55 protein-coding genes and 1 tRNA gene (2 of these 56 running past the window's edge) are annotated in these 54852 nt (G+C 71.9%); 30 read left to right on the forward strand and 26 right to left on the reverse strand.

All coding sequences use genetic code 11. The annotated features are described in order from the left end of the window. The 4 genes in view from phnE to AB0310_RS14160 are tightly spaced (at most 10 nt apart) and all read left to right on the forward strand, a layout consistent with a single transcriptional unit that may run on beyond the window. Positions 1 to 925, forward strand: partial view of a phosphonate ABC transporter, permease protein PhnE gene (gene phnE / locus AB0310_RS14145; RefSeq protein WP_366237497.1) — the 3' portion only. Its footprint begins 866 nt before the window's first position; 925 of the gene's 1791 nt are visible here — the last part of the coding sequence; the start codon falls outside the window, past its left edge; its stop codon occupies positions 923 to 925. Beyond that, positions 922 to 2061 carry a TIGR03364 family FAD-dependent oxidoreductase gene (locus AB0310_RS14150; protein WP_366237498.1) on the forward strand — a complete coding sequence of 380 codons (1140 nt, stop codon included), beginning with the start codon at positions 922 to 924 and terminating at the stop codon, positions 2059 to 2061. The genes phnE and AB0310_RS14150 overlap by 4 nt, the downstream gene beginning before the upstream one ends. Then, a complete protein-coding gene (locus AB0310_RS14155) occupies positions 2058 to 2768 on the forward strand; it encodes an HAD family hydrolase (RefSeq protein ID WP_187662334.1) in 711 nt (236 codons plus the stop codon). The genes AB0310_RS14150 and AB0310_RS14155 overlap by 4 nt, the downstream gene beginning before the upstream one ends. A gap of 10 nt (positions 2769 to 2778) precedes the next feature. Then, positions 2779 to 3867 carry an alcohol dehydrogenase catalytic domain-containing protein gene (locus AB0310_RS14160; protein WP_187662333.1) on the forward strand — a complete coding sequence of 363 codons (1089 nt, stop codon included), beginning with the start codon at positions 2779 to 2781 and terminating at the stop codon, positions 3865 to 3867. Positions 3868 to 3871: 4 nt separating this feature from the next. Here AB0310_RS14160 and AB0310_RS14165 read toward each other — a convergent pair whose 3' ends face one another. Next, positions 3872 to 4381: a CinA family protein gene (locus AB0310_RS14165; RefSeq protein WP_187662332.1), complete on the reverse strand. Its 510-nt coding sequence runs from the start codon at positions 4379 to 4381 to the stop codon at positions 3872 to 3874. Positions 4382 to 4647: 266 nt separating this feature from the next. Here AB0310_RS14165 and AB0310_RS14170 point away from each other — a divergent pair, with 266 nt between their 5' ends. After that, positions 4648 to 5325: a DUF6766 family protein gene (locus AB0310_RS14170; RefSeq protein ID WP_268776882.1), complete on the forward strand. Its 678-nt coding sequence runs from the start codon at positions 4648 to 4650 to the stop codon at positions 5323 to 5325. Here the strand turns inward: AB0310_RS14170 and AB0310_RS14175 are convergent. Beyond that, entirely contained in the window at positions 5301 to 5834 is a 534-nt protein-coding gene (locus tag AB0310_RS14175) for an FHA domain-containing protein (RefSeq protein WP_187662331.1), read from the reverse strand. The two genes, AB0310_RS14170 and AB0310_RS14175, sit on opposite strands and share 25 nt — an antisense overlap. Positions 5835 to 6032: 198 nt before the next feature. On the opposite strand from AB0310_RS14175, the gene AB0310_RS14180 reads away from it, so the two are divergent. From AB0310_RS14180 to AB0310_RS14190, 3 genes are all read left to right on the forward strand, one after another. Further along, the gene (locus tag AB0310_RS14180; protein WP_187662330.1) at positions 6033 to 6371 is read left to right on the forward strand and encodes a DUF7882 family protein; all 339 of its coding nucleotides are present in this window, start codon (positions 6033 to 6035) and stop codon (positions 6369 to 6371) included. A gap of 111 nt (positions 6372 to 6482) precedes the next feature. After that, positions 6483 to 7382, forward strand: coding sequence for an SDR family oxidoreductase (locus tag AB0310_RS14185; protein ID WP_259954306.1), 900 nt, complete (start codon positions 6483 to 6485; stop codon positions 7380 to 7382). Positions 7383 to 7441: 59 nt separating this feature from the next. Continuing rightward, a complete protein-coding gene (locus AB0310_RS14190) occupies positions 7442 to 8359 on the forward strand; it encodes an EamA family transporter (RefSeq protein WP_187662328.1) in 918 nt (305 codons plus the stop codon). A gap of 20 nt (positions 8360 to 8379) precedes the next feature. Here the strand turns inward: AB0310_RS14190 and AB0310_RS14195 are convergent, their stop codons facing one another. Together AB0310_RS14195 and AB0310_RS14200 are read right to left on the reverse strand one after the other, a co-directional pair. Continuing rightward, complete coding sequence (locus AB0310_RS14195) at positions 8380 to 9144, reverse strand: YidC/Oxa1 family membrane protein insertase (protein ID WP_366237499.1); 765 nt, start codon at positions 9142 to 9144, stop codon at positions 8380 to 8382. Positions 9145 to 9208: 64 nt separating this feature from the next. Beyond that, positions 9209 to 9481 carry a DUF6412 domain-containing protein gene (locus AB0310_RS14200; RefSeq protein ID WP_085606466.1) on the reverse strand — a complete coding sequence of 91 codons (273 nt, stop codon included), beginning with the start codon at positions 9479 to 9481 and terminating at the stop codon, positions 9209 to 9211. Between the two features lie 92 nt (positions 9482 to 9573). On the opposite strand from AB0310_RS14200, the gene AB0310_RS14205 reads away from it, so the two are divergent. Beyond that, positions 9574 to 10614 (forward strand): NAD(P)H-dependent flavin oxidoreductase, encoded by a 1041-nt coding sequence (locus AB0310_RS14205; protein WP_366237500.1) that lies wholly within the window; start codon positions 9574 to 9576, stop codon positions 10612 to 10614. Positions 10615 to 10642: 28 nt separating this feature from the next. Here AB0310_RS14205 and purU read toward each other — a convergent pair whose 3' ends face one another. Continuing rightward, positions 10643 to 11494, reverse strand: coding sequence for a formyltetrahydrofolate deformylase (gene purU / locus AB0310_RS14210; protein WP_062632982.1), 852 nt, complete (start codon positions 11492 to 11494; stop codon positions 10643 to 10645). A gap of 83 nt (positions 11495 to 11577) precedes the next feature. Here purU and AB0310_RS14215 point away from each other — a divergent pair, with 83 nt between their 5' ends. Next, positions 11578 to 12792, forward strand: coding sequence for a cation:proton antiporter (locus tag AB0310_RS14215; RefSeq protein ID WP_366237501.1), 1215 nt, complete (start codon positions 11578 to 11580; stop codon positions 12790 to 12792). Then, positions 12789 to 13259: a glutaminase gene (locus AB0310_RS14220; protein ID WP_280564953.1), complete on the forward strand. Its 471-nt coding sequence runs from the start codon at positions 12789 to 12791 to the stop codon at positions 13257 to 13259. The genes AB0310_RS14215 and AB0310_RS14220 overlap by 4 nt, the downstream gene beginning before the upstream one ends. Positions 13260 to 13592: 333 nt before the next feature. Here the strand turns inward: AB0310_RS14220 and AB0310_RS14225 are convergent, their stop codons facing one another. The 5 genes from AB0310_RS14225 to AB0310_RS14245 are packed head-to-tail and all read right to left on the reverse strand — an operon-like array spanning position 13593 to position 17175. Continuing rightward, positions 13593 to 13778 (reverse strand): hypothetical protein, encoded by a 186-nt coding sequence (locus tag AB0310_RS14225; protein WP_280564951.1) that lies wholly within the window; start codon positions 13776 to 13778, stop codon positions 13593 to 13595. A gap of 45 nt (positions 13779 to 13823) precedes the next feature. Next, on the reverse strand, positions 13824 to 14540 hold the full coding sequence (locus tag AB0310_RS14230; protein WP_280564949.1) for a glutamine amidotransferase-related protein: 717 nt from the start codon (positions 14538 to 14540) through the stop codon (positions 13824 to 13826). A gap of 40 nt (positions 14541 to 14580) precedes the next feature. Beyond that, positions 14581 to 15330, reverse strand: coding sequence for a substrate-binding domain-containing protein (locus AB0310_RS14235; protein WP_280564947.1), 750 nt, complete (start codon positions 15328 to 15330; stop codon positions 14581 to 14583). Between the two features lie 10 nt (positions 15331 to 15340). Further along, a complete protein-coding gene (locus AB0310_RS14240; RefSeq protein WP_280564945.1) occupies positions 15341 to 15616 on the reverse strand; it encodes a hypothetical protein in 276 nt (91 codons plus the stop codon). Then, positions 15613 to 17175, reverse strand: coding sequence for a PspC domain-containing protein (locus AB0310_RS14245; RefSeq protein ID WP_366237502.1), 1563 nt, complete (start codon positions 17173 to 17175; stop codon positions 15613 to 15615). Before AB0310_RS14245 ends, AB0310_RS14240 begins: the two co-directional genes overlap by 4 nt. Before the next feature lie 114 nt (positions 17176 to 17289). On the opposite strand from AB0310_RS14245, the gene AB0310_RS14250 reads away from it, so the two are divergent. Beyond that, entirely contained in the window at positions 17290 to 18516 is a 1227-nt protein-coding gene (locus tag AB0310_RS14250; RefSeq protein ID WP_366237503.1) for an ATP-binding protein, read from the forward strand. Continuing rightward, positions 18509 to 19168 carry a LuxR C-terminal-related transcriptional regulator gene (locus AB0310_RS14255; protein WP_366237504.1) on the forward strand — a complete coding sequence of 220 codons (660 nt, stop codon included), beginning with the start codon at positions 18509 to 18511 and terminating at the stop codon, positions 19166 to 19168. Before AB0310_RS14250 ends, AB0310_RS14255 begins: the two co-directional genes overlap by 8 nt. A gap of 6 nt (positions 19169 to 19174) precedes the next feature. Here AB0310_RS14255 and AB0310_RS14260 read toward each other — a convergent pair whose 3' ends face one another. From AB0310_RS14260 to AB0310_RS14280, 5 genes are all read right to left on the reverse strand, one after another. After that, positions 19175 to 19582: a DapH/DapD/GlmU-related protein gene (locus tag AB0310_RS14260; protein ID WP_025102471.1), complete on the reverse strand. Its 408-nt coding sequence runs from the start codon at positions 19580 to 19582 to the stop codon at positions 19175 to 19177. A gap of 81 nt (positions 19583 to 19663) precedes the next feature. Continuing rightward, a complete protein-coding gene (locus AB0310_RS14265; protein ID WP_366237505.1) occupies positions 19664 to 20437 on the reverse strand; it encodes a DNA-formamidopyrimidine glycosylase family protein in 774 nt (257 codons plus the stop codon). Beyond that, positions 20437 to 21234: an EI24 domain-containing protein gene (locus tag AB0310_RS14270; RefSeq protein WP_366237506.1), complete on the reverse strand. Its 798-nt coding sequence runs from the start codon at positions 21232 to 21234 to the stop codon at positions 20437 to 20439. The genes AB0310_RS14265 and AB0310_RS14270 overlap by 1 nt, the downstream gene beginning before the upstream one ends. Before the next feature lie 46 nt (positions 21235 to 21280). Continuing rightward, on the reverse strand, positions 21281 to 25864 hold the full coding sequence (locus AB0310_RS14275) for an ATP-dependent helicase (RefSeq protein WP_366237507.1): 4584 nt from the start codon (positions 25862 to 25864) through the stop codon (positions 21281 to 21283). Between the two features lie 150 nt (positions 25865 to 26014). Next, positions 26015 to 27697 carry an ABC-F family ATP-binding cassette domain-containing protein gene (locus AB0310_RS14280; RefSeq protein WP_366237508.1) on the reverse strand — a complete coding sequence of 561 codons (1683 nt, stop codon included), beginning with the start codon at positions 27695 to 27697 and terminating at the stop codon, positions 26015 to 26017. Positions 27698 to 27980: 283 nt separating this feature from the next. Between AB0310_RS14280 and AB0310_RS14285 the strand changes: the two genes are divergently transcribed. Continuing rightward, positions 27981 to 28256: a hypothetical protein gene (locus AB0310_RS14285; RefSeq protein WP_268776642.1), complete on the forward strand. Its 276-nt coding sequence runs from the start codon at positions 27981 to 27983 to the stop codon at positions 28254 to 28256. Here AB0310_RS14285 and AB0310_RS14290 read toward each other — a convergent pair. Then, the gene (locus tag AB0310_RS14290; protein WP_187662312.1) at positions 28229 to 28909 is read right to left on the reverse strand and encodes an alpha/beta hydrolase; all 681 of its coding nucleotides are present in this window, start codon (positions 28907 to 28909) and stop codon (positions 28229 to 28231) included. The genes AB0310_RS14285 and AB0310_RS14290 overlap by 28 nt on opposite strands. A gap of 66 nt (positions 28910 to 28975) precedes the next feature. On the opposite strand from AB0310_RS14290, the gene AB0310_RS14295 reads away from it, so the two are divergent. Together AB0310_RS14295 and AB0310_RS14300 are read left to right on the forward strand one after the other, a co-directional pair. Beyond that, positions 28976 to 29581: a DUF4916 domain-containing protein gene (locus AB0310_RS14295; RefSeq protein WP_268776644.1), complete on the forward strand. Its 606-nt coding sequence runs from the start codon at positions 28976 to 28978 to the stop codon at positions 29579 to 29581. A gap of 222 nt (positions 29582 to 29803) precedes the next feature. Beyond that, a complete protein-coding gene (locus AB0310_RS14300) occupies positions 29804 to 31582 on the forward strand; it encodes a sunset domain-containing protein (RefSeq protein WP_366237509.1) in 1779 nt (592 codons plus the stop codon). A 90-nt stretch (positions 31583 to 31672) separates the two neighbouring features. Here AB0310_RS14300 and AB0310_RS14305 read toward each other — a convergent pair whose 3' ends face one another. Continuing rightward, positions 31673 to 32740 carry a threonine aldolase family protein gene (locus tag AB0310_RS14305; protein WP_268776646.1) on the reverse strand — a complete coding sequence of 356 codons (1068 nt, stop codon included), beginning with the start codon at positions 32738 to 32740 and terminating at the stop codon, positions 31673 to 31675. Positions 32741 to 32800: 60 nt separating this feature from the next. Here AB0310_RS14305 and AB0310_RS14310 point away from each other — a divergent pair, with 60 nt between their 5' ends. Beyond that, a complete protein-coding gene (locus AB0310_RS14310) occupies positions 32801 to 34240 on the forward strand; it encodes an MFS transporter (RefSeq protein WP_366237510.1) in 1440 nt (479 codons plus the stop codon). Between the two features lie 26 nt (positions 34241 to 34266). On the opposite strand, the gene AB0310_RS14315 is transcribed toward AB0310_RS14310, so the two are convergent. Both AB0310_RS14315 and AB0310_RS14320 read right to left on the reverse strand, forming a co-directional pair. Continuing rightward, the gene (locus AB0310_RS14315) at positions 34267 to 34926 is read right to left on the reverse strand and encodes an SDR family NAD(P)-dependent oxidoreductase (RefSeq protein ID WP_366237511.1); all 660 of its coding nucleotides are present in this window, start codon (positions 34924 to 34926) and stop codon (positions 34267 to 34269) included. A gap of 102 nt (positions 34927 to 35028) precedes the next feature. Then, the gene (locus tag AB0310_RS14320) at positions 35029 to 36480 is read right to left on the reverse strand and encodes a DUF6421 family protein (RefSeq protein ID WP_187662306.1); all 1452 of its coding nucleotides are present in this window, start codon (positions 36478 to 36480) and stop codon (positions 35029 to 35031) included. Positions 36481 to 36552: 72 nt separating this feature from the next. Between AB0310_RS14320 and AB0310_RS14325 the strand changes: the two genes are divergently transcribed. The 3 genes from AB0310_RS14325 to AB0310_RS14335 all read left to right on the forward strand — a co-directional run bounded on the left by AB0310_RS14325 (position 36553) and on the right by AB0310_RS14335 (position 38369). Further along, complete coding sequence (locus tag AB0310_RS14325) at positions 36553 to 37011, forward strand: Lrp/AsnC family transcriptional regulator (RefSeq protein ID WP_187662305.1); 459 nt, start codon at positions 36553 to 36555, stop codon at positions 37009 to 37011. 62 nt (positions 37012 to 37073) lie between these two features. After that, on the forward strand, positions 37074 to 37364 hold the full coding sequence (locus AB0310_RS14330; protein ID WP_292794676.1) for a DUF4287 domain-containing protein: 291 nt from the start codon (positions 37074 to 37076) through the stop codon (positions 37362 to 37364). 36 nt (positions 37365 to 37400) lie between these two features. After that, a complete protein-coding gene (locus AB0310_RS14335) occupies positions 37401 to 38369 on the forward strand; it encodes a 1,4-dihydroxy-2-naphthoate polyprenyltransferase (RefSeq protein WP_259954332.1) in 969 nt (322 codons plus the stop codon). A 227-nt stretch (positions 38370 to 38596) separates the two neighbouring features. Here AB0310_RS14335 and AB0310_RS14340 read toward each other — a convergent pair whose 3' ends face one another. Together AB0310_RS14340 and AB0310_RS14345 are read right to left on the reverse strand one after the other, a co-directional pair. Then, complete coding sequence (locus tag AB0310_RS14340; RefSeq protein ID WP_259954334.1) at positions 38597 to 38887, reverse strand: DUF4229 domain-containing protein; 291 nt, start codon at positions 38885 to 38887, stop codon at positions 38597 to 38599. Between the two features lie 9 nt (positions 38888 to 38896). Then, the gene (locus tag AB0310_RS14345; protein WP_366237512.1) at positions 38897 to 39823 is read right to left on the reverse strand and encodes a hypothetical protein; all 927 of its coding nucleotides are present in this window, start codon (positions 39821 to 39823) and stop codon (positions 38897 to 38899) included. A gap of 368 nt (positions 39824 to 40191) precedes the next feature. Here AB0310_RS14345 and AB0310_RS14350 point away from each other — a divergent pair, with 368 nt between their 5' ends. From AB0310_RS14350 to AB0310_RS14370, 5 genes are all read left to right on the forward strand, one after another. After that, the gene (locus tag AB0310_RS14350; RefSeq protein WP_366237513.1) at positions 40192 to 41172 is read left to right on the forward strand and encodes a glycosyltransferase family 2 protein; all 981 of its coding nucleotides are present in this window, start codon (positions 40192 to 40194) and stop codon (positions 41170 to 41172) included. Next, positions 41169 to 42533: a polysialyltransferase family glycosyltransferase gene (locus AB0310_RS14355; RefSeq protein ID WP_366237514.1), complete on the forward strand. Its 1365-nt coding sequence runs from the start codon at positions 41169 to 41171 to the stop codon at positions 42531 to 42533. The genes AB0310_RS14350 and AB0310_RS14355 overlap by 4 nt, the downstream gene beginning before the upstream one ends. An 11-nt stretch (positions 42534 to 42544) precedes the next feature. Further along, a complete protein-coding gene (locus AB0310_RS14360) occupies positions 42545 to 43705 on the forward strand; it encodes an acylneuraminate cytidylyltransferase (RefSeq protein WP_232089090.1) in 1161 nt (386 codons plus the stop codon). Between the two features lie 93 nt (positions 43706 to 43798). Next, positions 43799 to 44671 carry an N-acetylneuraminate synthase family protein gene (locus AB0310_RS14365; protein WP_197971849.1) on the forward strand — a complete coding sequence of 291 codons (873 nt, stop codon included), beginning with the start codon at positions 43799 to 43801 and terminating at the stop codon, positions 44669 to 44671. Beyond that, positions 44668 to 46074 (forward strand): DUF6716 putative glycosyltransferase, encoded by a 1407-nt coding sequence (locus AB0310_RS14370; protein ID WP_366237515.1) that lies wholly within the window; start codon positions 44668 to 44670, stop codon positions 46072 to 46074. Before AB0310_RS14365 ends, AB0310_RS14370 begins: the two co-directional genes overlap by 4 nt. Positions 46075 to 46081: 7 nt before the next feature. Here the strand turns inward: AB0310_RS14370 and AB0310_RS14375 are convergent, their stop codons facing one another. Continuing rightward, the gene (locus AB0310_RS14375; protein WP_187664219.1) at positions 46082 to 46909 is read right to left on the reverse strand and encodes an SDR family oxidoreductase; all 828 of its coding nucleotides are present in this window, start codon (positions 46907 to 46909) and stop codon (positions 46082 to 46084) included. Between the two features lie 220 nt (positions 46910 to 47129). On the opposite strand from AB0310_RS14375, the gene AB0310_RS14380 reads away from it, so the two are divergent. Next, positions 47130 to 47205: transfer RNA gene (locus AB0310_RS14380), tRNA-Met, on the forward strand. A gap of 38 nt (positions 47206 to 47243) precedes the next feature. Beyond that, on the forward strand, positions 47244 to 47684 hold the full coding sequence (gene arfB, locus AB0310_RS14385; protein ID WP_187662297.1) for an alternative ribosome rescue aminoacyl-tRNA hydrolase ArfB: 441 nt from the start codon (positions 47244 to 47246) through the stop codon (positions 47682 to 47684). On the opposite strand, the gene AB0310_RS14390 is transcribed toward arfB, so the two are convergent. After that, positions 47650 to 48315: a TetR/AcrR family transcriptional regulator gene (locus AB0310_RS14390; protein ID WP_292794148.1), complete on the reverse strand. Its 666-nt coding sequence runs from the start codon at positions 48313 to 48315 to the stop codon at positions 47650 to 47652. The two genes, arfB and AB0310_RS14390, sit on opposite strands and share 35 nt — an antisense overlap. Positions 48316 to 48385: 70 nt before the next feature. Between AB0310_RS14390 and AB0310_RS14395 the strand changes: the two genes are divergently transcribed. After that, positions 48386 to 49669, forward strand: a complete 1284-nt coding sequence (locus AB0310_RS14395) for an MFS transporter (protein WP_232089089.1) — start codon at positions 48386 to 48388, stop codon at positions 49667 to 49669. A gap of 31 nt (positions 49670 to 49700) precedes the next feature. Here the strand turns inward: AB0310_RS14395 and AB0310_RS14400 are convergent, their stop codons facing one another. The 3 genes from AB0310_RS14400 to AB0310_RS14410 all read right to left on the reverse strand — a co-directional run bounded on the left by AB0310_RS14400 (position 49701) and on the right by AB0310_RS14410 (position 52711). Further along, positions 49701 to 51773, reverse strand: a complete 2073-nt coding sequence (locus AB0310_RS14400; protein ID WP_366237516.1) for an MprF family protein — start codon at positions 51771 to 51773, stop codon at positions 49701 to 49703. 49 nt (positions 51774 to 51822) lie between these two features. Continuing rightward, positions 51823 to 52476 (reverse strand): DsbA family protein, encoded by a 654-nt coding sequence (locus AB0310_RS14405; RefSeq protein WP_366237517.1) that lies wholly within the window; start codon positions 52474 to 52476, stop codon positions 51823 to 51825. A gap of 64 nt (positions 52477 to 52540) precedes the next feature. After that, a complete protein-coding gene (locus AB0310_RS14410) occupies positions 52541 to 52711 on the reverse strand; it encodes a hypothetical protein (RefSeq protein WP_366237518.1) in 171 nt (56 codons plus the stop codon). A gap of 328 nt (positions 52712 to 53039) precedes the next feature. Between AB0310_RS14410 and AB0310_RS14415 the strand changes: the two genes are divergently transcribed. Continuing rightward, complete coding sequence (locus tag AB0310_RS14415) at positions 53040 to 53390, forward strand: PLD nuclease N-terminal domain-containing protein (RefSeq protein ID WP_280564563.1); 351 nt, start codon at positions 53040 to 53042, stop codon at positions 53388 to 53390. A 14-nt stretch (positions 53391 to 53404) separates the two neighbouring features. Further along, on the forward strand, positions 53405 to 54852 hold the 5' portion of the coding sequence (gene menD, locus AB0310_RS14420; protein WP_366237691.1) for a 2-succinyl-5-enolpyruvyl-6-hydroxy-3-cyclohexene-1-carboxylic-acid synthase. The gene runs 202 nt beyond the window's last position; 1448 of the gene's 1650 nt are visible here — the first part of the coding sequence; its start codon is at positions 53405 to 53407; the stop codon falls past the right edge of the window.

Below are 54852 nucleotides of genomic sequence, written 5' to 3' on the forward strand. Positions count from 1 at the left end.
CTCGAGCACGGTGCGCGGCGCGATGCTCGGCGAGCAGAAGCAGACGCGGTCCTGGATGGACCGGATCGTGCATCCGCGCATGCGCCGGCGGCCGTCCGCCTCCGCCGCCGATCGCCCCGCGTGGGCGGAGAGCCCGCAGACCGCGGTGCGCCGTCCGTGGACCGCCCAGCGGGTGCGTCACACGGCCGCCGGGATCGTCGCGGTCCTCGTCGTGGTCGGCAGCGTCGTCGTGAGCCAGATCACCTGGTCGGATCTCTTCACCTTCTGGGCGAAGCTGCCCGACGTCGCCGCCCGGTTCTGGCCGCCGTCGTTCGGCAGCTACGACACGGTCGCGATGCTGGAGGCCATGCGGGAGACCGTCGCGATCGCGCTCGCGGCCACCGTCCTCACCCTCCTGCCGTCGCTGCTGCTCGGCTCGTTCGCCGCGCGCAACGTGGCCCCGCATGCCGCAGGGCGCGGCACCGCCCGTCTGCTCCTCGTGGGCATCCGCGGCATCCCGGAGCTGATCCTCGCCATCGTCCTCGTCGTCATCACGGGTCTCGGCGCGCAGGCCGGCGTCATCGCTCTCGCGATCGGCGGGGTCGGACTGCTCGGCAAGCTCATCGCCGACTCCTTCGAGGAGGTCGACCGCGGGCCCGAGCGCGCTCTGCGGGCGGTGGGCGCCACCCGGATGCAGACGTACACGTCGGCCACGCTGACGCAGGGCACCCGCGCGCTCATCGGGCACAGCTTCTACATGCTCGACACCAACATCCGCGCAGCCACGATCCTCGGCATCGTCGGCGGCGGCGGGGTCGGCTACTACCTGCTGAACGCCAGCCAGGGCTCGCGCTACGAGACGGTGACCGCGATCGTGCTGATGATCCTCGTGACCGTGCTCGCCGTCGAGGGGCTCGCGATGTGGATGAGGAAGGTGTTCCGATGAACGGGGCGAAGCAGAACCCCGACGTCGTCGTCGTCGGTGCAGGCATCGTCGGACTCGGGGCCGCGTACGCGGCCGTGCGCCGGGGGCTCCGCGTCGTCGTGGTCGACCGCAGCGCGGCCCCGACCGGCGCCACGATCCGGAACTTCGGTCACCTCTGCATCGGCGCGCAGGGCGGGGAGGCGCGGCGATACGCGGATGCCTCGCGCGATCTCTGGCTGCAGCTCGCCAGGGACGCGGGCTTCTGGATCCGAGAGTCGGGCACGCTCGTCGCGGCCCGGCATGAGGACGAGCTCGCCGTGATGACCGCGGCGGCGCAGGACGGCGGCATCCGGATGCTGGAGGCCGATGAGCTCCTCCGCCGCGCCCCGCTGCGTCGGGACGGCCTCGTCGGCGGCGCCCTCATCGAGGCCGACCTGCAGACGGACCCGCGGACCGCGGCGACGGCCATCGTGCGGCACCTGACGGCCCGGGGCGTCGAGTTCCGCTTCCGCACCGCGGTGACGGCGCTCGGCGCAGGGCGGGTGGAGACCACGCGCGGTGCGATCGACGCGGGGGCCGTCGTGGTGGCGGTCAACCACGACATCGATCAGCTCCTGCCCGAGGTCGCCGAGCGCCACGGCGTGATGCGCTGTGCGCTCGACATGATGCGGGCGGCGGTCTCGTTCCCGCGACCGCTGACCGCGCCCCTGCTGACCGGCTGGTCCCTCATCCGGTACGGGAGGTTCGCCGATGGACCGGAGGCCCGAGTCCTGCGCGAGCGTCTGCACGCCGAGCGCCCCGACCTCGCGGCCCTCGACCTCAACCAGATGTACACGCAGCTTCCCGATGGCACGCTCATCCTGGGTGACTCGCATGCCACCGCCGCCGCCCCCTCGCCGTTCCAGCCCGAGGCCGCGTTCACCGCGTTCCTCAGCGAGGCCGAGGCCCTGTTCGAGTGGGGTGCACCGCGGGTCATCGAGCGGTGGCAGGGCGTGTACGCGAAAGCCCACGGCGAGTTCCTCGTCGACCGCGGAGACGACGGTGCGCTCGTGCTCGCCGCCACCACCGGCATCGGCATGACCTGCGGCCTCGGGCTCGCCGACCTGCACCTCACCACCGCCCTCGGCGGCACTCCTGCTCTGGAAAGAACCCCATGACCACTCCCATCGAACTCGTCGTCCTCGACATGGCCGGCACCACCGTCGTGGACGACGGCGTGGTGGAGCAGGCGTTCCAGCGCGCCGCCGAACGCACCGGCGTCGCCGCACGGCTGCCCTGGGACGATGCCCTCGGCTATGTCAGGAAGACCATGGGACAGTCCAAGCTCGATGTCTTCCTGCACCTGGCCGACGGCGATGCGGTCGCGGCACGGCAGGCCACCGCGGCGTTCGAGGCCGCGTACGCCGAGATCGTCGCCGAAGACGGCGTCGCGGAGATCCCCGGGGCGGCGGACGCGATCCAGGGCTTGAAGGACGCCGGGCTCACCGTCGCACTGACCACCGGGTTCGCGCCGGTCACCCGACAGGCGATCCTCGACGGCCTCGGGTGGGGAGGGCTCATCGACCTCGCGCTCTCCCCGGTCGACGCCGGCCGCGGACGCCCCGCGCCCGACCTCGTCCTCACCGCCCTTCTGCGCACGGGAGCGTCCGCGGTGCAGGCTGTGGCCGTCGCCGGCGACACCGTGAGCGACGTCGAGTCGGGCCGCCGCGCGGGTGCCGGTTTCGTCGCAGGAGTGCTCACCGGCGCCCACGATCGCGCGGCTCTGAGCGGAGCGGGCGCCCACGCCGTGCTCCCCGACGTCACGGCGCTGCGGGGGGCTCTGGCCCAGCGAGAGCTCCTTCCCGCTGCCGTCGCCTCCGTCTGAGAGTCGAGTCATGGGAACTCTGCTGATCCGCCCGCCCGGACACCGGAGGGACGTCGCGCTGCGCCCCGCGGCCACCGCGATGGTCTGGGTCGGCGAAGGGCACCCGCACGAGACGATCGCGGTCCCGGGGGTCGCGCTCGGCGATCAGGACGTGCTCGTCGCCGTGGAGATGTCCACGATCTGCGGGTCGGACGTGCACACCGTGCAGGGGCGCCGGTCCGCGCCGGCGCCGCTCGTCCTCGGGCACGAGAGCGTCGGTCGCGTCATCGCGATGGGCGATGACGGTGCGGAGGCGGTGGACGGCACGCCGCTGCGGATCGGCGACCGTGTGGTCTGGTCGGTGACGGTGTCATGCGGCACCTGCGACCGTTGTCGGCGCGGCCTCACGCAGAAGTGCCGTGACCTGGGCAAGTACGGCCATGACCGCGTCGGCGCCCACGGCGACCTGACCGGGGCGTTCGCCAGCCACGTGCAGCTGCGGGCGGGCACCGCGATCGTGCGCGTGCCGGAGGCGCTGCCCGCTGCGGTGCTGGCGCCTGCCGCCTGCGCGACAGCGACCGCGTGGGCCGCAGTGGCGCGTGCCGCCCGTGACATCGACCTCGACGGCGCCGCGGTGCGCATCCACGGCGCGGGTCTCGTGGGGATCAGTGCCGCCGCGATCGCTGCCGAGCACGGTGCCGTCGTCGAGGTGCGCGATCCGGACGACGACCGGCGCGCCTTCGCCTCCCGGTTCGGGGCCACCGCGCTCGACCGCGACCCCGACGTCGTCATCGAGGCCTCAGGGCATGCCGTCGGGGAGGCCCTCGCGGGCGTCGCCGTCGGCGGGACGGTGGTCCTCGTCGGCAGCGTGTTCCCCGCAGCCCCGGTTCCGCTGGACGCGGAGGATCTCGTCCGCCGACTCATCACGGTCGCGGGGGTGCACAACTACGGTGCCGACGATCTCGCGGCAGCGGCGTCGTTCCTCGCGGGGCGCGGGCGCGCGTATCCGTTCGGCGAGGCCGTGGGGGCGGTGCGATCGCTCCTCGACATCGACGCCGCCCTCACCGAGGCGACAGCGCCGGGAGCCCCGCTGCGGGTCGGCCTCGTGCCGGGGCGCTGAGCTCTCAGTCCGAGCCGGAGCGCCGCGGTCCTGCGGGGTGCAGCCCCTCGGCGTGGAAGGCGAGCAGTCGCACCGCGGCGTCGACGCTCGCCGACAGGATCTCGTCCGGATCGCCGGTCAGCGCCAGCCTCCGGTGCCCCGCGTCGTCGGCGGTCGCCCAGCCCAGGTAGACCGTGCCCGCGGGGTGACCGCCCTCCGGACCCGGCCCGCCCACGCCGGTGGTGGAGACGCAGATGTCGGCGTCGAAGAGCTCCCGCGCTCCCGTGGCGAGCTGCTCGGCGCAGGCCGCGGAGGTGGGGTCGGTCCCCGGGGTCAGCCCCAGCACCCGCTCCTTCACCTCCGTGAAGTACGCGACGATGCCGCCGGCGAACCAGCCGGAGGCCCCCTCGCCGGCGCCGATCGTGTTCGCGAGGCGTCCGGACGTGAGCGACTCGGCCACGCTCACGCGCAGGCCTCGGCTGCGGGCGAGCTCGCCGAGGCGTTCGAGGTCGGGGGTCTCGTTCGGTGCGGTCATCGGGCGCTCCTCTCATCGGTTCCGCCAGGCTACGGGTGCCGCGGAGCCCTGATGGAGGGGATTGACAACCGTGTCCGCGTCAAGCCCCTGGAGGGCACTCATCCTGCGCGCCATCGTCGGACCGTGGTCACACCGACGAAGGAGGCGGACATGGCGGAGGATGCGCGTGACACCGCGGGAATGCGGGCGGTCTTCTGGATCTGGGCGGGGATCATCGGCGTCGGGCTCGCCGTGATGATCGGCCTGCCGCTGGGAGGGCGATGACGATGCGCTCGCGGATCAAGGACCACGCCCTCAGCCTCTTCTTCCTCGCGCTGTTCGCGCTCGCGCTCGGGGGCCAGGCGCTCGCGGGCTACCTCCGCAACAACGAGGAGCTCCTCGACCACGGGCAGGGGGCGATCGGCTTCGGGGACTTCCTCTGGTCGTCCGACTTCGCCGTCGACGTCGCCGAGAACTGGCAGTCGGAGTTCCTGCAGTTCTTCCTCTTCATCGCTGCGACGATCTGGTTCGTGCAGAAGGGGTCGCCGGAGTCGAAGAAGCCCGGTGATGAGGGGCCGGGCAGCGATGCGGATCAGCTCGTCGGCCCGCACGCCCGCCCGGATTCGCCGCGGTGGGCCCGGGCGGGCGGATGGCGAGCAGCCGTGTTCGGCAACTCGCTGCTGATCGTGATGGGGGCGGTGTTCGTGCTGTCCTGGTTCGCGCAGTCGCTCGCCGGCACGGTCGTCATGAACGAGGAGAACGCGATGCACGGCGTCGCCGCGATCACCTGGGCCGACTACGTGACCAGCTCGGACTTCTGGGACCGCACGCTGCAGAACTGGCAGTCCGAGTTCCTCGCGGTCGGGACGATGGTCGCGTTCGCGATCTACCTCCGGCAGCGGGGGTCAGCGGAGTCCAAACCCGTCGGCACCCCGCACCATCAGTCGGCCTTGGAGTCCGACTGAGAGAGCTCGTCGTTGACGTCGGCCTGCGAGAGCCGCTCGTCGTCGGCGTCGTAGCCCGGACGCGCCTCCTGCAGCGGCTGGTCGGAGAACTCGCCACCGAGGCGTCCGCCGAAGGGCCGGCCGTGGTCGGCGAACTCCTCGCGGGCGAACACCAGCTCCCACGGGCCCACCGTGAAGCGGGATCCGGTGCGCAGCGTCTCGGTGCGCTCGCCGGGGTGGGTGGCGTCCGCGTCGGGGTTGGAGTTCATCTCGCCGTCGGCGTGCAGGGTCACCACGTACTCGTCACGGTCGTCGTGCACGACCGTCGCGTGCACGGGCTCGGTGTCGGCGAGGCGCAGCTCGTTCCCTGCGGCGGAACCGATGCGCACCTCCTCCATGTCGAGCGCGAACTCCGTGCGCTCGTCGTCGCGCCGCACGCGCAGTCGCGGGTTGCCCGCGCCGCGCTCGGCGTGGGTGGTGCCGGGCGTGTAGCCCTCCTCGGGACGGTCGTCGATGTGGCGGTCAGTCATGGCGGTGCCCTCCTCGGGTGTCGATTATTCGAGGCTAACCCCCGCGCGGATCGTGCGCAGGGCCTTGACTTCGACGCCTGCGTCGCCCTCCGAGGCCGATTTGCCGCGCGCCCCGTCCGAGGGCTTACCCTCTACCCATAGGCCGATCCCGGCAGTGTCCGCCGGGCTGAGGACCACCCGACCGAGGAGCATCACCCGATGGGCAAGTTCATCTACGAAGGCAGCGTGAAGACCGAGATCGAGGATCGGGCGCTCACGCACCTGCAGCTCGTGATCACGGCCAAGCTGCGCCGCGGCGAGCCGTTCCCGTTCAGCTGGCGTGAGGACGCCAGCGTGGGCGGCGGCCGGACCACCGTCTGGATCCAGCCGGGCAGCTCGCTCGTCTTCAAGTACTTCGGCAGTCGGCAGCCCGCCGTCAACCGGGCCTGGATCGAGGCGCTCGCCTTCACCGCCAACGCTCCCACCGGGCTCTACCTCGTTCCCGAGCCCGCCGAGAACGCCGAGCCCCCGCACGGCGACGCCCCCTCCGCCGGCTGAGGCCGGTTTCCCGGAGACCGCCCGGGGCTGTCAACCCCCTGCCGTCCGCCCTCCGAAGCCGCGAGGCTCGATCACGACCTGATCGTCAGCCCCATGACAGGAGGAGCGGAAATGACCGACACCACCCGCGACGGCGGCCTCACCGACCCCCGACACGCGCACCACGAGGACGGGTTCCCGGCGCAGAGCCAGGACCAGCCGGGCCTCACCGAGAAGACCACCCCGGAGCCCGACCACGGCGAGCAGTCCTACGTCGGCCACGGGCGGCTCGAGGGGCGGCGTGCCCTCATCACCGGCGGCGACTCGGGGATCGGGCGTGCCGTCGCGATCGCCTTCGCCCGCGAGGGCGCAGACGTGGCCATCGTGCACATGCCCGAGGAGCAGGAGGATGCGGAGGAGACGCTCGCGCTCGTCCGCGAGGCCGGTCGCACCGGCGTCAGCATCCCCGGCGACGTCCGCGAGGAGGCCTTCGCGACCGACGCCGTGCACCGCGCGCGCCGCGAACTCGGCGGACTCGACGTGCTCGTCCTCAACGCGGCCTACCAGCACGACATCGACGGCTTCGAGAACCTCGACACCGAGAAGATGCGTCGCGTGTTCGACACGAACCTCGCCGGTCTCGTCTTCTCGGCACGTGCCGCCTTCCCTGACCTCGAGCCCGGATCCAGCATCATCGTGACCTCGTCGGTGCAGTCGGCGCAGCCGTCACCGGGTCTCATCGACTACGCCATGACGAAGGCAGCACAGGTCGCGTTCGTCAAGGCGCTCGCAGAGGAGGCAGGGCCGCGCGGCGTGCGCGTCAACGCCGTCGCGCCCGGTCCGATCTGGACGCCGCTGATCCCCGCGACCGGATGGGGGCCGGAGCGCCTGGAGACGTTCGGGCAGGACACGCCGCTGGGGCGCGCCGGCCAGCCCGCGGAACTCGCCGGAGCCTACGTGTACCTCGCCTCGGCGGAGTCGTCGTACGTGTCCGGAGCAGTCCTCGCGGTGACGGGCGGCAAGCCGCTCTGATCCGCGTGAGGAGGGCGCAGGCGGCGGGGAGGCAGGACCCCGCCGCCTAAGCTTGTCTGGTGCAGAGACCCGCGACATCCGGACCCCTCGTGGGCGTCGCCCTCGTCATCGGATCCTGCCTCTCCCTGCCGTTCGGCGCCGCCGTCGCCGCGCAGCTCTTCCCCGTCCTCGGGCCGTGGGGCGTGACATCGCTCCGCGTCGCGATCGCCGCGCTGCTGCTGGTCGTCATCGTGCGACCGCGGCCCCGCGCCTGGACCCGGTCGCAGTGGCTCGCCGCGGTGCTGTTCGGGGTGTCGCTCGCGGCGATGAACGGCTTCTTCTACGCGGCCATCGACCGCATCCCCCTGGGGCCGGCCGTGGCGATCGAGTTCCTCGGGCCGCTCGTGCTCGCCGCCGTGCTGACCCGTCGTCTCCGGGATGCGGTGTGGGTGGGTGTGGCCCTGCTCGGCATGGCGCTGCTCGGCGTGGACGGCCTCGTCGGAGCCGAGCCCCTCGACCCGCTCGGCGTGGTCTTCATCCTCATCGCGGCCGGATTTTGGGTCATGTACATCCGGATGAGCGCGCGCGTCGGCGCCCTCATCCCCGGCAGCAGCGGGCTCGCGATGGGGCTCGTCGTCGCGGCCGTGCTCCTCATCCCCGTGGGTGTGCCCGCGGCGGCGACCGTGGCGCTGGACCCGCAGCTCCTCCTGCTCGCGGCGGTCACCGCGGTGCTCTCGTCCGTCATCCCGTACAGCTTCGAGCTCGCGGCGCTCCGTCGGCTCCCGCAGCGGGTGTTCGGGGTGCTGCTGAGCCTCGAGCCGGCGTTCGCGACGCTCGCCGGGTGGCTCATCCTCGGACAGGACGCCACGCCGCTGCGGCTGCTCGCGGTGGCGCTCGTGATCGCGGCGAGCGTCGGGACCACTCTCGGCGTGCGCCGCGACCGGAGGGGCGACGGTGCCGCGGGACCGTTCACCGCTCCGATCCCGCTTCCGGACTGACCCCTCCGGCCGAGCGGCTCTCACGCGCGGACGACGGCCGGCTGCGGCAGCGGGTAGCGGCGGCGCAGGATCACCCGCTGCACGAGGGTCCACACCACCGTGACCGTGAGATAGAGCGCGGCGGCCAGGGGGACGAAGGCCGCGAACACCGCGGTGAGGTAGTGCAGCGCCGACATCATCCGCAGCATGCCGGGGGAGCTGAGCGGGGAGTCGTCGCCTTCGACGGGGACCGGCCGGAACACCCGCCGGGTGACCTCGGCGACGGCGATCATCATGGCCAGCAGCACGCCGAAGACCGCGAACGTCGCCGGGGTCGCTGTGCCGCCGAACAGCGCCGACACCAGGCTCGTGCCGAGCGGGGCGCCGAAGAGGTCGTGGGTGAGCAACTCGTTCGGGTGTCCGGCGATCTCCGGTCGCAGGAACAGGGTGTACAACAGCCCGACGACGGGTGCCTGCGCCAGCACGGGCAGCATCCCTGCGAAGGGCGAGGTGTTCTCGGCCCGGTAGAGCGCCATCATCTCCTGCTGCAGGCGCTCCGGGTTCTTCCGGTGGCGCTGCTGCAGCGCGCGCAGTTTCGGGGCGAGGCGGGCTCTGGTCTGCTCGGCTCGGGCCTGGGAGATGCCGACAGGGATGAGGAGGGCGCGCACGAGGAGGGTCACCAGGACCACGGCGAGGGCGGCTGCGGAGGGGCCGGCGAGGGGTTCGAGAAGGGTGGAGAGGCCGTTCAAGGCACCATAGGCGGCGTCCAGGAGCGCGGCGAGGGGAGGGAAGGCGAAGATGTCCACGGGAAGGTCCGTTCGATGAGGTCGGGAAGGGTCGGCGAAGGCCGCGCGGTCCCGGTCGGACGGACTACGCGGCGGTCGCGACTCCCGGCGCTCGCGGACGAGGGTGCCCGGCGGCATCCGGATCGCTCTGCGGGAGGAGCGTTCCGACATCGATCGCCCGCAGCGGGTGCGGGGCATCGGCGGAGGCCTGGTGGCGCACGCTCAGCACGAGCGCGAGCGTGAGGACGGTGACGGCGAGCAGCGCGATCGCGAGCCCGAGCGCGGCGGCATCCGGCATCGTCACAAGGCCGATCGCGGCCGCGACGAAGCCGAGCATCTGCCCGAACCACTCGCTCATGCCGCGAGCTTACCCCGTTCGAATCGCCTGAATCGCTGTATCCGGGCCGCCGATGGAGCCATTCAGGCGATTCGAAGGCGTACCGTCGGGGTATGGCGACAGAAGAACTTCTGGGAGTGGAGAATCCGATCGTGCTGGGACCGTTCGGGGGGAGCTCGTCGGTGGCGCTGACGGCGGCGGTGAGCGCGGCCGGCGGGCTGGGGTCGTACGGGCTGTACGGGTACGACGGCGACCGGATCCGCGCTGTCGGAGCCGAACTGCACCGCGCCACCGACCGTCCGTTCGCCCTGAACATCTGGCTGCCCCTGGGGGATGAGGTCGCGCCGAACCCGCAGCACGCGGTCTTCGCCCAGGCGCTGGAGCCGTTCTACGAGGCCGTCGGGGTTCCGGTGCCGGCCCGGCCCGAGCACTACGTCCCCGAGCTCGACGAGCAGCTCGACGCGGTGTGGGAGGTCGCCCCGGCCGTGCTGAGCGTGGTGTTCGGGGTGCCGTCCGCCGCTCTCGTCGCCGAAGCCCGCGACCGCGGCATCCGCGTCGTGGGCACCGCCACCACGGTCGCGGAAGCCGTCGCGCTCGCCGAGGCCGGAGTCGATGCGGTCGTCGCCTCGGGAGCCGAGGCGGCCGGGCACCGGGTGTCGTTCCTCCGCCCCGCGGCCGAGTCGCTCGTGGGCACCGTCGCGCTCGTGCCGCAGGTCGTGGATGCCGTCGACGTGCCCGTCATCGCCGCCGGCGGGATCGCGGACCGCCGCGGGGTCGCTGCGGCCTTCGCCCTCGGCGCCTCCGGCGTGCAGGTGGGGACAGCGTTCCTCGCGACCGCCGAGTCCGCCGCGACGGCCGCGCACCGCGACGCCATCCGGACCACCGCCGCCGACGAGACCGTGCTGACCAGGGCGATGAGCGGACGCCTCGCCCGCGGAGCCCGCAACCGCGCGGTGCGGGCGATCGAGGCGAGCGGCACGATCGCCCCGTTCCCGATGCAGAACTGGCTCACCGGACGCTTCCGCACGGCGGCAGGGGAGCAGAATCTCGGCGAGCTGCAGTCGCTGTGGATGGGGCAGGCCGCCCCGCTCGCGCGCGGGACCGCCGCTGCCGAGGTCTTCGCGGAGCTGGCAGCCGGAGTCCCCGGCCGATGAAGAACGCCGACCGCTGAGCGGCGGCGCGCTACAGGATGACGGTCGAGCGGCCGTGCACGATCACCCGGTCCTCGGCGTGCCACTGCACGGCCCGGGCCAGCACCAGACGCTCGACGTCGGCGCCCCGGCTCTGCAGCTCGGCCGCGGACTCGGAGTGCGTGACCCGCGTGACGTCCTGCTCGATGATCGGCCCCTCGTCGAGGTCGGCCGTGGCGTAGTGCGCCGTGGCCCCGATCAGCTTCACGCCGCGCTCCTTCGCCCTGGCGTAGGGGTTCGCGCCGATGAACGCGGGCAGGAACGAGTGGTGGATGTTGATGACGGGGGCTTCGAGGCGCGTGATGAAGTCGTCGCTGAGGATCTGCATGTACCGGGCGAGCACGACGAGGTCGACGTTGCCGCGGAGCAGGTCGAGCTGACGCTCCTCCATCGCCTGCTTGTCCGTCGACGGGATGTGCACGAACGGCACTCCGAAGGAGCGGACGGCCTCGGCGAGGTCGGGGTGGTTCGAGACGACCATGGTGATGTCGATGTCGAGCTGACCCCGCTGCGTGCGCCACAGCAGCTCCATCAGGCAGTGGTCGTACTTCGACACGAAGATCGCCACGCGCTTGCGGCGGGCGACGTCGTGCAGCGACCACTCCATGCCGAAGCGCTCGGCGACCGTCGCGATGTCGGCCTCCAGCGCGGGGCGCGCAGCGGCCAGCCCGTCGAGGTGGATGACGGTGCGCTGGAAGAACCGCCCGCCCTCGGAGTCGGTCGAGTGCTGGTCGAGCGAGATGATGTTGGCCCCGTGCTGGGCGAGCACGCCGGCGACCGCGGCGACGATGCCGGGCTGGTCGTCGCAGGCGATCAGCAGGCGGGCGGTATCGGGCTGGGTCATGGCTGCTCCTCGGGGTGTGCATCGATTCTGCCGTGCCGCGCGGGTGGGGAGCGAATCGCCCACGGCGTCGCTACCCTGAGACCGTGGATGCGAGCGACGTCGGACTGGTGCTGATCCCGCTGCTGGCGGTGGCCGCACCGCTTCTGGCTCGCGGCGTCCGCCCGCTCGTCCGGGTGCCGATCGTCGTGTTCGAGCTCGTCCTCGGGATCCTCGTCGGCCCCGCCGTGCTCGGGTGGGTCGAACCGGGCCCCCTTCTGGAGAAGCTCAGCGACTTCGGCCTGGCGGTGCTGTTCTTCGTCGCCGGCTCGGAGATCGACTTCCGCCAAGTGGCCGGGAAGCCCCTCGCCCGGTCGTCGCTGGGCTGGCTGCTCAGCGTGCTGCTGGGCATCGGGCTCGGATTCTTCTTCGCCCCGGGCGAGGGCATGGTCGTCATCGGGATCGCGTTGAGCTCGACCGCCCTCGGCACGCTGATGCCGATCCTGCGCGATGCGAAGGAGCTGGACACCCCGTTCGGCCGTGCCATCAGCACGATCGGCGCCGTGGGGGAGTTCCTGCCGCTGATCGCGATCTCGATCTTCCTGAGCACCCGGACGACGCCCCTGGCGACGGCGGTGCTGCTGACCTTCGTCGTGCTGGCGGGACTCGCCGTCCTCGTCGCGCACCGGGTGCCGCACGGGCGCCTGCACGGCATCGTGCGCGCGACCCTCCACACCTCCGACCAGTTCGGGGTGCGCTTCGTGATCCTCCTCATCGCGGCCCTCGTCGGCCTCAGCGTGATGCTCGACCTGGACATGCTCCTCGGCGCCTTCGTCGCGGGGGCCATCTGGCGCATCATCATGGCGCGGGCGCCCGAGAAGGATGCGGCGGAGGTCGAGAGCAAGATCGAGGGTCTGGCGTTCGGCTTCCTCGTCCCGGTGTTCTTCCTCTACACGGGGGTGACCTTCGACCTGCAGGCGCTGCTGACGTCTCCCTCGGCGATGTCCCTGGTGCCGGTGTTCCTGCTGGCGCTCCTGGTGATCCGCGGATCGGCCGCCCAGCTGTCCGCCCCGGCGGGCGCGAGCGGACGCGACCGCGCCGCGCTCGGCCTGCTCGCAGCCACCGGGCTGCCGATCATCGTCGCGGTCACAGCGATCGGCGTGGATCAGGACATGCTCGACTCCGGGACCGCGGCCGCGCTGGTCGGGGCGGGCATGCTGTCGGTGCTTCTGTACCCGCTGATCGGGATGACGCTGCGGGGCGATCGTGCGCAGGTCGCCGGCCCGCGCCTCGCCGACCAGACCACGCTGGGGGAGCTGTGACCACCGCCTCCGCCCTGCTGACCCAGGCCGTGCAGGAGCTCGCCGGCGCACCCCGCGAGGGCCTCGGCGAGGAGAAGGACTCGCGCTGGCGCGGGCGGCGGATCGTCCGCGTGGGCGAGGCATGGCACCTGGGCGTGATCCTGCTCACCGACACGCATGCCCTGGCGACGGCGGAGGTACTGCGAGCCGCCGACCCCGGACGGCGGGGATACACCGCCGAGTCGGCGCGCGCACGGGCCGAGCGCCGGGCCCTCGCCCTCCGGGGCGGCTTCCACGAGGGGGATGTCGTGCACGTCGGCTGGAGCGTGATCGACGTCGACGCGGTGGATGCCGGAGGCTCCTCCGGTCCGCTCGCGCTCATCGACGGCGTGCCGTCGGTGCGCTGGAGTCAGGCGGGCGGTTTCATGCCGCTGGACGCCTACCTGCGCGAGCGCATCCCGCTGCTCCGCGGTGATGCCCCGACCTGAGACGCCCAACAAAGAATGAGAAAAGCACCGCGGGCCGGGCCAGCGGTGCCTTTCCCATCTAGTTGATCGGCGGAGCGTTACGACGCACCCAGTTCGAACGGTTCTTCTTGTACGCCCGCATCATGTACGACCGTTTGGATCCAGGGATCTTTCATCGGTAGGGCCCTCCAGAGACGCGAAGAGCGCTGAGGCACATTCGGGCTGCGGCCTCGAACCAGATCGCGCAACAATCGACTCACCCATCGATAGCTACCTTTCCTTCCACCCGCCTCACTAGGGCACCATCACCGTACAAGGGCACACATCGGCCTGTGTATCCGCTCTTCGGAGGTGTCAGATCTCTATGCGAGTGGCCCTGTCCGTCAGGCGCCATGGCACCGGAAAATCCGCAATCTTCATACCATTCGAGGACATGTGACTGACCTCATCGGCATAGGCATCCGCGTCTTCGCGGTTGTCGAAGACGCCGTAGATGCCAGCGTCATCCTCGTCGTCGAACACGATCCATACAGACTTCATCCCTGCATTCTGCCGTCGACGCCACCTCTACGCGCCGGGTATCGCTCAGCCGAACAGCTCGGCGAAGCGGCGGAGCAGGGCGGCACCCTCGGTGACCGAGGCCGCGAGGACCTCCTGCTGCACCGCGTCGAACTGGGCCGGATCGAAGTACCCCGTCGTGCGGTAGAACGTCATGCGGTCGGCGAAGTCGCGCGGCGTCGGCTCGGGATGGAACTGCGCGGCGTACAGGTGCGTCCCCACCCGGTAGGCCTGCACGGGGCAGACCGCGTTGGTGGCGAGCAGCACCGCCCCCGGCGGAGTCGTGGCGGCGCTCTCCTTGTGCGCGGTGAAGACGGTGAGTGCCGGACCGGACGGGCCGAACACGGGATCGACGGCGCCCTCCGGCGTCGTGTCGATGACGGTCGCGCTCGCCGCCTCCGGCATGGTCGTCACGACCTCGCCGCCGAGGAGGCGGGTGAGCACCCCGATGCTGAAGCACGTGAAGAAGGCGGCGATCCGCTGTTCCCGTGCGGCGCGGGCGAGCGTCTCCAGATCGGCCTCCACGCGCCGCTGCACCGGGGTCTTCTCGACGTCCGTGACGTTGAACGGCGAACCGCCGATGACGACGCCGCGGTATCGATCCAGGTGGGCCGCGGTCAGCGGCTCGTGGAGCAGGTCGAGACGATCGACCACGTCGACCCCGAGGGCCCGCCGGAACGAGGCGTGCTCGGCATCCGCCGCCCCGGTCTCGGGGCGCACGCAGACGTAGAGAAGCGAGGCCATCAGGCGATTCTAACGAGGGGGAGCGTCCCGGCCCGACGGCTTAGCGGGACGAGTTCGCGGTGCGTCCTCGGACGATCCCGACGAACGTCTCGACGTCGGGTGTGGTCCGGTCGCGCGGCCAGGCGAGGGCCACGGTCGAGACCGGGCCGTCGGCGAGGACCCGATAGTCGGCGTCCTTCCGGTGGTGCAGTCGGGCCAGTGACATCGGGACGAGGACGATGCCGACACCCGTCGCCGCCGTGGCGATCGCGTCGGCGGTCGACAGGGGTCCGACGCGTGCAGGGATGGTGCCCGGCACCTCGACCGGCCCGAGCACGTCGTCGGACAGGGAGTGCAGCACCTCGCCGTCGAGGTCGGCGGTCGTCAGCTCGTCCGCCGCGAGCAGGTGCGAATCGGTCGAGGCCACGACGACGGGGACCTCGTCGTACAGCGGGATGACGTGCAGGGCGTCGTCGTCCAGCGGGAGGCGCACGAGGGCGGCGTCGAGATCGTCGAGCGCCTCTCGCTGTCCGGGGACCTCGATCGCGACGAGCTCGAGGGCCACGTGGGGCAGGCGCCGCTTCCACGTGTCGATCCACTTGCCCGGCGTCGCTCCGGGCACGGCGCCGAGGCGGAACGTCCGCGGCTCCTCGGGTGTGGCGGTCGGAGCGTCGAACACGACCTTCTCGGCGCGGGGTGAGCGGCGCGGAGCCGGCTTCCCCTGGCGTGAGCCGCCGCCCGCGGCACGGCCCCGGTGGGCGGGTGAGCCCTTGCCGGAGCCTTTCGCGGGTCGTCGTCCCTGGTGCGCCATGGGATCCAGGCTACTCGGGGTCCTCCGAGTCCTCGGCGGGGGAGTTCCGCTGAGTCCGGCGGACCAGCCCGGCGACACCGCCCACGAGGAACAGTGCTCCCGCGGTGAGGAGCACGATCGTGAGCAGGGTGGCGGGAGTCATCGTCCCCACGCCGTCGGCCAGCGCGGCGCGGCGATCCGCGTCGGCGAGGAACCACAGCGCCCCCGCGGCGATCGCGGCGAAGGTCGTGCCCCAGATGATGGATGCCCAGCGCACCCGTGGTGCGGTGATGGTCTCGGTGCTCATTCCTGGCCCTCCTCGGGCTCCTGCAGGGTCACGACGATGACGCCGCTCGACTGGTCGATGGTCACGGGCTGGATCGTGGAGGGGCTGCCCTCCTCGGCGGAGATGTTCGCGGTGAGGACGTTCTCCTCGCCCCGTGGCCGGGTCGAGATGACGCCGGTGTCCATGACCATCGGATCGTCCGGATCGACGCGGAGCCAGCTCACCTCCACGGCGTCGCCGACAGTGCCGCGGAGCTGCAGCTGCACGCCGGCGTCGACGAAGATCTCGGTCCGCCCCGATCCCTTCTCGATCTCGATGGGGCGGGGGCCGCCGTCGTGCGGGTGGAGCTGCAGGTACAGATCGCCGAACGGCTGACGGACGTGCGCCTCCTGGTTGTTCGTGAGCGAGGCGTACCCGAGCGTGAGACCGGGCATCGTGGACAGGAAGCCGGTGAGGAGACCCGCGGCCAGCGTCAGCACGGTGAGGAAGGCCAGGGCGCCGCTGCGGCGACGGAGGGCTCCGGCCGTGATCATCGCCAGGGCCAGGACCAGTGCGCCGGACAACAGCCCCAGCGCCCCACCGACGGGTTCTCCGACGGCGAGTCCCACCCCGGCGCCGACGACGATGGCGAGGCCGAGGGCGGTCATGACGAACGGGAAGCCGGCTCGCGGGTTCGATGCGCGGCGAAGGCGTCGGCGCTCCGCGGCCTCGGCGGCGAACACGGCGGCTTCGGCCTGACGCTCCCGGCGGAGCTGGTCGCGTGCGGCGCGCTCCGCATCCTGCTGCTGACGGCGCCACGCCTGATCCTGCTCCTTCCAGGCGGCGTGCTGGGCGCGCCAGGCTTCCAGCGCGGCGGGGTCCTGCGTGCCGGGTGGCAGGGGGGCCGGAGGCGCGGGGATGGCGATGACGTCGTGCCCGACGGCGTCGGCGAGCGGAAGCGGGGGAGGCGCGTCCGCCGCCGGGGAAGGAGTGGCGTCCGCCCCCGTGGCGGGACCCGAACCCGCGAGGGGGGCGGACGCGGCCGGGTCCGCCGGATCTGCGGAAGCCCCCGGCAGATCCGGCGCGGAAGCGCCCGGAGTGCGGCGCGCGGCACGCACGATGAGGAAGAGCAAGGCGGCGGCGAGCACGAGCCCGACCACCCAGGTGAACGTCGACAGTGCCGACCAGCCGTCGTAGCCGAGGCCGAACAGGCGCCCGGTGAGCGGGGCCGTCGGGAAGAGGCCGATCACGGCGAGGGCGAGGATGCCGAGTTGCACGGGGTCGTACCGGCGCTGCAGCAGATCACGCAGATGCACGCGGCCGTCGACGTCGGGTAGTACGGCCCAGGCGAGCGCATAAAGGAACAGGGCCGGAAGACCGAAGAGGGCGGCGACGACGAGGATTCCGCGCACGATCAGCGGATCGATGCGCAGCCGGATCGCGATGCCCGCGGCCACGCCGCCGAGCCACCCGTCGGTGCGGACGACGCCGAGGCCGGCGACCCACAGCAGGAACCGATCGGCGCCGCGCGGTCGCCGGGGGGCATCCGGTGCCGGCGCGTCGTGGTCGGCGGGCGGAGGCGGAGCGGTCGGAATCGTCATGTGTCGATCCTCGCGGTCGCCGGCGCCGCGGTGCCATGGGGGGATCCCCTGAGCGCACCCTGATTCCGCGCCGGGGAGGACCCCGAGCGGGGGACAGGATGATTGGATGACGGTATGCCCTTCGCCGTCTCCACGCTCCCCGGCCCCGCGCCGGCGACCGTGCGTCCGGCGCTGACCCGCGACCGCGACGCTCTCGTGACCGGAGTGAGCGCCGGGCTCGCGCGGCACCTCGGAGTGCACGTGGGCCTTGTGCGGGCGCTGTTCGTCGCCCTGACGCTCTGCGGGGGTGCGGGCGTGCTCTTGTACGCCTGGTGCTGGACCTTCATGCCGTGGACGGAGGGGACGACGGCGCCGACGCGTCGCCTCCCGGTCGCCTGGCTCCTGCTGGTCCCCGCGGCCGTCGGCGCCCTCGTTGTCGTGGTGTGGCGCGGGGGCAGCGACTGGCTGAACGGCTCGATCCCTCCGGGGACGGCGGCCGTGGTGGTCGGCGGGACCACGCTGTGCGCGACCGCCTCCGGGCTGTGGGCGACGCTCATCGATCGCACCGACACGGCGCGCGGCCCCCGGCACACCACCACCGTCCGCATCCTCGCGGTGCTCATCCTCGGCCTCGTGGTCCTCCTGCTCCTCTCGTGGCCGATCGCCCGCTCGGGCGTCGTCCTCGTGCTGCTCCCGCTGACCGGGCTGGTCGCGGTGGTGGCTTCGGCCCTCATCCCGCGCTGGCGGGAGCTGGCCGGAGAGCGCGTGCGCCGCATCCGGGAGGAGCAGCGCAGCGTGATGGCCGCCCACCTGCACGACTCGGTGCTGCAGACGCTCGCCCTCATCCAGAATCGGGCCGGGGCATCGAGCGAGGCGGCACGGCTGGCCCGGGCGCAGGAGCGGGAGCTGCGCGCGTGGCTCTACGACGGGGACGCCCCGGCGGACAGCGACCTGCCGACCGACCTGCGCGACTACGCAGCGGCGCTGGAGATCGACCACCCGGTCCGGATCGATGTGGTCTCGGCCGGGCTGTCGGCGGAGCGGGCGAGCGGCGAGCTGGCCGCCGCGGCGCGCGAGGCGATGCTGAACGCCGCGCGGCACGCCGGCGGCGAGATCTCGGTGTACATCGAGGGGCGCATCGACGGGGTCGACGTGTTCATCCGGGATCGCGGTCCCGGGTTCCGGCTCGCCGACGTGCCCGGCGATCGCCTCGGTGTGCGGGAGTCGATCATCGGGCGCCTGCGTCGCGCGGGTGGCACGGGTTCGGTGCGCAGCGACGACGCCGGTACCGAGGTGCATCTGCGCCTGCCCACCGTCTCGTCCCCGGAGCGGGGCGCCGGCCGACAGGAGCCCCGTGGCTGACCGTCTCCGCGTCGTGATCGTCGACGACCACTCCATCTTCCGTTCGGGCCTGCGGGCTGACCTCGATACGAGCGTGGAGGTCGTGGGGGAGGCCGCAGACGTGCCCACGGCGATCGCCGTGATCGCGGAGACGGCGCCCGACGTGGTGCTCCTCGATGTGCACCTTCCGGGCGGGGAGGGCGACGACGCGACCGGCGGGGAAGCCGTGATCCGAGGGACGGGACCGACGACCACGCGCTTCCTGGCCCTCAGCGTCTCCGATGCCGCGGCCGATGTCGTGCGGGTCATCCGGGCCGGGGCGCGCGGCTACATCACGAAGGGCTCGTCAGGCGGCGAGGTGAGCGCCGCCGTGCACGCCGTCGCCGAGGGGGATGCGGTGTTCTCGCCGCGGCTCGCCGGTTTCGTGCTCGACGCGTTCGGCGCCGTCGCCGGCGAGACCGCCACCGCGACGGACGAACTCGACCGCCTCTCCTCGCGCGAGCAGGAGGTGATGCGGTTGATCGCCCGCGGCTACGCGTACAAGGAGGTCGCCGCGGCCCTCTTCATCTCGATCAAGACCGTCGAGACGCACGTGTCGTCGGTGCTGCGCAAGCTGCAGCTCTCCTCCCGCCACGAGCTCACCGCGTGGGCGTCGGAGCGGCGCCTGCTCTGAGAGCGGTCAGGCCGCCAGCCAGAGACCCTTCTGATCGGTGGCGACGGTGAGCCCCGCCGCGACCGTTTCGTCGTCGCCGATGCGGGCGCCCCGCACGATGCGGGCCCCGGCCCCGATGTCGGTGCGGACCCCGACGTGCGCGTGGTCGCCGACCGCCGCGCCCTGGCCGACGTGCGCGTGGGCGTCGATGTACGCGCCCTCGCCGATCACGGCGTCCTCGTCCACCCACGCACCGCGGGCGACGATGGCCCCCGCTCCGACGCGTGCTCCCGGTTCGATGTAGGCCCCCGCCTCGATGTGCGCCTTCGGATGCACCTTGGCGCCATGCGCGACGAGACCGCGACCGTTGGCGTGCTTGCGGTACCGCAGCGTCGCTCCGTGGTCGTTCTCGATGTCGACGTAGTTCTTGCCCACGATTCCTCCCGTGCTCCGGAGTTCTCCGGATATATCAACAACCACGAGAGGGGGAGATTCATTCCCGCGGATGGATACCGCTCAGCGCTGGCACCGAGGGCACCAGAACGTGATCCGCTCACGGGTCGGATCCGCCCCCAGCTCCCCGCGACGGATGAGCGTTCCGCAGCGTCGGCAGGGGCGTCCGGCGCGTCCGTAGACCCACGTGGACTGTCCCGGGCGGTCGATGCCGGTGAAGGTGCGGTTGCGGCGGTCGCGGTTCGCGCGGATGGTCCGCACGCCCAGGTCGAGGAGGGCGGCCACGTCGACCTCGGGAGTCGGCGTGGTCGGCAGGATTCCCCGGAGGAACAGGAGTTCTGCCGCGTACTCGTTGCCGAACCCCGCGACGTTGCGCTGATCGAGCAGGGCGACGTGGATGGCCCGGGTGTCGGTGCCGAGCCGCCGTGCGGCCTCGATCGGGTCCCAGTCGGCCGCGAGCGGGTCGGGGCCGAGGTAGCCGACGAGGTCGTCCTCGTCGCGGGTGGGGACGACCTCGACTTCGGCGATGTCCACGCCCACGGCCTCGCGTTCGGCCGTGCCGACGATCGCCCGCACCTTGAACGCGGGATGCCGCCACTTCTCACCGGGCCGGTACACGAACCACGCACCGTCCATGCGCAGATGCGAATGCAGCGTGCTCTCGCCGATCCGCAGCAGCAGGTGCTTCCCGCGGGGGACGGCGCCCTGCACCCGCTGGCCGGTCAGATCGAGGGTCGCGAAGCGCGGAACGCGGAGGTCGAAGTGCGTGACCTCCCCGCCCGCGAGGGCCTCGTCCAGGCGGCGTGCGGTACGGAAGACGGTATCGCCCTCGGGCATCAGGCGATCCCGGGTGTGCGGTCGTGCGGCACGGCCGCCCTCGCCGTCGACTGGGCGGCGGCGAGTGGAGTGCGGGCCTGCATGTCTCGCGCCAGCATCGTGCTCCCCGCGACCGCGGCCGGCATCACGGCGACGGCACCCCCGGGGATCAGGAAGCACAGCTGGGTCGCGACGCCGAAGCCGAGCACGCGGGCGCGACTGCCGGAGAACAGCGCGGCGCGGGCGGCGGGGCTGAGGTCACGGGCGTCGAAGGCGCGACCGGTCAGCTCCCGCGCCAGCAGGCGGCCCGTGAGGACGACACCGGAGACCGCTCCGAGGACACCGCCGACGCCGGGCACCAGGCCGATGAGGAGCACGAGGAGCGCGATCAGGATGCCGAGCACGACGAGCCGGAGGCCCTCGCCGACGGTCGTCCAGAAGCTGCCGCCATCCGCAGGAGGCGGGTCGCCGAGGTCCTTCTCGACGGCGTGCCAGATGCGCTGGTAGAACGGGTCGCCGATCGTGAGGGTGAGAGCGCTGAACACGGAGCTGGCCAGAGCGAGTGCGGCGGCGACGACGACGAGGCCGACCGCGGTCCGCAGGACGCCGCGCCAGGGCTCCACCCAGCCGTCGGCGAACGGGGTGAGCCAGGATGCCAGCGAGGGCATCGACAGGATCAGCGGCACGAGGACGGCGGCGAGGAGGACGAGCGCGATGATCGCGGGGACGAGCCCGAGCGCCATCAGCCCCGGACGGGTGCGCCACACGCCGAACCCGCGGAACAGGGTGCGGACGCCGGCGGCGAACTCTCGGATCATGGCTCCAGGGTAGGGGTGGGTCGATGGTGGTCGTGGTCAGGCCGGGTCAGACGGCCTTGCGGAGGGTGAAGCCGCGCGGTGTCTGCACGAAGCCCGCCTCCTGCAGAGCCCGCCCGAGGATCGTGCCGTACACCCCCTCGCCGTTCACCTTCTCGACGGTCAGGGTGTCGAGGCGGCGGTCCCTGGCTGTCGTCGCGAGGTCGGCGGCGGCGGCCTGCAGCACCTCCTCGTCGTCCGTGAAGCACAGCACGGTCCGTCCGCCGCGCTCGAGCGACAGAACGAGCGCGCCGTCGACGAGCACCACGAGCCCGCCGGCCTTGCGCCCCGGGCGATGCGAGACGCCCTCGAGCTTCGGCCACCCGAGCGCCGCGCCGTAGGGGTTCGCGGGGTCGGTGGCCGCCAGGGTGACGGCCTTCCGCGGCGGCGGATCGGCGAGACCGGCGTAGGTCCGCAGACGGTCGACCGTGGCCGATGCCGCGAACTGTGCGGCCCCGAGCTTCTCGATCACGTAGCCGCGGCGGCAGTGCCCCGCCTCCTCGAACCCGGCCAGCACACGGTATGCCTGCGCGAAACCGCCAGGCACGCCCTCCGACTGCACGGCCCCGCGGGTGACGACGCCATACCGGTCGAGGAGCAGGCCGGCGGTGACGGTCGCGCGGCGCGCCGGGTCGGTCTCGACCTCGGGGAGCAACGACCAGCGTCCGCCGATCGAGGTCGGTCGAGGAGCCGTGCGCGTGAGGGACATGCCGCGATAGGTGCGCGCACGCGGAGCACGGCGCTTGACCTTATGGGCCTGGGAGCCGCCGGTCAGCAGCGAGCGGATCGGCGCGAACGTGTCGTTCGTCACATGCCCCGACCAGGTCAGAGACCACAGCGCCTCCAGCACGGACTGCTCGTTCTCGGCGCCGGTCATCTCCTTGAGCTGCGCCGCGAAGTAGGCGCCGCCCGCCGCGAGGGCCGCGAGGAGGCGCGCTTCCAGCGACTCCGCGGCGATCTCCGCGTCCGGATCGGGCAGCGTGAACGGGGCGAGATCGGCGGGGTGCAGTGAGACCCACCCGTCGCGCCCGGGGAGCGTGCCGTGTCCGGACCAGATCACCTCGCCCGCGGCCGTGAGCTCGTCGAGCATCGCCGGGGAGTAGTCGCGCACCCGCGATGGCAGGACGAGCGACTCCCAGGCGCTGGCCGGGATCGGGACGCCGGCGAACTGCTCGATCACCGTGAGCACGCCGTCGATGCCCTCCAGGGGGCGACCGAGATGCTGCCAGTCCGGAAGGAACCGCGCGTACGCCTCGGGCGAGACGGGTTCGACGGATCCGCGGATCGCCGCGAGCGACCGCATGCGCAGGCGCCGCAGGACCTCGGTGTCGCACCACTCGATGTCGTCGCCGCTGCCGGCCGCGGTGGGGAGGAAGTACCCGCTCGTGAGGCGGCCGTTCGTCTCCAGGCGCTGCAGGGTGTGCCGCGCGACGGCGGCGCCGAGGCCGAACCGCTCGGCGACGGCCGTGGTCGTGAAGGGGCCGTGGGTGCGGGCATGACGGGCCACGAGGTCGCCGAGGGGATCCGCCAGGGGCTCGAGGAACGCGACGGGGATGCCGGTCGGCAGGGCGGCCCCGAGCGCATCCCGCAGGCGCCCTGCGTCTTCGATCGCGGCGACCCTGGACACTCCGGCGATCGTGACCGGGATGGCCCGCCGCGCGGTCACGAGGTCGTCGAGCAGTGCCGCCGCGGTCGTCCCGTCGGTGGAGTCGGGATCGAGGCGCGCGGCGACCTCGTCAGCGTCGAGCGGGCCGAGCAGCCGGAGCAGGTCGGCGACGCCCTCCAGGCCGCGCGCCCGGCGTTCCGGATCGAGCCGCTGGGCCTCGCGCTCGAACTGGGCGATGACGTCGGGGTCGAGGAGCTCGCGCAGCTCGACCGTGCCCAGCAGCTCGCCCAGCAGCGCCGGGTCGACGGAGAGAGCGGCGGCGCGGCGTTCCGCGAGCGGTGAGTCGCCCTCGTACATGAACGCCCCGACATAGCCGAAGAGGAGGTCGCGCGCGAAGGGCGACGGCTGCCCCGGCTGCGTCTCGACGAGGCGGATGCGGCGGTCGGCGATGCTCGTGGCGAGCTTGCGCAGCGACGGCAGATCGTAGACGTCCTGCAGCACCTCGCGCAGGGTCTCCAGGATGACGGGGAAGGTGGGATGCCGGCGCGCGACCTCGAGGAGTTGCGCCGAGCGCTGGCGCTGCTGCCACAGCGGCGTCCGGCGGTTGGGGTTCGTGCGCGGCATGAGCAACGCCCGCGCGGCGCACTCCCGGAACCGCGAGGCGAACAGCGCCGAGCCGCCGACCTCCTGCGTGACGAGCTGTTCGAGCTCATCCGGATCGAAGACGAACAGCTCCGCGCCGGGCGGTTCCGACTCGGCGTCGGGGATGCGGACGATGATGCCGTCGTCGCTCGCCACCGCGGAGCCCTCGACGCCGAGGCGCTCTCGCACCCGTGCGTTGATCGCCAGCGCCCACGGCGCATGCACCTTCATGCCGTACGGGGAATGGAGGATGACGCGCCAGTCGCCGACCTCGTCGTGTCCGCGCTCGACGGTCAGCGTGCGGTCCGTCGGCAGGGTACCCGTGGCCTCTCGCTGCTCGGAGAGGTGGGCGAGGAGGTTCGCGCGCGCCTGTTCGTCGAGTCCGGCGGCGATGAGGCGCTGCTCCGCCTTCTCCGGCTTCGCGGCGGACACCTCGCGGGAGAACGCCCCCAGTGCCTCGCCCAGCTCGAACGGACGCCCGATGCCGTCGCCGTGCCAGAACGGGACCTTTCCCGGCTGGCCGTAGGCGGGGATGACGTTGACCCGGTCGTGGGTGATCTCGGCGATGCGCCAGCTCGTGGTCCCCAGGGTGAACACGTCGCCGACGCGGGACTCGTAGACCATCTCCTCGTCGAGCTCGCCCACTCGGGCGCCCGTGGACTCGCCGGCCACGAAGACGCCGAACAGGCCGCGGTCGGGGATGGTGCCGCCGCTGGTGACCGCGATCCGCTGTGCGCCCGGGCGGCCGGTGAGCGTGCCGGCATCGCGATCCCAGACGAGTCGCGGCCGCAGCTCGGCGAACTCGTCGGAGGGGAAACGGCCGGCCAGCAGGTCGAGGGTGGCCTCGTACGCGGAGCGGGGGAGCGACTGGAACGGGGCGGACCGGCGGACGGTCTCGAACCACTCCTCGACGCTGATGGCGCCGAGGGCGCTGGCCGCGACGGTCTGCTGGGCGAGGATGTCGAGCGGATTCCGCGGCACCTGGATCGCCTCGATCTTCCCCGCCAGCATCCGCTCCGTCACGATCGCGGTGTGCAGCACGTCGCCGCGGTGCTTGGGGAACAGGGCCGCGCGGCTGATCTCGCCGACCTGATGCCCGGCGCGACCCACGCGCTGGAGTCCGGAGGCCGCGGACGGCGGCGCCTCCACCTGGATCACGAGGTCGACGGCGCCCATGTCGATGCCGAGCTCCAAGCTGCTCGTGGCGACGACGCACCGGAGCACGCCCGACTTCAGCTCCTCCTCGACCTGCGCACGCTGCTCTTTCGACACCGAGCCGTGGTGGGCCTTGGCGAGCACGGGATCGGCGCCCGCGGTGGACCCGGCCTGCGCCATCATCGCGGCGGGCACGGTCGGCTCCGGAAGCGCGACGCCGATCCGTTCCGCGTAGATCTCGTTCAACCGTCCGGTCAGCCGTTCGGCGAGGCGGCGGGAGTTCGCGAAGACGATGGTCGAGTTGTTCTGGAGGATGCGGTCGACGATCGCCTCCTCGACGTGCGGCCACACCGACCCGGTGACCTCGGTGTACTCCGCGTCGATGCCCGGCGCCTCCGGCGGGGCCCCGGGTGGCGGCGGCGGGTTGGTCATGTCGTCCATCGGCACGACGACACCGAGTTCGAAGGTCTTCGATGCCGGCGGGGCGACGATCTCGACCGGATCACCGCCGCCGAGGAAGCGCGCCACCTCGTCGATGGGGCGCACGGTGGCGGACAGGCCGATCCGCTGCGCTGCGGTCTCCGCACCGTGGGAGCGACGGAGGGCGTCGAGGCGCTCCAGGCTCACCGCGAGGTGCGCGCCGCGCTTGGTGGCGGCGACGGCGTGCACCTCGTCGATGATGACGGTGTGCACGTCGCGCAGCGTCTCGCCCGCCCTGCTCGTGAGCATCAGGTACAGCGACTCGGGCGTGGTGATGAGGATGTCGGGCGGATCGGACACGAGCTTGCGCCGATCGCTCGATGTCGTGTCGCCCGAGCGGACGCCCACCGTGATGCCGGGGGCGGTGAGGCCGAGCCGCCGGGCGGACTGCCCGATGCCGATGAGCGGCGAACGCAGGTTGCGCTCCACGTCCACGCCGAGGGCCTTGAGCGGGGAGATGTAGAGGATCCGCGTCCGGGACCCGTCCTTCTTCGGCTCCTCCGGCGCGTCGGCGCGCTCGCGGAACACGCTGTCGATGGCCCAGAGGAACGCCGACAGCGTCTTGCCGGATCCTGTCGGCGCCACGACGAGGGCATGCTTGCCGGCGGAGACCGCCTCCCACGCGCCCGCCTGGGCCGGTGTGGGGGCGGTGAAGGCACCCCGGAACCAGTCCTGTGTGGCCGGGGTGAAGCGGTCGAGCACGTCGCTCATGTCTCCATCATTCCCGACCCCACCGACATCCGGCTCGGACCTTGACAGCCCCCTCTCCCGCCCGCACGACCCGGTCCCGCCCGCACGACCGAACCGTGGTTCCGGTCGTGCAGGCGGACAAGGGTCGTGCAGACGGAATGGATGACGAGGTCACACGACCTCCTGCAGCACGCCGTCCGCGTCGATCTCGAGCGTGAGGTCGAGGTCGAGCCGGTCGAGGAAGGCGTCGTCGTGACTCACCACGAGCACCGCGCCGCGGTAGGCCCGCAGCGCCTCGACGAGCTGGTCGACCGTGTCGAGGTCGAGGTTGTTCGTCGGCTCGTCGAGGACGACGAGGTGCGGAGCCGGATCCGTGAGGAGCAGCCGGGCCAGAGCGACCCGGAACCTCTCCCCGCCGGACAGCGCGGACACCGGACGGTCGGCCGTCCCGCCCCGGATGAGGAACCGCGCGAGCCGATTGCGGAGCTCCTTCTCCGGGACCTGCGGTGCCGCGGCGGCGACGTTCGCGAAGACGGAGAGGCTCTCGTCGAGACCGTCGACGCGCTGCGGGAGGTAGCCGATCCGGTCAGTGAGCGCCTCCGCCCGGAGCTCCGGCCGTTCACAACTCAGGAGATCGCGCCCGATCTCCGCCTCCGGCGTCGGATTCGGACGTTCCGGCGCCTCTTCTCCTGAGTTGTGCACGGCCCCGTCGACCAGCCGCTCCAGCAGGGTCGTCTTGCCGGCGCCGTTGCGTCCGACGAGGGCCACGCGCTCCGGACCCTGGATCACCCACGACCGCTCGGGCCCGCTCAGCTCGGCGATCCGCCGACTCCGTGACACGTCGGGGTCCGGCAGCTCGATCTTCATCGACGCGTCGGACCGCACCCGCCGTCCCGCCGCATCGTGTGCCGCACGTGCCGCGTCCTCCTTCGCGCCGACCTCGGTGCGCAGCTTCCCTGCGGACACCTCGGCGGCCATCTTCCGACCGTGCGCGATGATCTTCGGAACGCGCTTCTCGACCTCGGCCTTCTTGGCGGTGCGGGCCCGGTGAGCGAGCTTGACCTCGGCCTCGATCCGCTGCCGCTTCTCCTTGCGGAGCACCTGGGCGGCGGCGACCTCGGCCTGCTTCGCCGCGTCCTGTTCCGCATCCAGCCACGCGCGCCACTCGGAGTACGGCCCGCCGAACACCGAGAGGTTCCGTCCGTAGAGCTCGGCGGTGTCGTCCATGAGCTCGAGCAGTGCGAGGTCGTGGCTCACGACGATGAGCGTGCCCTTCCACGACTGCACCATCGCGGCGAGGGTGGCCCTGGCGTCGCGATCGAGGTTGTTCGTCGGTTCGTCGAGGAGCGTGATGGGTGCCCGCCGCAGCCGGATCCCGGCGATCGCGACGAGCACGGCCTCCCCGCCGGACAACTCGCCGACCGTGCGGTCGAGGAACGCGGGGACGAGCCCGGCCTCCGCGAGGGAGGCCTCCGCCCGTGCCTCGATGTCCCAGTCGTCGCCGACCGCGTCGAAGTGCGCCGGGTCGACGTCGCCCGCCGTGATGGCGCGCACGGCGTCGAGGGCCGCCGTCACTCCGAGGAGGTCGGACACCCGGCGGTCCACGTCGAGCGTGAGCTGCTGGGGGAGGAAGGCGACCTCGCCCGAGGTGTTGAGGGATCCGGAAGTGGGGTCGAGTTCCCCGGCGATCAGTCGGAGCAGGGTGGACTTGCCGGCGCCGTTGCGGCCGACGAGGCCCGTGCGCCCGGCACCGAAGGCTCCGGAGACGCCGTCGAGCGCGACCGTGCCGTCCGGCCAGGTGAAGGAGAGCCGGTCGAGGACGACCGAGGCGTGCGAGGAAGAGGGGTGTGACATGGGGTGTCTCCTGTCGAGTGCGAGGGTGCACTGACACCGAGCCCCTGCCGGGCCGTGGAGTCACGGAAGCGGAGGAGGGCGTCTGCCGGGGAGTCGGCGATCGTCGGGTCAGCGCGCGAGAAGAGGGGCGCGGAGGCGACGATTCAGATCAAAGGACTTCCAGACACGGCGGACAGGACGCCACGACGATACCCGGGCGTGTCGCGTCGTGCAACTCCCGGGCGTGTCGCGGGTCCGTCGCGCGGGGGATGCGGGGGCGCTCGCGGGCTTCTACCGTGGAGGCATGGCAGACGATCGGAACCCCAGCCCGGAGGAGATGCGCGCCAGGACCGGCCTCGGCATCGGTCTCGCGGTCGGCATGGCCATCGGTGTCTCCATGGGCGTCGCGTTGCAGAACTGGGCGCTCGGCCTCGTCTTCGGCGTCGCCATCGGCATCGCGCTGTCCGTGGCTTTCCGCGGATCGGGAGGCAGCGTCGAGAAAGGGTCGGACGGCGCCGACGCCGTCGACGGCCCGGACTCCGGCGACGACACTCAGGACGGCCGAGGCCCCTCCGCCTGATCCGCGTCGATCCCCGCGACCCAGGTCGTGAGGAAGCGGTGGACGTCGCCGAGCTCCTCCTCGGAGATGCTGTGGGTGAGGCCGCTGTAGACGCGGCCGGAGAGGGTCGTGTGCGCGGGGAGCCATTGCGCCGTGTGGGCGATCAGCGGTGCGGGGATGACGTCGTCGTGCGTGCCGCGGCCCCAGAACACCGGAGGGCTGACCTCCGCCAGATGCTCGTCCTGGGGAAGGGCGTCCGGGGCGGCGTACCCGCTCAGTGCGACGACCGCACCGAACCGCTCGGGCGCGAGCCGCAGGGCCTGGAGGGATACCGCGGCACCCTGGGAGAACCCGAGCAGCGCCACCGACGGCGCGTCCGCCGCGGCCTCGTCGAGCCAGCGTAGGAACGCCTCGGCCGCGAGGGTGACGGCGGCGGAGCTGCGTCCGTCGAGCCCCTCGATCGGGTACCAGGAGCGACCGGGGGTCGGCCACGGCGGGGCGAGCGGAGCAGCGACCGAGGCCACGGCGATGCCGGAGGGCAGATACGGGACGAGGCCGAAGAGGTCGTGCTCGTCGGCGCCGTACCCGTGCAGCAGGACGAGCAGCGGGAGCCCGGCGGGGTCAGGGGGCGACCAGCGCGTCGCGGCAGCGTCGATCGTCAGGTTCTCGGTCACACCGTCATCCTGCCAGGGCTCGCGCCGGTGCTCCCCATCGACGAGGACGGCTGGTAGAAAGGAGGCATGGCGGTGCGCACACCCGATCCGGAGCCGGAGCCCGACGACGAGGGCCTCGGTTCGTTCCGCGACGCGAACCCGCCGAGCCCGGACGCGAACCCCGGCTGGCTGAGCGACGTCGAGCTGGAGGAGGCGCGGCGCCACCTTCCGATGCTCTACGTCGAGGCGATCCCCGTGCGCACAGACGGCTCCGGTCAGGTCACAGAGATCGGTGTGCTGCTGCGCTCCACCCCGCTCGGCGAGATCACGCGCACGATCGTGTCGGGCCGCGTGCGCTTCGGCGAGACGATCCGCGACGCGCTGTTCCGTCATGTCGAGAACGACCTGGGTCCCATGGCCTTCCCGCTGCTGCCGCCGCAGCCGCTGCCGTTCACGGTGGCCGAGTACTTCCCGATCCCGGGGGTGAGCGCGTACCACGACGACCGTCAGCACGCCGTCTCCCTCGCCTTCGTGGTGCCTGTGACCGGCACGTGCGAGCCGCGTCAGGACGCGCTGGAGGTGACGTGGTTCTCCCCGGAGGCCGCCGCCTCCGATGCCGTCGCCGCCGAGATGGAGGGCGGCCGCGGCACCCTCATCCGGCACGCGCTCGCCAGCCTCGGCCTCCTCCGCTGACCCTCTTCGCGCCCTCCCCGACGAGACCCCGGCTTCGCGTCGAGACCCCGGGCTTGACCCGTGCGGAACGCGGGGTTTCGACGGCGGCCCGGGGTCTCGGCGAATGGCGCAGGAATCCGAGCTTGTCCTCGGAGCGTGGGAGCGGTATTCATGACGAAGGTGATCTGTTCAGAACGCCCTGATCCGCGCGGTCATCGACCGCGTCCGTCCCGAAGGATGCTCATGGCGTTCGCCGCTCCTCTCCGCACCCTCCGCGCGCTGGCCGTCACGGTCGCCGCCGCGCTCCTCGCCTCCGGGCTCGTCTTCGTCGCGGCACCCGCCAGTGCGGCGGTTGCGCCCGACCCGGCCTTCCCCGGGGTCGCCGAAGCGCTTCCCACGGCAGTGGAAGCGGCCGCGGAGATCGCCGCCGCTCCCGGTGAGACGGATCCGGACGGCACCGCCGTCGTCTCCGGACAGGTCACGTTCCCTGACGGCACCGATCTGAGCGCGGGACGGACCTTCGTCGCGGCCTATGCACCCGGGGCGGATGCCGGTTCCCCGCTCGCGGCCGTCGGCGTGACAGACGGGTCGTACTCCCTGCGCGTCCCGCAGGGCGACGTCGTCCTCGGTGTGGTGTCGGAGGGACGCGCCGTCTTCGATCAGGGGGGCCCGCAGGTCGGCGAGGTCGTGTCTGTGGGGCCCGACGGGTTCGTGCGCGACGTGGTGCTCGAGCGCTCCGCCCTCGTCTCCGGGCGCGTCACCGCGCCGACCGGCGTGGACATCACCGGGCAGCGGGTCGTCGTCGCCGTCTACCCGGCGGCCGGAGCCGGAGCCGCGGTCGCCGCCGCCAACGTCGTGACGGACGCCGGTACGTTCGCGGTCGGAGGGCTGCCGGCGGGCGAGTATCGCGTCGCCTTCGTATCGTCGGTCGCGGGCGCGGTCTCGGAGTGGTGGCAGGACGCACCTCGATTCGAGAAGGCGCGGCCGCTCGTGCTGGCTGCAGGGGAGGCGCGGCCGGGGATCGATGCCGCGCTCGAGGCGCTGCACCGCATGGAGACCTCGGTGCCCACGATCAGCGGTACGCCCGTCGTCGGACAGACCCTTCGAGCGCTCCCCGGAGCCTGGACCGCGGGTGCCGCGCTCAGCTACCAGTGGTACGCGAACGGAAAGGCGATCGCCAAGGCGACGGCCTCCTCCCTCACGCTGACGACGGCGCACGCGGGGACGCGCATCACCGTTCAGGTGACCGGGAAGAAGGCCGCCTTCGCGTCGGCGACGGTCGGCTCGGCTGCGACGGCCGCGGTGCTCCGCCCGCTCGTCGCCCCGACACCGTCGATCACCGGAACTCCGACCGTCGGGCAGACCCTCAAGGTCAGGACCGGAACCTGGACGGCGGGAACACGGCTGACGTATCAGTGGTACATCAACGGTGCCGCTGTCGCACGAGCCACCGCGGCCTCGTTCACGCTTCCGTCGTCGGCGGCCGTGAAGACGGTGACCGTCGTCGTTTCCGGGACCAAAGCCGGGTACGCCGCCGCATCACGGCGCTCGAAGCCGACGGCCGCGGTGAAGGGGATCCTGTCCGCACCGACGCCTCGGATCACCGGATCCGCGATCGTGGGCTCCCGCCTCACGGCCGTCCCGTACACCTGGACGAGCGGCACCCGGCTGAGCTACCAGTGGTACATGAACGGGCGGGCGATCTCCCGTGCGACCGGCTCGACGCTCGTCGTCACCCCGGCGATGGTGAAGGCGAGGATCACGGTCCGGGTCACCGGCACGAAGAGCGGCTACATCTCCGCCGCGCGCACATCGGCTCGTACGGCCGCCGTCGTCTATCCGGGGCGCACCACGCCGATCTCGACCTGGAACTGCCCCGCGTGGGCTCCCATCAAGGGCAACGCGCAGTCGATGATCTATCACGTGCGGAGCGGGGCGTACTACGCGAAGACGAAGCCGGAGGCGTGCTTCTCCACGGAGAGCGCCGCCGTCAAGGCCGGCTACCGCAAGTCGAAGCGCTAGGCGACCTTCTCCCGCCGAGACCCCGGTTTCGCGCCCACACCCCGGCGTAGACGCGCGAGCACCCTGGGGTCTCGACGCGAACCCGGGGTGTCAGGGGCGCGTGAGGCGGGCGAGGGCGTCGACGAAGGCGTCCACGTCGGACTCCTCGGTGTCGAAGCCGCACATCCAGCGCACCTCGCGGCGCGCCGCGTCCCAGTCGTAGAAGCGGAACACGTCGCGGAGCTGATCGGCGACGCCCTCCGGCAGAGTCGCGAACACGCCGTTCGCCTGCGTCGGCTGCGTGAACTCCACTCCGACGATCGACCCGTCGGCGAGACCGTCCTCGATCCGCCCGCGGAGCCGGGCCGCCATGGCGTTGGCGTGCCGGGCGTTGCGCAGCCACAGGTCGCCGTCGAGCAGGGCGATGAGCTGCGCCGAGACGAACCGCATCTTCGACGAGAGCTGCATGTTGAACTTGCGCGCGTAGTTGAGGCCGACGGCGGCCTCCGGGTTCAGCACGACGATGGCCTCGCCGAGCATCGCGCCGTTCTTCGTGCCGCCGAAGGTCAGCACGTCCACCCCGACGTCGGTCGTGAACGCCCGCAGCGGGAGGTCGAGGGCGGCGGCCGCGTTCGACAGGCGCGCGCCGTCGACGTGGAGCTTCATGCCGCGCGCGTGGACGTGATCGGCGATCGTGCGGATCTCCTCCGCCGTGTACAGCGTGCCGAGCTCGGTGGACTGCGTGATCGAGACCACCAGCGGCTGCGCGCGGTGCTCGTCGCCCCAGCCCCAGGCCTCGCGGTCGATGAGGTCGGGGGTGAGCTTGCCGTCGTCGGTGGGGACTGTGAGGAGCTTGAAGCCGCCGATCTTCTCGGGCGCTCCGCCTTCGTCGACGTTGATATGGGCGGTCGAGGCCGCGATCACGGCACCCCAGCGCGGCAGCATCGACTGCAGGCCGGTGACGTTCGCCCCGGTGCCGTTGAACACCGGGTACGCCGCGGCGGTGTCGCCGAAGTGCGCCTGGAACACCTCCTGCAGGCGGGCGGTGTAGGCGTCCTCGCCGTAGGCCACCTGGTGGCCCCCGTTCGCGGCCGCGAGGGCCGCCAGGACCTCGGGGTGGATGCCGGAGTAGTTGTCACTGGCGAAGCCCCGGATGGCGGGGTCGTGCGGGATGCTCACCGGACAAGCCTAATCGCCTTCCCCTACCGGATGTCGGAAGCCCGCTCTACCCTCGAACCCATGGAGCGCAGCGCGGCGAAGACCGCTTTCGCGAACGTCCTCGTCAACACGTTGATCGCCAACGTCACGACGAGCTTCCTGTGGTTCGCCCTCACGTTCTGGGTCTACATCGAGACCCGGTCCGTGCTGGCCACGGGCATCATCGGTGGTGCGTACATGCTGTTCGTCGCGTTCTTCGCGATGATGTTCGGCACCATCGTCGACCGGCACCGCAAGCACCGCGTCATGCTGCTGTCGAGCGTCATCTCCGCGGCGGCATTCCTCGTCGCAGGCGTGCTCTACCTCTGGCAGCCCGAGGCCTCCCTGCTCGACCTCGGCGGACCGTGGTTCTGGCTCTTCTCCGGCGTCATCCTGTTCGGCGGGGTGATCGAGCAGCTCCGCAACATCGCGCTGTCCACGACGGTGACGTTGCTGGTGCCGGAGGAGAAACGGGCCAACGCCAACGGTCTCGTCGGCACCGTTCAGGGGATCGCGTTCCTCGTCACGAGCGTCTTCTCCGGCCTGTCGATCGGCTTCCTCGGCATGGGGTGGACGCTGGGAATCGCGATCGCGGCGATGGCCCTCACGTTCGCGCACCTGCTGTTCATCCGGATACCGGAGGCGGAGCCCGAGGTCGATCCGGAGGCGAAGAGCGCCGTCGACTTCCGCGGCAGCGTCCAGGCGATCGGCCAGGCGCCCGGACTGTTCGCGCTCATCGTCTTCTCGACCTTCAACAACCTCATCGGCGGCGTCTACATGGCGCTCATGGATCCGTACGGACTCACGCTGTTCGACGCGCAGATGTGGGGGTTCGCCCTGGCCTTCGCCTCGACAGGTTTCCTCATCGGTGGGGGACTGGTGGCCAAGTTCGGCCTCGGCAGGAAGCCCGTCCGCACGATGCTCCTCGTCGTGATCGCGATGGGGCTCCTCGGCGCGATCTTCATGCTGCGCGAGTGGTGGCCCCTGTACGTCCTCGGCATGTGGGTGTACATGGCGCTCGTGCCGCCCGTCGAGGCCGCGGAGCAGACCGTCATCCAGAAGGTCGTGCCGTTCGCGCGCCAGGGACGGGTGTTCGGTACTGCGGCCGCGATGGAAGCGGCGGCGGCTCCGATCACCGCCTTCCTCATCGCCCCGATCGCCGAGTTCCTCGTGATCCCGTACATGGACAGCGCGCAGGGGCAGCGGCAGTGGGGGTGGCTCCTCGGCGAAGGCGAGGCGCGGGGCATCGCACTGATCTGCCTCTTCGCGGGGCTGATCATGGTGGTCGCCGCGAGCCTGGCCTTCTTCACCCGGTCGTACCGCACCCTCACCGAGCTGTACGCCACCGCCCCGGATCCGGCACCGGAGGAGGCGCAGGCTCAGGATCCCGCCGTCGACGACGCGGAAGGGGTGAACGACAGGCCGGACACGCATCGCGACGCCCCGCCGATCGTCCCCGGGATACCGCCCGAGTCCCGGTGACGGCGAATGACGGCGCGGACCGGGACTCAGCCCAGGTCGAGCACGCGGTCGTTGAGGTCGGCGGCGCCGGTGTCCCAGAGTCCGACGAGACGCGCGGCGAGGGCATCGGGATCGAGCGCCTTGGCGCGGAACACGACGGCAGCGGCGCGCAGCGGTTCGTCGGCCTCGCGGGCCGTCTTGGCGTACCCCTGGGCGACGGCACGGGTCCAGGCTTCGCTCGCCGCCTTGACCGCCGCGTAGTTCGCTCCGCCGGCGAGGGGCCGTGCGACGGCGGTGGACGACACGATCGCGAACCGTCCGGCGGCCGAGGCGCGGAGACGGCCGTCGAAGGCCCGGCTCGTCGCCCGCACCGCTTCCAGCGCCGGGAGCAGCGCCGCGAAGTCCTCGTCGGTCTGCCCGGCGAGTCCGCCTCCACCTCGCCACCCGCCCACGAGGGGCACGACCGCATCGACCGTCTCGAGCCGCCCGGCGAGCGCCGTCATGTCGGCGAGGGAGGTCGCGTCGGCGACCGCCGTCTCGGCGCCCGCCTCGGCCAGGGCGCGTAGTCGCTCGGACGTACGGCCGGTGGCGACCACCCGGGCGCCGGCATCGCGCAAGGCCCTCGTCGCCGCCAGTCCCGCTGCGCTCGTGGCCCCCGCCAGCACGACCACGCGGCCCTGCGCTTCCCGGCTCGTCGGCGTCGTCATGCGGTGTCCTCTCGGTCGGAGATGCCTCTGCGGCCGGACCCGGGATCCGGGTCTCCGGCCGCAGAGGTGGTGCGCCCCAGCGTCACAACGGAGCGGTGCGGATCAGTCGTCCGTGCCGCGGATGCCGACCGTCGACTCGATGACCGGCTTCATCTTCTTGTCGAGCGTCTCGAAGAACATCGACAGCGGGAACTCGTCGTCCAGGACCGCGTCCGTGTAGCCCTTCGGCGCCCCGGCGAGGATCTCGTCCGACAGTCCGCGGGCCCACTGCGACGCGGGGTGCGGCGTCAGCGTGCTGCGGACCAGCTCGTAGGCGGCGAGCCAGTGCGCGACCTTGGGGCGGTCGATCGAGTGCCAGTACAGGTCGTCGATCGCGTCACCGAGCGCCACGACGGCGTCCGGCACGTTCTCCCAGTCGAAGGCGAGTGCCGTGTCGGTCCAGTGCAGCACGCCGCGCTGGTGCAGCCACGCGAACAGGAGCTGGCCGCCCACCGCGTCGTAGTTGCGCACGCGCGTGCCGGTGATGGCGAAGCGGAAGATGCGGTCGAAGATCACGGCGTACTGCACGAGGTGCGCGTACTCGTGCATCTCCCGCTCGGTCTCCGTGAGCTCTTCGCCCGCGGCGACCCGGGCATCCAGCGCCCGCTCGATCTTCACCGACTCACGGAACGCCGTCATGTCGCAGCGCATCTCTTCCAGCGAGTAGAGGAAGAACGGCATCCGCTGCTTGATCATGAACGGATCGAAGGGCAGGTCTCCGCGCATGTGGGTGCGGTCGTGGATGATGTCCCACATCACGAAGGTCTTCTCGGCGACCTCCTGGTCTTCCAGCATCGCCGCCGCGCGCTCGGGGAGGTCGAGGTTGGTGATCTCCGAGGCCGCACGGACCACGCGGCGGTAGCGGGCGGCCTCGCGGTCCTGGAAGATCGCGCCCCAGGTGAACGTCGGGATCTCGCGCATGGCGACGGTCTCCGGGAAGAGCACGGCGGAGTTCGTGTCGTAGCCGGGCGTGAAGTCCACGAGCCGAAGCGAGACGAAGAGCTTGTTGCCGTAATCGCCGGCCTCGAGCGCGGCGATGAACTCCGGCCAGATGGTCTCGACGATGAGCGCCTCGACCAGGCGGTCGCTCGAGCCGTTCTGGGTGTACATCGGGAAGACCACGAGGTGGCGGATGCCGTCGACGCGATGCTGCTGCGGCTGGAAGGCCACGAGCGAGTCGAGGAAGTCCGGCACGCCGAAGCCCTCGGCCGCCCAGCGCTCGAAGTCGGCGATGGAGGCGGAGAGGTACTCCGCGTCGTGGGGGAAGGCGGGGGCGAGGGCCCGGATCGCGGCGGTGATCTCCCCGACGAGCGCGGTCGCCTGGTCCAGGGTCGCCGAGCTTGTCGAAGCGCCAGGGATCGAGCCGTCCTTGATCTGCAGCTCGCGGATGGCGATCGCCGCCTGCTTGAGCTGCGCCCAGGCGGCGGAGTTCTCGACGATCGACGCATCTTCGACGACCTCGGGTTCGCCGACGATGGCCTGAACAGCGGAACTGTTGGCGGAAACGAGGGACATCGGAACCTCCGATCGCAGTGAAAAACGGAAAGATTCCGGTGATAACGGAATCCTGACGATAATCTTACAGCTATGGATGATTCTGTCGACCGTGCGATCCTGGCGACCATCTCCCGTGACGGGAGGGCGACGCTGTCCCAGCTCTCCGAGGCCGTCGGGCTGTCCGTGTCGGCGGTGCAGTCCCGGTTGCGGCGACTCGAGACCCGCGGCGTCATCACAGGCTACCGGGCGATCCTGGACCCGGAGCAGGCGGGGACTCCGCTGTCCGCCTTCATCGAGATCACGCCGCTCGATCCGGCCCAGCCCGACAACGCCCCCGAGCTCCTGGAGCACCTCGACGCGATCGAGGCGTGTCACTCCATCGCCGGGGACGCGAGCTACATGCTGTTCGTCCGCGTGCCGACGCCGCGCGACCTGGAACAGCTCGTCCGCGATGTCCGGCTCGCGGCGAACGTGAGCACCCGCACGACCGTGGTCCTGCAGACCTACTACGAGCACCGGCCCATCATCCCGGTCGCGTCCGCCGAGTAGACCGGGCGACGTGGGATCATCATCCAGACGTTCCTCGACGGGGACGGAGAGCGGAGAGAACCATGTCCTTCCAGGCATACCTCGACAAGGTCGAGACCCAGACCGGCCTCACGCCGCGGCAGTTCATCGACCTCGCCCACGAGCAGGGGTTCGACGAGAGCACGAAGTCCACGGTCGTCCTCAACTGGCTCAAGCAGGAGTACGGCCTCGGTCACGGCCACGCGCAGGCCATGGTCCACGTCATCCTCAAGGGGTCGAAGATCAGCGACAAACACGTCGGCACGACCGGGGCGCACGCCGACAAGACCGACGAGCTCTGGCTCGACGGCAAGGACAGCAACCCGCACCGCTGAGCTCGCCGCCTCGCCGCGACGACTAGGATTCCGTGGGTGGCAGCATCCTCCCAGCGCAAGAAGAAGTCCGGTCGGCGCACCCCGCCGCGCACCAGCGGAAACCCGGCCAAGCGGCCGGTCGTCGAAGCGGGTCCCGTGACGATCGGCGACTGGATCGGCGCCGCGCGCCTGCGCACGCTGCCCCTCGCGATCGCCCCCGTCGTCATCGGTACGGGAGCCGCACGCAGCACGGGTCCGGAGTTCCACTGGGTGATCGCGCTCGCGTGCCTCGCTGTGGCGGTCCTGCTGCAGATCGGCGTGAACTTCACCAATGACTACAGCGACGGCATCCGCGGCACCGACGCCCATCGGGTCGGCCCGGCGCGGCTCACGGCCTCCGGCCGCGTGAAGCCGCGCACGGTGCTCGTCATCGGCCTCGTCTTCTTCGCGCTCGCCGCAGCGGTCGGGATCGCGATCGTCGTCCGCACCGGACAGTGGTGGATGCTCGCGGTCGGTGCGGCCTGCATCGTCGCGGCCTGGTTCTACACCGGCGGCAAGAGGCCCTACGGGTACTACGGCCTCGGCGAGGTCTTCGTCTTCGTGTTCTTCGGGCTCGTGGCCACCCTGGGCACCACGTGGGTGCAGGTCTTCATGCTCCCGCAGCAGGCCTGGCTCGGAGCGATCGCCGCCGGCCTGTTCGCCTGCGCGGTGCTGCTGGCCAACAACCTCCGCGACATCGATCAGGACCGCGAGGTCGGCAAGCGCACCCTGACGGTCCTCATCGGCCGCCGCGCCACGCAGGTCCTCTTCACGCTCTTCGTGCTCGTGCCGTTCGGCATCGCCGTGTTCCTCGCGCTGCTGTTCCCGATCGCCTGGATCTCCCTGCTCGCGCTGCTGGCCGGGCTTCCCGCGATAGTGATCGTCTGGACCTACCGTCAACCGCGGGAACTGGTCATCGCCCTCGCGCTGACGTCGCTCACCTCCCTGCTCTACGCCGGCGCCCTGTTCTGGGCCTTCGCCGGCTGACTCCGCTCCCCGTCTCCCGTCCCCGGTGACCCCCGCACAGGGGGCCGAGATGTCGGTCGAACCTATGGCTTAGCCGAGAGTTTTGAGACCGAGTCCAACAATGGAGACGCGGACAGGGCTGGTCACGTCTTCGGAGACGGTGGACGACACGCCGCGTTGATGACCGCGCGGGCGGCGTGCCGCGGCGGATCTCCGAAGTTGTGCGCGGGTGCGCGAGGCGGAAAGCGTCAGGGGCGCTCGTCGGGGGAGCGGTCGACGAGCTCGTCTTCGGCGTCGGCGTCGGCCTGCTGTCCGGAGACCTTGCCCTGCCGGCGCTCGTGCAAGCGGGCGGAGGCGTCCGAGAGCGGGGTGCGCAGGAAGAGCATCGAGATGCTCGCGCCGATGAGGGCGGCGAAGATCGCGGCGAGCCACCAGAACTCGCGGAAGATCGGGAAGAAGAACCACAGGATGGCCAGCGGGACGAGGAACGCCAGCAGGCGCAGCACGGTGTAGACGAGGAGGGGGGCGGGCTTCTTCACCCCCTCAGTCTACGTTCGCGGTCCCGTGGCCCCGCCGGGAACCCGGAGCCCGAGGCTGACGAAGGGGATGCCCCGCACCACGCGCCGCCACGGATGCTCACCCAGCGTCCACAGCAGCTCGTCGTCGGGGTCGAGGGCCAGATCCTCGCAGCCGACGGGCAGAGCCATCGGGTGCCGGGTGAGTGCATCGTGGCCGCCGGACCACAGCACCCCGGGCCGGAGGTGATCGGACTGCGAGACGAGGTAGCGGTCACCCCACCGCACGGCTCCCTGCATGTGCCGGATGCCCGGAGTGAAGCGCTCGAGTTCGACGAAGCCGTCGTCGGGTGCGAGGGGGATAGTGAACTCGCCGACCTCTCCCGTCTCCTGACCCCGGTACTCGCCGATGAGCACGCGGGGGAGCGGCGTCCCGTCCTCGTCGAACACGCGACCGAGAAAGGAACACCGCAGCGTCACCGGGTGGCGACGGGTCCGCACGGCCACCACCGTCGTACGCCGATCGCGGCGGCTCGTGCCTCCTCGGATCCGCTGTGCCTCGGTGCCGTGCACCCGCCGGAGCGCACCGAGGTCGAACTCCCAGATGCCCTGCCCGGTGGCCGCCGCGAACAGGCGGTCGCCGAACCAGGCGAGTCCTCCCGCATGGATCGGTGCGGGCTGCAGGACGCCGTCGTCGTCGGCGACGGCCAGCACGATGTCGAGGCGGCGGGCGCGTTCGCGATCCACGAGGGTCACGAGCGAGGCGAGGTGGCGCCCCGACGGGTCCTGGCGGAACCAGCTCACCGCGAGAGCCCGTCGTCCGCGGCGCTCGCCGACGTCGATGCCCTGGGGGTACCAGCGCTGGGTCCACGACCGTGCCGTGAGCCAGCGCAGCTCGATGCCTCCGACGCGCTGGCGCCGCCACATCGGGCGCCATATCGTGCTCCAGGGCCACCGCATCCGTCCATCGTCGCCGATCCGGAGGCTCGGCGCGAATTTTCACGGATTGACCTAGGCCGATTCGCGCGATCGAACAGACGGTTGTATCGTGTTACGTGTTGAGTGCTGATCTTCATGGAGTCGCTCTCGACGACGCCTCGCGGTTCGCTGGTGGGGGCCAGTACCGCCGCGAGGTGGCCGTCGCCTCACGGTGACGGTTCACCGGGTGTTCGCATCCGGCAGTGCAACGCACTGGGGGTGTGGCTCGTTCGGGTGCGGGCCACACCTCAGCGTTCACCTCGCGCGTCACCGGACGTTCACCGCACGGTCGCTCTCCGGCCACCGTCGCCTGCCACGATGACGAGCCCATCGCCCACTCCGGGAGCTCCGTGCGCACGCCCCTCGTCACCGTCATCCTGCCTGCGAAGGACGCCGGCCCGTACATCGGCACCACCCTCGAGACGCTCACCCGGCAGTTCGACGATCCCGCCGCTCTGAAGCTCGTGGCCATCGACGACGGCTCCCGCGACGACACCGGCGCGCTCATGGCGCACTATGCGGAGCGGTTCCCGCACGCCCAGGTGCTGCGGAACGCCGAGCCACGCGGGCTGGCGTCGGCACGCAACCAGGGGCTCGCCCACGTCGAGGGCGAGGCGTTCTGCTTCGTCGACGGGGACGACTGGATGCAGCCGCAGCGCCTCGCGGTCCTCGCCGCGCGCCTGCGAGAGCTCCGGTGCGACTTCCTCCGGACGGATCATGTCACCGTCACCGGGACGCGGCGTGCGCTCGTCCGTGCTCCGTATCCGTGGAGGGAGCGGGTCGTGCCACCCCGGGAGGCGATCCTTCCGGTCGATGAGCCGAGCATGGTGGACTACCCCTTCGCCTGGGCGGGACTCCTGCACCGCCGTCTGCTCGACCGGGGGCTCGCCGCGTTCCCCTCCGGCCTCTTCACGGCCGAGGACCGCCCGTGGATCTGGCGCCTGCATCTGGAAGCGGCCTCGTTCGCCGTGGTGGACGCCCCGGCGCTGCTCTACCGCCGAGGCGTCGAGACGTCGCTCACGCAGGTGCACGACCGCCGCCAGCTCGACTTCGCCCCCGCGCTGGCGGAGGTGATCGAGCTCGTCCGGAAAGACCGCGATGCCGACCGCTTCCTCCCGAAGGCCGTCTGGACCGCGCTCGCCCTCAGCGCGCATCACCTGGTGCGCTCGCGGCGCATGGCGCCACCCGTGCGTCGCGAGATGCGGAGGCGGATCCGTGCGCTGCTGCACGACCTCCCGGCGGCGGAGGTCGCCACGGTGCTCGCCCGGCTCGATGGTCCGCGACGTCGGGTGCTCGCGCGCAGCCTGCGCGGCGGAGGCCACGCGACATGACCCGCCTCTTCGCCCTGCACAGCGCTTACGGACTCGCGACCGCGGCCGCCGCGATCGATGCGGGCCTGCTCGACGCGGGCTCCGGCGCGGGCGCTCGCGCCCCGGAGCGGGTGCTCGTGCCGTTCACCTCGTCGCGGGTCCCGGAGACGGTCGTCGGCATCGACACGGATCCCGCGCTGCACTCCCTCCGCGGCCGGTTCCATCGTGTCGAGCCGTTGGCCGACGTGCTGGGACCCCTGCATCCGAGCGCCTGGGAACCCGCGGACGCCGACCTCCCCGTGCTGGGGCGACTCCTCGCGCGAGCGTGGCGGCTCGACCCGCGGGAGATCGAGCTGTTCGTGCAGAGCCCCCAGGTCGCACCGGCCCGTACTCTCCTCTCCGTGTTCCCCGAGGCGCGGGTGACCATCGTCGGCGACGGCCTCATGACCTACGCGCCGATGCGGGTACGGCTGCCGCACGCGGTCACGGCGCGGATCGAACGGGTCGTGTACGCCGACGTGGTGCCCGGCGTCCGTCCGTTGGTGGCCTGTCCGCACGCGGTGGCGGTCCCGGTGCCTCCGGAGTCCTTCGCGGCAGCGCTGCAGGAGACGGGAGAGTCGTCGCAAGGGTCGACCGCCGCAGGACCGGCGACGGTGCTCGTGCTGGGACAGTACCTCGCGGCCCTCGGTCTGATGACCGCGACGGAGGAGGTAGCGCTCCAGCAGCGTCTGGTCGACCGGGCGGCGGAAGAGCTCCCGGAGCGGATCGTCTTCAAGCCCCATCCCGCAGCACCGCCGCAGCTCGCCCACGCCGTGCGCGCTCATGCGGAGAGTCGCGGTCTGGCATTCGTGGAGGACCGCGGTCGTCTGGCTGCCGAACTCCTGGCGGAGCGCCTCGACGCGCGCGCCGTCGTGGCGACCTTCTCGACGGCTCTGCCCACGGTCCGCACCCTATTCGGGCGGAGGATCGGCGCCGCGGGCGCGACGGAGCTGCTCCGCACCCTGACCCCGGTGGAGAACAGCAACCGCATCCCCCTGACGATCGTCGATGCGCTCACACGGACACTCTCCCCCTACGCCGATCCGGATCGGTTGCAGCTCCTCGTGGACGCGGTGGGCTACACGATGCAGCCGGAGATCGCGGGGCACCTTCGAGCCAGGGCGGAGGAGCTGCTGGACGGCTTCGACCACGAGGAGCGTCGGCGGTACTTCGCACCGGAGCGGCTGACCGCGCTCGCCCTCCCCGGGCGGTCGGCGCCGCGGGGCGTGCACCGCCTGCTGGCTCCGCGCGGCGGCGTGGGACGGATAGAGGAATGGCGGCTGTCCGCTGTCGGCGCCCGACGCCGCGCCGGCCGTGCCTGGCGGGAGATCCGCGGACGATGAGGAGACACGACATGGACGAGCGCCTGCAGACGACGGTGGCGATCATCCCCGCGCGGGGCGGATCGAAGCAGATCCCGCGGAAGAACCTCGAGCGTGTGGGAGGTGTCCCCCTCGTCGCCAGAGCCGTGCACGCCGCGCGGGCGGCGGCGTGCTTCGACCTCGTGATCGTCTCGACCGACGACGACGAGATCGCCGTGGCGGCCGAGGAGGCGGGCGCGCGGGTGATCCGGCGGCCGGTCGAGCTCTCCGGAGACACCGCGACCTCGGAGGCGGCGATCCTCCATGCGCTCGATGAGCTGGAGCGCGAGGGTGAGCGGTTCGAGGTCGTCGCGTTCCTGCAGGCCACCTCGCCCTTCCTCCCGAGCGCCGCGTTGGCCGATGCCGTCGCCGAGGTGCAGCAGGGAGAGTCCGACAGCGTCTTCTCCGCCGTCGAGACCTACGGTTTCCTCTGGCGCCGGGGGGTCGACGGCACGGCCGAGGCGATCAACCACGAGGCCGGCCACCGCCCTCGCCGCCAGGACCGAGAGCCGCACTATCTGGAGACCGGAGCCTTCTACGTGTTCCGGGTCGACGGATTCCGCGCCCACCGCCACCGCTTCTTCGGGCGGATCGGGATCGCCCCCGTGTCCGAGGAGACCGCGATCGAGATCGACGATGCCGCGCAGCTTCAGGCCGCACGGGCCCTTGCCGTTCTGCATGAGAGCCCGGTGCGGATCCCCGTCCGCGCCGTGGTCACCGACTTCGACGGGGTGCATACCGACGACACGGCGATCATCGACGCGGATGGCGGAGAGCGGGTGCGGGTCAGCCGGGAGGACGGGATGGGCGTCTCGCTCCTGCGGCGGGCGGGGGTGCCGATGCTGATCCTTTCTACCGAGGTGAACCCCGTGGTGCGAGCCCGAGCCGACAAGCTCCGCGTCCCCGTCCTGCACGGGATCGCCGACAAGGAGGCCGCGCTGCGGCAGTGGGCGCAGGAGCAGGATGTGGCGCTCGCCGACGTCGCCTACCTCGGTAACGACGTCAACGACCTTCCCGCCATGCGGATCGTGGGCTGGCCGGTCGCCGTCGCGAACGCCCACCCGCTCGTCCGTGCGGAGGCGCGCGTCGTGCTGGGGAGGCGAGGCGGCGACGGGGCCGTGCGGGAGCTCGTCGAACGGGTGTTGTCGAGCTGACCGCCCCCGGTAACCGTCCGGTCGATCGGTGTTCACCCGCGGCCCGTACTCAGGAAGGACGGGGCGGTTGACCGTTCGACGACCGGAGGAATCATGACTGTCAGCATCGGATCGCACGTGATCGGCGGCGGCCGTCCCGCCTACGTCATCGCGGAGATCGGCCTCAACCACAACGGCGACGTCGACATCGCCAAGCGCCTCATCGACGTCGCGGCCCGAGCCGGCGCGGACGCGGTGAAGTTCCAGAAGCGCACGCCCGAGATCTCCACCCCGGAGCACATGCGCGACGTGCCGCGAGAGACGCCGTGGGGCACCATGAGCTACCTCGACTACCGGCGCCGAGTGGAGTTCGGCCGCGACGAGTACGTCGAGATCGGCGACCACGCGACGATGCAGGGCCTGGACTGGTTCGCCTCGCCGTGGGACGTGCCGAGCGTCGCCTTCCTCGAAGACCTCAACGTCGTGGCGCACAAGGTCGCGTCGGCGAGTCTGACCGACACCGAGCTGCTCGTCGCGCTGCGCGAGACCGGGAAGCCGGTCATCCTCTCGACGGGCATGTCCACCATGGAGCAGATCGACCGCGCGCTGGACACGCTCGGCACCGACCGTGTCGTCCTCATGCACGCGACCTCGACCTATCCGCTCGAGCCCGAGGAGGCGAACCTGCGGGTGATCGCGACCCTGCGGGACCGCTATCCGGGGATCCCGGTCGGCTATTCGGGACACGAGCGCGGCCTGCAGATCTCCCTCGCCGCGGTCGCGATGGGAGCCGTCGCCGTGGAGCGCCACATCACCCTGGACCGGACGATGTGGGGTTCTGATCACGCCGCATCCCTGGAGCCCGGGGGCCTGGAACACCTGGTCCGCGACATCCGTGTCATCGAGAGCGCGGTGGGCGACGGCGTCAAGCGCGTCTTCGACAGCGAGCGGGCGCCGATGGCGAAGCTCCGCCGCGTGCCCGCATGACCGCCGGCGCCGGGATGCGCGTCGTCGCCATCGCGGACGCCGACTCGTTCGTGAAGTGGGCGGCATCGTTGCTGGGGGCCGTGCCCGACCTGCGATCGCAGCTCCTGCTGGTGCGCACGCCGTTGACGGTGAGCGCCGCGCAGCAGGATGCGGCGCTGGCGGGCACCGGCTTCGGCGCCGCCGACGTCACGCGGCTCGACTTCGAGCGCGTGGCCGGATGGCTCGAAGTCCAGCGCCCGGACGTGGTGCTGCTCGCCGGGCGGGGACCGTTCGTCCGCCTCCTGGGCCGAGTCGTCGATGCATTGCGGCATCGTCCGGTGACCGTCTCGGGGCTCCCCGGCATGGCGATCCCCGCCCAGCGCGGGGCGCTCGACTACCGGCGACACACCGACCTGCTGATCGTGCACTCGCACCGCGAGCGCCGTGCCTTCGCCGAGCTCGGCGAGCGCATCGGGGTGCGGACGCCGCTCGCTCTGGCGACCCTGCCCTTCGCGCGGGGTCGCGAGCGGTGGAGTGGCAGCCGTCTCCGGGAGTCCGCGGCGGCCGGAGTGCTCTCCGGGGGTGCGGGCGCCATCGCTCTGGCGGAACGTCCTGTCGACGGAACACCCGCGGCGGTCCGTCGGCCCGGGGCGACGGACGTCGTCTTCGCCGCGCAGGCCCTCGTGCCCCGACGGCCGGAGGAGCGCGCAGCGATCGCCGCCATCCTCGTGCGCGTCGCGGAGGCCGATCCGTCGCGCCGGGTGGTCGTCAAGGTGCGGTCCCGGCCGGGGGAGGCCGAGACCCACCTCAACCGTGATCCGTACACCCGTCTCTTCACGGCGGGCCGCCCGGCGAACCTCGTGTTCTCGCACGCGCCGATGGCGACCGCGCTCGAGTCCGCCGCCGGTCTGGTCACGGTGAGCTCGACGGCGGCGGTCGAGGCGCTGGCCCACGGGGTCCCCGTGATCGCGCTCGACCGCTTCGGGGTGCACAAGAGTCTCCTCAACACGGTCTTCATCGGCAGCGGTCTGCTGGGCGGCGCGGGCGAGGTCGTCGCCGGCCGGTTCCGCCACCCGCACCCGTCCTGGCTCCGCGACAACTACTTCCACCCGGAGGTGGAGGCGGACTGGTGGGATCGGGTGCAGGAGCTCGTGGCGCTGCGTCGGGCCGGGGCCCTGCCGCATCGACGGGTGCCCGCGGCCCGCGGCGGGGCGCTGCACGAGGCCTGGCATCGCGCGAGCGTGCTCGGCCGCGCGGACCGCTCCCTCACCGGCCGCCTCGCGCTCGCCGCAGGCGTGCCTGCGACGCATGCGCTCTCCGCCCTGCGTTCGGGCCGCCACCGGTCCGCCCAGGACACCTGGGCGGACCCGACCACGGACTACACGCTGGAACCGAACCCGTTCCGGGACTCGATCCGCCGCTGACCTGCGCTCAGACCGTGCGCCAGTCGTGGCTCTCGATCGCCGCGCCCGCCTGCGGTCCCATCTGCAGCATGCCGCCGTCGATCACGACCGAGGCCCCCGAGATGTAGGCGGCCTCCGGCGAGGCGAGGAAGGCGATCAGCGCAGCGACCTCGCGGGCATCGCCAGGGCGTCCGAGCGGGATGCCGGGGCGGTCCTCGGCGTGCGGGTCGGTGTCCGTCTGCCCGGTCATCGGGGTCGCGATCTCACCCGGGGCGACGCTGACGGCGCTGATCCCGTACCGGCCGAGCTCGAGCGCGAGGTTCTTCATGAGCCCGCCGAGGCCGTGCTTGGCCGTGTCATACGCGCTCGCCCCCACCATCGGCTGGTGCTCGTGCACGCTGGTGACGGAGATCAGTCGTCCGCCCCGACCTGCGGCGACCATCGACCGGGCCGCCCGCTGTAGGCAGACGAAGGCTCCGGTGAGGTCGGTGTCGAGCACCCGGTTCCACTCGTCGAGCGTCACGTCGAGGAACGGGGTCTGGAGCCCGGCGCCGGCGTTGTTGACGAAGACGTCGACACCGCCGAGTTCCGCGATCAGCCCGTCGATCACGTCGCCGCAGGCGGGGATGTCGGAGACATCGAGCTGGGTCACCACCGCCCGGGCGCCGTGGCTGCGCACCTCGTCCGCGGTCTCCTGGGCCCCGGCCTCGTCGCTGTGCCACGTGATGCCGACGTCGATGCCCGCCGCGGCGAGGGCCACGGCGGTCGCGCGGCCGATGCCGGAGTCGGCCCCGGTCACGATCGCGCGGCGGGCCTCGGCCTCCAGCCGCGCCTGCGGATCCCCGGCCTCCGCCATCGGCGTCGGGGTCTTGTCGTTGTGCTGAGATTCGGACATGTCGGCCTCCTGCTCGGACGTCATCGGTGCGAGCGACGGTACGGGGAGGGTCGGGAGTGGTCGAACCGGTTGACGACGAGCGGCGGCGACGCTAGCCGTCCGCGTCATCCGGCGACTCATGGCGTTATCCCAGGGAACGGTCCTGGTGGGAAGGATCACGGCCGGGTAACGTCATCCCCATCGCGGCGATCCGGGCGGTCCCGGGCCCCGGCTCATATCCGGAGGCGTTGCGGGTTCGACTCCCGCCGTCGCGTCCACTCGGCGCTCGCGGCCGTTCATCCTCGATGATGGAGGCATGCCTTCCGCCCCTCGCCCCGGACTCCGCGTCTCCGCGGGTCTGACGATCCCGGAGGCCGAACTGTCGTGGCGTTTTTCGCGATCGTCGGGGCCGGGCGGTCAGGGCGTGAACACCACGGACTCCCGGGTGGAGCTGGTCTGGGATGCGGCGAACTCCGCGGCCCTGTCGCCGACGCAGCGCGACCGGCTCCGGGAGCGGCTCCGCGGGCGCCTGGTCGACGGTGTGCTGACGATCGCCGCGTCCGAGCACCGCGCGCAGCTGCGCAATCGGGAAGCGGCCAGAGAACGGCTCGCTGCGCTCGTCGCGGAGGCCGTGCGTCCGCCGGCGCCGACGCGGCGGGCGACGAAGCCGAGTCGAGGGTCGAAGGAGCGTCGGCTGACGGCGAAGCATCGCCGCACCGACGTCAAGAGCCTGCGGCGGCGCCCCCGCGAGGACTGAGGTCCGGACCCGTTCGTGCGCTCCGCGAGCCGGCGAGCTGCTCCTCGATAGGGGCCCAGCCGTGTTCGAGGAGTGTCGAGCCGGCGTCGAGCACGCTCTGCTGATCGTCGCTCTCGGTGACGAGGATCTGCATCTGCAGGACGAACCGCGCGTACACGCGGACCTCGGGGGTGGGGGCCGGGATGTCGAGCTCGTCGGCGATGGCCTCGGCGAGCGCGTCCTCGTGGCGCAGCCACATCTTCGACGCGTAGTCCCGGAGCGCCGGCGTCTCGTTGAGGAAGCGCAGGAAGATGCGGGCCACGTCGTCGCCGTGCTCATCGAGGTTGGCGGCGATCTCGGCCGCATAGAAGTCGTGGATGGCCTTGTTGATCGTCACACCGGTCGACCGGCCGCGCACGGCCGAGACGAGGCGGTCGCGCTGCTCGTCGTCCTCGTCGAAGACCAGCGCCTCCTTCTGCGGGAAGTGGGCGAACACGGTGGTGGGGGAGACATCGGCGGCGTCCGCGACCTCGCGGATGCTGACGTTGTCAAACCCGCGCTCCAGGAACATCCGGGTGGCCACGTCGGAGATGTTCTTGCGGGTCGCGGCCTTCTTGCGCTCGCGGCGACCCAGGGGCGGGGGCGTCGTCATGCGGCCACCCTATCGTGCACTCGACCAGAAAGTGTATTGACACCAAAACCGGTATCACTACACTTTCGGTATGACTTCACCTCCTTCTCCCGTTCGCGGCGCCGGCCGCGCGTGGGTCATGCTCGTCGTCCTGACGATGCTCACGGTCATCGGCATGACCGTCGTCCTGCCCGTGCTGCCGTTCGTCGTGCTGCAGTACGTCGCGCACGAACACGACCTCGCCCTCTGGGTCGGGGTGCTGGAAGCGGTCAACGGGCTGTGCGCCTTCCTCGCCGCCCCGCTCCTCGGGCGGCTCTCCGACAGGTTCGGACGACGACCCGTCATCATCGTCGCGGCGTTCGGCGCGGCCTTCTCCATGGCGCTGTTCGGCGTGGGCGGGGCGATCTGGGTGCTCGTGCTCGCCCGTGTCATCCAGGGGCTGACGGCCGGAGACCTCCCCGCCCTGTTCGCCTACCTGGCCGACATCACGCCGCCCGAGAAGCGCGCGCAGCGCTTCGGCCTCCTCGGCGCACTGACCGGCATCGGCACCATGATCGGTCCCGCCATCGGCGGTCTGCTCGCCGCGATCGATCTCCGTCTGCCCGTCTTCCTCACTGCGGCGGTCGGCCTCACGATCGCGATCCTCAGCATCTTCCTGCTGCCGGAGAGCCTGCGACCGGAGAACCGCATCGCGCGGATCGCCCTCCGCGACGTCCAGCCGTTCGGGGTGTTCCGCACCGCCTTCGGCCGCCCCGAGCTTCGCGGGCTGATGATCGCGTTCGCGCTGCTCGCCCTGCCGTTCGGATTCTTTGTGAACAACTTCAGCGTCCTCGCCCTCGACGCCATCCAGTGGGGACCGACGCAGATCGGCCTGCTCACGGCAGGGGTCGGCATCATCGACATTCTCATTCAGGGCGTGCTGCTCGGCATCCTGCTGCCACGGATGGGGGAGCGCGGCGTGATCGTCAGCGCCATCGTCGCGCAGGCGATCGGTCTCGCCGGTCTCGCGATCGTGGCCTCGCTGCTCGCCCAGCCGTGGCTCTTCATCGTCGGCGCGCTGATGCTCGCCGCCGGTCAGGGCGCTGCCCAGGCCGCGATGGACGGCGCGATGTCCAACGCCGTGGGCGACGACGAACAGGGCTGGCTCGGAGGTGCCACCCAGTCCCTCAACGCCGCGATGAGCACCGTCGCCCCGTTGATCGCGGCCGCCCTCTACACCGCCGTCAGCCATGCCGCGCCGTACTGGCTCGGCGTCGGGATCATGGTCGTCGCCGCGCTCGTCGTCGCGCGGGCGCACATCGCGAACACGGCGAAGCGTCCGGCCGCGGAGACTCGGGATGGCGTCGCCGGGGAGGTGGCCGAGGCGCGGGCCTGAGTCCGGCGACGCGCGGGCCCGGGCGCGAGGATCAGTGCTCGCCGCGGACGAGCTCCAGCCCGGCCCCGGCGAACTGCCGCAGCGTGGCGTCGGGGAGGAAGGCCCGGGTGAGCGCTCCGCCGATGCGGGTGAGGTCGCTCTCGTCGCGGAAGAGGAGGTACATGGTCTCGTAGCGGGGGTGGAACTTCTCCTTGAAGCGGTGCAGCGAGCGGAAGCCGTACACGGGCTCGAGCGCATCGGCGAGCCGGTCGCTCAACGCGGCGATCACACCGGCGTCCGGCGGGTAGTCGTGCGCGAGGGGAGCGCCGGAGAGTGACATGAACTCGGCTCCCTCCTCCGAGAACTGCTGCGCGGAGGCGCCGATCAGATACTCCATCACCGGTCCGAAACCGCCCTCGCGACGCCGCATGAGGTCGAGGGTCCAGCCGCGGACCACCCCGCCCTCCCCGTACACGGGCAACCACGAGAGGAAGCCGTCGACGTCGCCGTTCGGAGCGATCGCGAGGGCGAGCCGCACCTCGGGGTCCTCCGCCTCCTCCAGGGTTCCCAGGGTGAACCGCATCTCCGGAAGGTCCTTGTCGCCGACCCACGCCTCGGAGATCCCACGGAGCTGCTGACGGAGGCCCCAGGTCTCCGCCGCCAGGTGGGTGAGCCGGAAGGTCATCTGCTCCCGCCCGGCCCGGTTGAGCGATGTGCGCACCGGCTGCCAGCGTTTGCCGGTGAAGGTGAGGCCGGGAAGGTCGACGATCGTGTCGTCCGCCACCACGAGGCTGCGCCACGTCTCCGGGATTGCCGCCCTCGTCGCCTCGTCCGCGCTGAAGAAGCAGGGGACGAGTCCGGCGTCCTCGGCCGTGCGGATGAAGTCACGGACCGCGGCGGACCGGGACTCCGCCGGGCCGATCGGATCGGCGAGGGCCAGGGCGACGCCGTTGCGGCGCTGGTACGCGACGATCCCGCCGTCCACGCGGGCGTAGCCGTTGCCCTCCCATGTCGTCATCCAGGACAGGGTGCCGCCGCCGTGCGCCCGCAGTTCGCGCCGGAGTTCGTCTCCGGTCGGGGCAGGCTGCCGGCCGAGCGCGGTCGAGCGGCGCGCACGGAAAGCCCGGCGTACCGCGATCAGATAGGTGAGCACCAGCGCCCAGAGGATCCCGGTGGCGAGCGTGAGTTCGGTCTCTGCGTCGATCACCGTCTCGAGCTGCGCCTCGCTCGTGAGGATGATGAGGACCAGCACGAGCGTGGCGGCGAGCACGTTGAGCGGGCCGAGGATGACGGCGACGACCCACGCCCAGCGGCGACCGCGCCGCAGGCCGTTCGCGATGAAGAGGATCACCGCGACGTCGATCGCCGTATCGATGAAACCGCCCGAAGCGGGATCGGTGGGACCGAACGGGCCGTCGGTCGGCACGAGGACCGTGATGATCTCGATGGCCACGAGCGTGAGCACCGCCATCACGGCGATCAGTCGCTGCTCCCGGACGGTCGTGCGCCGCACGCGGAGACTCCGGTCCACGAACAGGATCAGCAGGACCGCGAACAGGTGCTCGAGGTCGGCCAGCTCTCCCCAGAACATCATCGCGACGAACACGAATCCGAGGAGCACCAGCCACGCGCGCACCCGCCAGGGCGGACGGAACAGGCCGACGGCGGCGGCGATGCAGGCCATGGTCCCGCCGGATGCGCCGACGTCGAGGGCCTGCGCCTGAGTCTGCGCCCACGCCCACGGAAGCTGCGATATGAGGAGGAGGAACAGAGCCGTCGCGAAGATCGCGAAGAGCTGCCCGACCGTGAAGTAGGCGAGGGCGACCCGGGTGCCGCGGCGGTGCTCCAGGTAGCCCATGCCCCAGAACCCGGCGATGGTGAAGAGGTACACCCAGGGTTCGTTGACGAAGAACGTCCCCGTGACCGGCGTCCACCACTTGCCCTCGGCCAGGCTCGGCAGCCCGTAGGCGACGGCGGGGAAGAGCGCCGAGTCCTCGAACGGCCGCCACAGCCCCTGCCAGATCACGCCCGTGAGCAGGACCAAGCCGATCATCGTCAGCGTCGCCGGCGTGGTCCGCAGGGCCCCGAACAGGAGACGGGCCGACGAGGGGCGCTCCGAGGTCATGCGCTCAGCGTAGAGGTGGGGCCGCCGCACGGCGACCCCACCGACGGGGTCACTCGGCGACGGCCGCCGCGATCGCCTCCTCCAGGTCGTTCCACTCGACGAGTTCGACCTTCTCGCCGTCGACGAAGAAGGTCGGGGTGCTGCTCACCCCCAGCCGCTCACCGTCGCGCTTGTCCTGCTGCACGCGGGCGAGGGTGGCGGGGTCCGCGACCGCGGCATCGTACGCGGCCATATCGAGCCCGAGCTCCTCGGCGAACGCGCGGAACACCTCCGGCGTCTCCGTCGACTGCTCGCCCCACTGGGCCTGCGTCTCGAACAGACGGTGGAACATCTCCTCGTAGCGGTCCTGCTGTGCAGCGGCCTCGGCGGCCAGCGCGGCCTGCGTCGAGTTCACGTGCCCCGGCAGCGGGAAGTACCGGGTGACGTACCGGATGTCGCCGTCGTAGGTCTCGCGCAGCTCCTCCACGATCGGGTAGAACGCGCCGCAGGCCTCGCACTCGAAGTCGAGGAACTCGACGACCGTGACGGCGTCGGGGCCCCCATCATCGAGGACGTGGGAGTCGGTGCCGACGGTGGGCAGCTTCTCGCCGGCTTCGGGATCGGGCTTCGCGGGCTGCTGACTGAGGGCGTAGACGATGCCGGCGACGAGCAGCACGACGGCGACGGCGACGGCGATCAGGGTCGCCTTGACGGGGGTCTTCATGGGGTCTCCAAACACGGGGGATACGACGAGGGGTGCCGCGGAAGCGGCGGGAGCCGGTGTCGGATCAGGTGCGGGAGATGGAGAGCTGGACGAGCGAGACCGCGGGGAGGAGCGGGCGAGGGCCGGCGCGGAGGCGTGCGGTCGCCCGGGGCAGGAGACCGCGGAGACGGACGCCGCCGCGGGTGCGCAGGTGCCGGAGGAGCAGGACGAGGGCGACGCAGCAGAGGGCCGCCACCGCGCACGCCGCCGCATCGGAAGCCAGATCGGCCGAGGGCCATCGACGATCGGGACTCCGGCTGCCGTGGCGTCGGCGGGCTGCGAGACGCCGGGGGCGAGGCACAGGGTCGCATGCGGATCCACCGACCCGTGGGAGGCCGACCAGGCACCGACGACGAGGAGGAGCGCGAGGCCGACGGCGATCATGATCCGGCTCGGCAGGATCCGCTCGGCGCGCGCTCGCGGCGTCGGGACGGGGGCGAGGGGCGGCATGTCCCGCGCAGTCTAGCAACGGGGCCTTTGCCGTCTCCGGGCCCGACCGGCCCCGACGTGCCTAGACTGGAGGGGTGGCGAGACTACTGATCATCGGCGGCTTCCTCGCCGCCGTGTTCTGGGTGTACAGCATCGTCGACTGCGCCGTGCAGCCGGCGACGCGGCACCGCGGCGTGCCCAAGGCCGCCTGGGTCGCCATCGTCGTCCTCATCCCCGTCATCGGCGGGATCCTCTGGTTCGTCATCGGCCGTCGCCGGGCGAACGACCAGGGTGTGCCGCGCACCGTCGCCCCGGACGACGACCCCGCGTTCCTCCGCAGCATCAGCAAAGCGGAGCAGGACGCCCGGATCCGTCGCCTCGAGGAGGAGCTCGCGCGGCTCGACGAGGAGACCGACGAGCCGCCCGCCACGGATCCGCGCCCGTGACCTCGTCGCCGGCGATGGAGGCCGCGGCCTCCCTGTTCGCCGACCTCGTGTCCCACGGCGTGCGTGACGTCGTCCTCTCGCCGGGGTCGCGTTCGCAGGCTCTTGCGCTCGCCGCGGCGGCCTTCGCCGACGAGGGCCCGCTCCGCGTGCACGTGCGGATCGACGAGCGGGTCGCCGGATTCACCGCCCTGGGCATCGCCAGGGAGACCCGCGTCCCCGTCGCGGTCGTGTGCACCAGCGGCACGGCCGTCGCGAACCTCCTCCCGGCCACGATGGAGGCCTTCCACTCCGGAGTTCCGCTGCTGCTGCTCACCGCGGATCGGCCTCCCGAGCTGCGGGGGGTCGGTGCGAATCAGGCCACCGTCCAGGAGGGGCTCTTCCACCCCTGGGTGCGGGCGCAGATCGACGCCGCCGTCCCCGGGGACGGCGACTGGGACGGCCTCGCCGCGCGAGTGGTCGCCCTCGCGCTCGGAGCGGCGGATGCCGAGTCCGGGCTTCCCGGCGTGGCCGGCCCCGTGCACCTGAACCTGCCCTCCCGCGAGCCGCTGTCGGGCGCGATGCCCTCACGCACGCTGACACCGGGGGAGCCGCCGCGGCTTCCGGAGCCGGAGGCGTTCCCGCTGGAGCGCGGTCCCCGGACGGTCGTCCTGGCGGGCGCCGATGCGGGCGCTGAGGCGGAGGAGGTCGCCCACGTCGGCGGCTGGCCGCTCATCGCGGAGATCGTCAGCGGCGCGCGATTCGGGCGCCAGGTGGTCCACGGGTACCGCCGGCTGCTGTCCCGCGACGACCTTGGCGGGCGCATCGAGCGGGTGGTCGTGCTGGGCCACCCGACGCTCAGCCGCGAGGCCGCGCGTCTGCTCTCCCGCGCGGACGTGGAGGTGGTCGCGGTCCGCAAGGGCGGCGAGGAGCTGAACCTCAACCACCGCACGCGCGCCGTCGCGGCCGTCGCGGTCGCCCCGGGGGAGACCGACCGGGAGTGGCTCGGAGCGTGGATGCGGGCCGCCGCCGCCGAGGCCGTGGATCTCAGTGAGAACGCGCCCGACACCGAAGGGCTCTCCTCCACCGACGTCGCCGCCCGCCGCGTCGCCGTGCGCGCGGAACTCGACGCCGTGCGCCGCCCGCTCGACCGCGAGCGCCTCGTGGATGCGGTGTGGCGGGCCACCTGGCCGCACGACCGCCTCGTGTTCGGATCGTCGCGCCTGGTCCGCGTCGCCGACGAGGTGCTCGGCGGCAAGAAGGTCCCCGTGCACGCCAACCGCGGACTCGCCGGGATCGACGGCACGATCGCCACCGCCACGGGCGTCGCGGTCGCGAGCCAGGCCGCCGGGGCGCCGGGTGTGACCCGGGTGCTGCTCGGCGACCTCGCGTTCCTCCACGACGTCGGTGCGCTGCTGTTCCCGAGTGACGAGACGGAGCCGCGCCTCCAGGTCATCGTCGGCAACGACGGAGGCGGCACGATCTT

This window comes from Microbacterium meiriae, assembly GCF_040702565.1.
GTDB classification, from domain to species: Bacteria; Actinomycetota; Actinomycetes; order Actinomycetales; family Microbacteriaceae; genus Microbacterium; species Microbacterium meiriae.

Bases quoted from the DNA above. Each gene is read 5' to 3' on its own strand.
- AB0310_RS14235 (WP_280564947.1), bottom strand. From the start codon at position 15,330: ATGGCGCACCAGGGACGACGACCCGCGAAAGGCTCCGGCAAGGGCTCA.
- arfB (WP_187662297.1), top strand. From the start codon at position 47,244: ATGCCTTCCGCCCCTCGCCCCGGACTCCGCGTCTCCGCGGGTCTGACG.
- AB0310_RS14375 (WP_187664219.1), bottom strand. From the start codon at position 46,909: ATGGCGGAGGCCGGGGATCCGCAGGCGCGGCTGGAGGCCGAGGCCCGC.
- AB0310_RS14315 (WP_366237511.1), bottom strand. From the start codon at position 34,926: ATGACGACGCCGACGAGCCGGGAAGCGCAGGGCCGCGTGGTCGTGCTG.
- AB0310_RS14160 (WP_187662333.1), top strand. From the start codon at position 2,779: ATGGGAACTCTGCTGATCCGCCCGCCCGGACACCGGAGGGACGTCGCG.
- AB0310_RS14280 (WP_366237508.1), bottom strand. From the start codon at position 27,697: ATGTCACACCCCTCTTCCTCGCACGCCTCGGTCGTCCTCGACCGGCTC.
- AB0310_RS14265 (WP_366237505.1), bottom strand. From the start codon at position 20,437: ATGCCCGAGGGCGATACCGTCTTCCGTACCGCACGCCGCCTGGACGAG.
- AB0310_RS14185 (WP_259954306.1), top strand. From the start codon at position 6,483: ATGACCGACACCACCCGCGACGGCGGCCTCACCGACCCCCGACACGCG.
- AB0310_RS14400 (WP_366237516.1), bottom strand. From the start codon at position 51,773: ATGACCTCGGAGCGCCCCTCGTCGGCCCGTCTCCTGTTCGGGGCCCTG.
- AB0310_RS14200 (WP_085606466.1), bottom strand. From the start codon at position 9,481: ATGAGCGAGTGGTTCGGGCAGATGCTCGGCTTCGTCGCGGCCGCGATC.
- AB0310_RS14180 (WP_187662330.1), top strand. From the start codon at position 6,033: ATGGGCAAGTTCATCTACGAAGGCAGCGTGAAGACCGAGATCGAGGAT.
- AB0310_RS14240 (WP_280564945.1), bottom strand. From the start codon at position 15,616: ATGAGCACCGAGACCATCACCGCACCACGGGTGCGCTGGGCATCCATC.
- AB0310_RS14285 (WP_268776642.1), top strand. From the start codon at position 27,981: ATGGCAGACGATCGGAACCCCAGCCCGGAGGAGATGCGCGCCAGGACC.
- AB0310_RS14370 (WP_366237515.1), top strand. From the start codon at position 44,668: ATGACCGCCGGCGCCGGGATGCGCGTCGTCGCCATCGCGGACGCCGAC.
- AB0310_RS14345 (WP_366237512.1), bottom strand. From the start codon at position 39,823: ATGCGGTGGCCCTGGAGCACGATATGGCGCCCGATGTGGCGGCGCCAG.
- AB0310_RS14365 (WP_197971849.1), top strand. From the start codon at position 43,799: ATGACTGTCAGCATCGGATCGCACGTGATCGGCGGCGGCCGTCCCGCC.
- AB0310_RS14170 (WP_268776882.1), top strand. From the start codon at position 4,648: ATGCGCTCGCGGATCAAGGACCACGCCCTCAGCCTCTTCTTCCTCGCG.
- AB0310_RS14175 (WP_187662331.1), bottom strand. From the start codon at position 5,834: ATGACTGACCGCCACATCGACGACCGTCCCGAGGAGGGCTACACGCCC.
- AB0310_RS14230 (WP_280564949.1), bottom strand. From the start codon at position 14,540: ATGGCCTCGCTTCTCTACGTCTGCGTGCGCCCCGAGACCGGGGCGGCG.
- AB0310_RS14360 (WP_232089090.1), top strand. From the start codon at position 42,545: ATGGACGAGCGCCTGCAGACGACGGTGGCGATCATCCCCGCGCGGGGC.
- AB0310_RS14310 (WP_366237510.1), top strand. From the start codon at position 32,801: ATGGAGCGCAGCGCGGCGAAGACCGCTTTCGCGAACGTCCTCGTCAAC.
- AB0310_RS14395 (WP_232089089.1), top strand. From the start codon at position 48,386: ATGACTTCACCTCCTTCTCCCGTTCGCGGCGCCGGCCGCGCGTGGGTC.
- AB0310_RS14320 (WP_187662306.1), bottom strand. From the start codon at position 36,480: ATGTCCCTCGTTTCCGCCAACAGTTCCGCTGTTCAGGCCATCGTCGGC.
- AB0310_RS14390 (WP_292794148.1), bottom strand. From the start codon at position 48,315: ATGACGACGCCCCCGCCCCTGGGTCGCCGCGAGCGCAAGAAGGCCGCG.
- AB0310_RS14205 (WP_366237500.1), top strand. From the start codon at position 9,574: ATGGCGACAGAAGAACTTCTGGGAGTGGAGAATCCGATCGTGCTGGGA.
- AB0310_RS14300 (WP_366237509.1), top strand. From the start codon at position 29,804: ATGGCGTTCGCCGCTCCTCTCCGCACCCTCCGCGCGCTGGCCGTCACG.
- AB0310_RS14325 (WP_187662305.1), top strand. From the start codon at position 36,553: ATGGATGATTCTGTCGACCGTGCGATCCTGGCGACCATCTCCCGTGAC.
- AB0310_RS14150 (WP_366237498.1), top strand. From the start codon at position 922: ATGAACGGGGCGAAGCAGAACCCCGACGTCGTCGTCGTCGGTGCAGGC.
- purU (WP_062632982.1), bottom strand. From the start codon at position 11,494: ATGACCCAGCCCGATACCGCCCGCCTGCTGATCGCCTGCGACGACCAG.
- AB0310_RS14155 (WP_187662334.1), top strand. From the start codon at position 2,058: ATGACCACTCCCATCGAACTCGTCGTCCTCGACATGGCCGGCACCACC.
- AB0310_RS14295 (WP_268776644.1), top strand. From the start codon at position 28,976: ATGGCGGTGCGCACACCCGATCCGGAGCCGGAGCCCGACGACGAGGGC.
- AB0310_RS14225 (WP_280564951.1), bottom strand. From the start codon at position 13,778: ATGAAGTCTGTATGGATCGTGTTCGACGACGAGGATGACGCTGGCATC.
- AB0310_RS14250 (WP_366237503.1), top strand. From the start codon at position 17,290: ATGCCCTTCGCCGTCTCCACGCTCCCCGGCCCCGCGCCGGCGACCGTG.
- AB0310_RS14165 (WP_187662332.1), bottom strand. From the start codon at position 4,381: ATGACCGCACCGAACGAGACCCCCGACCTCGAACGCCTCGGCGAGCTC.
- AB0310_RS14405 (WP_366237517.1), bottom strand. From the start codon at position 52,476: ATGAAGACCCCCGTCAAGGCGACCCTGATCGCCGTCGCCGTCGCCGTC.
- AB0310_RS14330 (WP_292794676.1), top strand. From the start codon at position 37,074: ATGTCCTTCCAGGCATACCTCGACAAGGTCGAGACCCAGACCGGCCTC.
- AB0310_RS14355 (WP_366237514.1), top strand. From the start codon at position 41,169: ATGACCCGCCTCTTCGCCCTGCACAGCGCTTACGGACTCGCGACCGCG.
- AB0310_RS14245 (WP_366237502.1), bottom strand. From the start codon at position 17,175: ATGACGATTCCGACCGCTCCGCCTCCGCCCGCCGACCACGACGCGCCG.
- AB0310_RS14270 (WP_366237506.1), bottom strand. From the start codon at position 21,234: ATGATCCGAGAGTTCGCCGCCGGCGTCCGCACCCTGTTCCGCGGGTTC.
- AB0310_RS14275 (WP_366237507.1), bottom strand. From the start codon at position 25,864: ATGAGCGACGTGCTCGACCGCTTCACCCCGGCCACACAGGACTGGTTC.